Origin of the sequence: Endozoicomonas elysicola, from assembly GCF_000710775.1 — a bacterium.
Taxonomy (GTDB): Bacteria; Pseudomonadota; Gammaproteobacteria; order Pseudomonadales; family Endozoicomonadaceae; genus Endozoicomonas; species Endozoicomonas elysicola.
The window spans coordinates 2,906,744-2,964,414 of the sequence record NZ_JOJP01000001.1; the positions used below are offsets into that span (position 1 = coordinate 2,906,744).

The 57,671-nt window shown below is 46.7% G+C and carries 41 protein-coding genes and 2 tRNA genes (1 of these 43 cut by a window edge); 24 read left to right on the plus strand and 19 right to left on the minus strand.

All coding sequences use genetic code 11. The annotated features are described in order from the left end of the window. Positions 1-62 precede the first annotated feature (62 nt). The 3 genes from GV64_RS12495 to acs all read right to left on the minus strand — a co-directional run bounded on the left by GV64_RS12495 (position 63) and on the right by acs (position 2,344). Positions 63-139: transfer RNA gene (locus GV64_RS12495), tRNA-Met, on the minus strand. Positions 140-191: 52 nt separating this feature from the next. Continuing rightward, positions 192-268: transfer RNA gene (locus GV64_RS12500), tRNA-Met, on the minus strand. 126 nt (positions 269-394) lie between these two features. Continuing rightward, complete coding sequence (gene acs / locus GV64_RS12505) at positions 395-2,344, minus strand: acetate--CoA ligase (protein ID WP_020583247.1); 1,950 nt, start codon at positions 2,342-2,344, stop codon at positions 395-397. Positions 2,345-2,758: 414 nt separating this feature from the next. Here acs and GV64_RS12510 point away from each other — a divergent pair, with 414 nt between their 5' ends. Together GV64_RS12510 and GV64_RS12515 are read left to right on the plus strand one after the other, a co-directional pair. Beyond that, a complete protein-coding gene (locus tag GV64_RS12510; RefSeq protein ID WP_020583248.1) occupies positions 2,759-3,796 on the plus strand; it encodes a hypothetical protein in 1,038 nt (345 codons plus the stop codon). 103 nt (positions 3,797-3,899) lie between these two features. Next, positions 3,900-7,403: a PAS domain-containing hybrid sensor histidine kinase/response regulator gene (locus GV64_RS12515; protein WP_020583249.1), complete on the plus strand. Its 3,504-nt coding sequence runs from the start codon at positions 3,900-3,902 to the stop codon at positions 7,401-7,403. Here GV64_RS12515 and GV64_RS12520 read toward each other — a convergent pair. Beyond that, positions 7,400-8,068, minus strand: a complete 669-nt coding sequence (locus GV64_RS12520) for a response regulator (RefSeq protein WP_020583250.1) — start codon at positions 8,066-8,068, stop codon at positions 7,400-7,402. The genes GV64_RS12515 and GV64_RS12520 overlap by 4 nt on opposite strands. A 169-nt stretch (positions 8,069-8,237) precedes the next feature. On the opposite strand from GV64_RS12520, the gene GV64_RS12525 reads away from it, so the two are divergent. Further along, positions 8,238-8,948, plus strand: a complete 711-nt coding sequence (locus GV64_RS12525; protein ID WP_020583251.1) for a hypothetical protein — start codon at positions 8,238-8,240, stop codon at positions 8,946-8,948. Positions 8,949-9,083: 135 nt separating this feature from the next. On the opposite strand, the gene GV64_RS12530 is transcribed toward GV64_RS12525, so the two are convergent. Beyond that, complete coding sequence (locus tag GV64_RS12530; protein WP_020583252.1) at positions 9,084-9,737, minus strand: lysophospholipid acyltransferase family protein; 654 nt, start codon at positions 9,735-9,737, stop codon at positions 9,084-9,086. A gap of 43 nt (positions 9,738-9,780) precedes the next feature. On the opposite strand from GV64_RS12530, the gene GV64_RS25900 reads away from it, so the two are divergent. Both GV64_RS25900 and dinB read left to right on the plus strand, forming a co-directional pair. Beyond that, complete coding sequence (locus GV64_RS25900; RefSeq protein WP_020583253.1) at positions 9,781-9,960, plus strand: hypothetical protein; 180 nt, start codon at positions 9,781-9,783, stop codon at positions 9,958-9,960. Then, a complete protein-coding gene (gene dinB / locus GV64_RS12540; RefSeq protein WP_020583254.1) occupies positions 9,957-11,084 on the plus strand; it encodes a DNA polymerase IV in 1,128 nt (375 codons plus the stop codon). Before GV64_RS25900 ends, dinB begins: the two co-directional genes overlap by 4 nt. On the opposite strand, the gene GV64_RS12545 is transcribed toward dinB, so the two are convergent. The 7 genes from GV64_RS12545 to nhaC form a co-directional block, all read right to left on the minus strand. Further along, entirely contained in the window at positions 11,068-11,679 is a 612-nt protein-coding gene (locus tag GV64_RS12545) for a paraquat-inducible protein A (RefSeq protein ID WP_034844266.1), read from the minus strand. The two genes, dinB and GV64_RS12545, sit on opposite strands and share 17 nt — an antisense overlap. A 111-nt stretch (positions 11,680-11,790) precedes the next feature. Then, entirely contained in the window at positions 11,791-13,527 is a 1,737-nt protein-coding gene (recJ, locus tag GV64_RS12550) for a single-stranded-DNA-specific exonuclease RecJ (protein WP_051087823.1), read from the minus strand. A 104-nt stretch (positions 13,528-13,631) separates the two neighbouring features. Beyond that, positions 13,632-14,873 (minus strand): hypothetical protein, encoded by a 1,242-nt coding sequence (locus tag GV64_RS12555; protein ID WP_020583257.1) that lies wholly within the window; start codon positions 14,871-14,873, stop codon positions 13,632-13,634. A gap of 98 nt (positions 14,874-14,971) precedes the next feature. Beyond that, positions 14,972-16,360 carry a threonine synthase gene (gene thrC / locus GV64_RS12560; RefSeq protein ID WP_020583259.1) on the minus strand — a complete coding sequence of 463 codons (1,389 nt, stop codon included), beginning with the start codon at positions 16,358-16,360 and terminating at the stop codon, positions 14,972-14,974. A gap of 90 nt (positions 16,361-16,450) precedes the next feature. After that, positions 16,451-17,755 (minus strand): homoserine dehydrogenase, encoded by a 1,305-nt coding sequence (locus tag GV64_RS12565; protein ID WP_026258351.1) that lies wholly within the window; start codon positions 17,753-17,755, stop codon positions 16,451-16,453. 240 nt (positions 17,756-17,995) lie between these two features. Continuing rightward, on the minus strand, positions 17,996-19,009 hold the full coding sequence (gene ansA / locus GV64_RS12570) for an asparaginase (RefSeq protein ID WP_020583261.1): 1,014 nt from the start codon (positions 19,007-19,009) through the stop codon (positions 17,996-17,998). A 182-nt stretch (positions 19,010-19,191) separates the two neighbouring features. Next, a complete protein-coding gene (gene nhaC / locus GV64_RS12575; RefSeq protein ID WP_026258352.1) occupies positions 19,192-20,622 on the minus strand; it encodes a Na+/H+ antiporter NhaC in 1,431 nt (476 codons plus the stop codon). 264 nt (positions 20,623-20,886) lie between these two features. Here nhaC and GV64_RS12580 point away from each other — a divergent pair, with 264 nt between their 5' ends. After that, the gene (locus GV64_RS12580) at positions 20,887-22,119 is read left to right on the plus strand and encodes a cation:dicarboxylate symporter family transporter (RefSeq protein ID WP_020583263.1); all 1,233 of its coding nucleotides are present in this window, start codon (positions 20,887-20,889) and stop codon (positions 22,117-22,119) included. A gap of 115 nt (positions 22,120-22,234) precedes the next feature. On the opposite strand, the gene recD is transcribed toward GV64_RS12580, so the two are convergent. From recD to GV64_RS12600, 4 genes are all read right to left on the minus strand, one after another. Beyond that, a complete protein-coding gene (gene recD, locus GV64_RS12585) occupies positions 22,235-24,277 on the minus strand; it encodes an exodeoxyribonuclease V subunit alpha (protein ID WP_020583264.1) in 2,043 nt (680 codons plus the stop codon). Further along, positions 24,271-28,026: an exodeoxyribonuclease V subunit beta gene (gene recB / locus GV64_RS12590; protein ID WP_020583265.1), complete on the minus strand. Its 3,756-nt coding sequence runs from the start codon at positions 28,024-28,026 to the stop codon at positions 24,271-24,273. Before recB ends, recD begins: the two co-directional genes overlap by 7 nt. Continuing rightward, a complete protein-coding gene (recC, locus tag GV64_RS12595) occupies positions 28,023-31,391 on the minus strand; it encodes an exodeoxyribonuclease V subunit gamma (protein WP_020583266.1) in 3,369 nt (1,122 codons plus the stop codon). Before recC ends, recB begins: the two co-directional genes overlap by 4 nt. Positions 31,392-31,470: 79 nt before the next feature. Next, positions 31,471-31,758: a hypothetical protein gene (locus GV64_RS12600; RefSeq protein ID WP_020583267.1), complete on the minus strand. Its 288-nt coding sequence runs from the start codon at positions 31,756-31,758 to the stop codon at positions 31,471-31,473. A 134-nt stretch (positions 31,759-31,892) separates the two neighbouring features. Between GV64_RS12600 and GV64_RS23815 the strand changes: the two genes are divergently transcribed. After that, entirely contained in the window at positions 31,893-37,700 is a 5,808-nt protein-coding gene (locus tag GV64_RS23815) for a transporter substrate-binding domain-containing protein (protein ID WP_020583268.1), read from the plus strand. Positions 37,701-37,765: 65 nt separating this feature from the next. Here the strand turns inward: GV64_RS23815 and ygfZ are convergent, their stop codons facing one another. Further along, positions 37,766-38,827 carry a CAF17-like 4Fe-4S cluster assembly/insertion protein YgfZ gene (gene ygfZ, locus GV64_RS12610; RefSeq protein WP_020583269.1) on the minus strand — a complete coding sequence of 354 codons (1,062 nt, stop codon included), beginning with the start codon at positions 38,825-38,827 and terminating at the stop codon, positions 37,766-37,768. A gap of 170 nt (positions 38,828-38,997) precedes the next feature. Here ygfZ and GV64_RS12615 point away from each other — a divergent pair, with 170 nt between their 5' ends. Further along, the gene (locus GV64_RS12615) at positions 38,998-39,300 is read left to right on the plus strand and encodes an FAD assembly factor SdhE (RefSeq protein WP_020583270.1); all 303 of its coding nucleotides are present in this window, start codon (positions 38,998-39,000) and stop codon (positions 39,298-39,300) included. Continuing rightward, positions 39,272-39,748, plus strand: a complete 477-nt coding sequence (locus GV64_RS26275) for a protein YgfX (RefSeq protein WP_407919920.1) — start codon at positions 39,272-39,274, stop codon at positions 39,746-39,748. The genes GV64_RS12615 and GV64_RS26275 overlap by 29 nt, the downstream gene beginning before the upstream one ends. On the opposite strand, the gene nadB is transcribed toward GV64_RS26275, so the two are convergent. Continuing rightward, complete coding sequence (gene nadB, locus GV64_RS12620) at positions 39,675-41,351, minus strand: L-aspartate oxidase (protein WP_020583271.1); 1,677 nt, start codon at positions 41,349-41,351, stop codon at positions 39,675-39,677. The two genes, GV64_RS26275 and nadB, sit on opposite strands and share 74 nt — an antisense overlap. A 587-nt stretch (positions 41,352-41,938) precedes the next feature. On the opposite strand from nadB, the gene rpoE reads away from it, so the two are divergent. The 13 genes from rpoE to acpS all read left to right on the plus strand — a co-directional run bounded on the left by rpoE (position 41,939) and on the right by acpS (position 53,450). After that, positions 41,939-42,526, plus strand: coding sequence for an RNA polymerase sigma factor RpoE (gene rpoE / locus GV64_RS12625; RefSeq protein WP_020583272.1), 588 nt, complete (start codon positions 41,939-41,941; stop codon positions 42,524-42,526). A 57-nt stretch (positions 42,527-42,583) separates the two neighbouring features. Then, positions 42,584-43,300, plus strand: coding sequence for a sigma-E factor negative regulatory protein (locus GV64_RS23820; RefSeq protein ID WP_020583273.1), 717 nt, complete (start codon positions 42,584-42,586; stop codon positions 43,298-43,300). Between the two features lie 4 nt (positions 43,301-43,304). Next, on the plus strand, positions 43,305-44,297 hold the full coding sequence (locus tag GV64_RS23825; protein WP_051087824.1) for a MucB/RseB C-terminal domain-containing protein: 993 nt from the start codon (positions 43,305-43,307) through the stop codon (positions 44,295-44,297). 86 nt (positions 44,298-44,383) lie between these two features. Continuing rightward, complete coding sequence (locus tag GV64_RS12640) at positions 44,384-44,875, plus strand: SoxR reducing system RseC family protein (protein WP_020583275.1); 492 nt, start codon at positions 44,384-44,386, stop codon at positions 44,873-44,875. Between the two features lie 159 nt (positions 44,876-45,034). Then, positions 45,035-46,477, plus strand: a complete 1,443-nt coding sequence (locus tag GV64_RS12645; protein ID WP_020583276.1) for a DegQ family serine endoprotease — start codon at positions 45,035-45,037, stop codon at positions 46,475-46,477. Positions 46,478-46,706: 229 nt separating this feature from the next. Then, positions 46,707-48,506, plus strand: a complete 1,800-nt coding sequence (lepA, locus tag GV64_RS12650) for a translation elongation factor 4 (protein ID WP_020583277.1) — start codon at positions 46,707-46,709, stop codon at positions 48,504-48,506. A gap of 159 nt (positions 48,507-48,665) precedes the next feature. Further along, positions 48,666-49,475, plus strand: a complete 810-nt coding sequence (lepB, locus tag GV64_RS12655; RefSeq protein ID WP_020583278.1) for a signal peptidase I — start codon at positions 48,666-48,668, stop codon at positions 49,473-49,475. Positions 49,476-49,505: 30 nt separating this feature from the next. Further along, positions 49,506-49,880, plus strand: a complete 375-nt coding sequence (locus GV64_RS12660) for a DUF4845 domain-containing protein (RefSeq protein WP_020583279.1) — start codon at positions 49,506-49,508, stop codon at positions 49,878-49,880. A gap of 2 nt (positions 49,881-49,882) precedes the next feature. Further along, complete coding sequence (gene rnc / locus GV64_RS12665; protein WP_020583280.1) at positions 49,883-50,563, plus strand: ribonuclease III; 681 nt, start codon at positions 49,883-49,885, stop codon at positions 50,561-50,563. Positions 50,564-50,587: 24 nt separating this feature from the next. Beyond that, positions 50,588-51,559: a GTPase Era gene (era, locus tag GV64_RS12670; protein ID WP_020583281.1), complete on the plus strand. Its 972-nt coding sequence runs from the start codon at positions 50,588-50,590 to the stop codon at positions 51,557-51,559. After that, positions 51,543-52,277: a DNA repair protein RecO gene (gene recO / locus GV64_RS12675; protein WP_020583282.1), complete on the plus strand. Its 735-nt coding sequence runs from the start codon at positions 51,543-51,545 to the stop codon at positions 52,275-52,277. Before era ends, recO begins: the two co-directional genes overlap by 17 nt. 48 nt (positions 52,278-52,325) lie before the next feature. Beyond that, positions 52,326-53,075: a pyridoxine 5'-phosphate synthase gene (gene pdxJ / locus GV64_RS12680; protein ID WP_020583283.1), complete on the plus strand. Its 750-nt coding sequence runs from the start codon at positions 52,326-52,328 to the stop codon at positions 53,073-53,075. Then, a complete protein-coding gene (gene acpS / locus GV64_RS12685) occupies positions 53,076-53,450 on the plus strand; it encodes a holo-ACP synthase (protein ID WP_020583284.1) in 375 nt (124 codons plus the stop codon). Between the two features lie 58 nt (positions 53,451-53,508). Here acpS and GV64_RS12690 read toward each other — a convergent pair whose 3' ends face one another. After that, on the minus strand, positions 53,509-56,349 hold the full coding sequence (locus GV64_RS12690) for a response regulator (RefSeq protein ID WP_020583285.1): 2,841 nt from the start codon (positions 56,347-56,349) through the stop codon (positions 53,509-53,511). Positions 56,350-56,542: 193 nt separating this feature from the next. Between GV64_RS12690 and cysM the strand changes: the two genes are divergently transcribed. Then, the gene (gene cysM / locus GV64_RS12695; protein ID WP_201772487.1) at positions 56,543-57,427 is read left to right on the plus strand and encodes a cysteine synthase CysM; all 885 of its coding nucleotides are present in this window, start codon (positions 56,543-56,545) and stop codon (positions 57,425-57,427) included. A 127-nt stretch (positions 57,428-57,554) separates the two neighbouring features. Further along, a protein-coding gene (rlmD, locus tag GV64_RS12700) for a 23S rRNA (uracil(1939)-C(5))-methyltransferase RlmD (protein ID WP_020583287.1) crosses the window boundary here: on the plus strand, positions 57,555-57,671 show its start. 1,224 nt of this gene lie beyond the right edge of the window; 117 of the gene's 1,341 nt are visible here — the first part of the coding sequence; its start codon is at positions 57,555-57,557; its stop codon lies off the right edge, out of view.

Consider the following 57,671-nt stretch of genomic DNA (forward strand, 5'->3'; position numbering starts at 1 on the left):
CAAAACTGTTCAGCTGATCTTTTAAAAAAGAACATCAACTGCTTTTAAACGTACTGTAAAAATGGTTGCGGGAGCCGGATTCGAACCAACGACCTTCGGGTTATGAGCCCGACGAGCTACCAGACTGCTCCATCCCGCGACAAAACTGTTCAGTTGATCTTTTTAAAAAAGAATATCAACTGCTTTCAAAATGGTAGCGGGGACCGGATTCGAACCGATGACCTTCGGGTTATGAGCCCGACGAGCTACCAGGCTGCTCCACCCCGCATCAAAAGAGAGGCGAATTATAGGGACGCTGGTTACAATGTCAAGAGCCAGAGGTTGAAAGGCGTACGTAAAGATAAGTTCGTACGGTATTCTCATTCTTTGAACACCGTACGACGAACGGCAATTATTAACTGGCAACAGCCTTATTAGCGATCAACTGGTTCACTACATCTGGATCCGCCAGTGTGGAAGTATCACCGAGGTTTTCATATTCATCCGCAGCGATCTTGCGAAGGATTCTTCTCATAATCTTGCCTGAGCGGGTTTTTGGGAGTCCTGGAGCCCACTGAATAATGTCGGGCGTAGCGATGGGCCCTATCTCTTTTCTTACCCAGTCCTTCAGGCTCGTTTTCAATTCCTCGCTGGTATCTGTGCCACTATTTAGCGTGACGTAAACATAAATTCCCTGACCTTTTATGTTATGGGGGAATCCAACAACAGCTGCTTCTGCTACTTGATGGTGGGCGACCATCGCAGATTCTATTTCGGCTGTACCCATTCGATGGCCCGAAACGTTAATTACGTCATCAACACGCCCGGTTATCCAGTAATAACCATCATTATCTCTTCTAGCGCCATCGCCGGTTGTGTACATACCTTTGAAGGATGAAAAGTAAGTTTGGACAAACCGTTCATGATCACCATAAACGGTTCTGGCCTGACCCGGCCAGCTATCAAGAATGACTAAATTGCCTTCCCCGGGGCCATGGACAAGACGGCCCATATTGTCGACCAGTGCGGGTTGCACACCAAAGAAGGGGCGTGTTGCTGATCCAGGCTTTAGATCTGTCGCTCCAGGCAGAGGTGTCAGCATCGCCGCTCCGGTTTCTGTTTGCCACCAGGTGTCAACAATAGGGCACCGCTCTTCACCAATGGTTGAGTAGTACCAATTCCATGCTTCAGGATTGATGGGCTCACCCACAGAGCCTAGAAGTCTCAGTGAGTTGCGATGGGTGTCTTGAACAGCAGCATCACCTTCAGCCATCAGGGCGCGAATAGCCGTTGGTGCAATATAGAGAATATTGACATTGTGCTTATCGATAATTTTACTGATGCGGTTGGTTTCAGGGTAATTGGGAAGCCCTTCATGCATAACGATAGTGGCACCATTCAGGAGCGGACCGTATGTGACATAAGAGTGACCGGTAATCCAGCCAACATCCGCATTACACCAGAACACTTCGCCAGGCTTATAGTCAAATACATACTGGTGGGTCATTGATGCATAGACCAGGTAACCACCTGTTGTATGCATTACGCCTTTTGGTTTTCCTGTTGAGCCGGATGTGTAGAGAATAAAGAGAGGGTCTTCAGCATTCATTTCCCGTGCTTCGCAGTGTGGCGAAGTCAATGCTGTCAATTCCTGCCACCACACATCACGATGACGGTGCCAGGCGATGTCTGCACCGGTGTGTTTGTAAACAATGACTTTTTCGATGGTGTGCGTGTCCGGGTGTGTCAGAGCTTCGTCTACGTTGTCCTTGAGTGAGACTTTACGACCACCGCGGACACCTTCATCGGCGGTAACGACAACTTTTGCTTTGGAGTCAATGATGCGACCAGCAAGTGCTTCGGGTGAGAAACCACCAAAAACAACGGAATGAATGGCACCAATACGGCTGCATGCCAGCATGGCAACGGTGGCCTCAATCACCATGGGCATGTATATCGCTACTACATCACCTTTGCGGACGCCCTGACTTTTCAGAGCATTGGCAAAGCGGCAGACTTGTTCATGGAGTTCTCGGTAAGTGACTTTTCGGGCTTCACCCTCGTCGTCTGGTTCCCAGATGATGGCTAACTGGTCGCCTTTATCTTCCAGGTGTCGGTCAAGGCAATTGTAGGAAGCATTAGTCGTTCCATCATAAAACCAGTTGATGCTGACAAAGTGGTCATCAAAAGAAACTTTCCTGACCTTCGAGAAGGGTTTGAACCACTCAATACGCTGGCCATGCTCACGCCAGAACCCTTCCGGGTTAATTATGGATTGCTGATACATTTCCAGGTACTGGTCGTTATTAACCAGAGTGTTTTCAAGAGCAGCAGGTTTTACTGGATATACGGAGGTGTCAGACATATCACTTCCCTTAGTTTTGTTATTGTTATTTAGTTCAAAATGACTCAGGGCGGTTCTTTATTATACTGTTCAGGTTGAGTGATTACTCGATAAAACGACTGTGGACGCATTTATTGGAGCGATTCCAGTTTAGGATTTGTGGGGATTTCTGGTATTAGACTTTGGTATTAATAGAGCTAATTTCTTCGGTTTGTTATGAAAAATATAGCATCTGGATACATTAACTTTTTGTAGGGAGGTAGATACGGTCGAGTGTTACGCTAACCTGTTTTTATTTTTTTGCTTCCTGTGACTTCGTCTGACAGGTGTACAAGCGGGATAACCCCTTTGTTAGTTTTATAGACTGAATACAGTGTTAACCTACTGTTCTATTAGGTTTTCAGAAACGGATATTCATTTCAAGGAGGAAGTAAAATGAATACTGGTAACTTACGAAGTATGGTTCTACAAAATCAGGTTGATCTTGCTTATGGCCAAGTCATGACAAAAGAAGGTCAATATATATTATTAGGTTCTAACAACAAAGTACGAATAGTTAACCCTGAACTGCTTCTGGCGAACAACCTGGATTGTTCTAATGAAATAAAGAGGGCATATGATTTTGCAGTAAGCATTAGAAGAAATGAGGTGCGGCCTATGTTGGACGGGGATTCTTCTGCTGCACTACAGCAGCCTGATCAAGAAGAGGTCCGCAAGTTACTTCTAAAGCGTGTTAGTGGTCCAGGGGAGTTAGACGCCTTTATGGCAAAATGCCGTCTCATTGATGCGCCCTTCCTTGTTGGGGCTTCTTCAAGTTCAAATAGACCAAGTACAGCTTCGCCAGCGATTTCTGATAAAGCCATGAGAGATGCTCGTAAGTGGGCAGAGCATGAGAGGAAGGAGGAACGATTTGAGGGTGAAGCAAGAGTAGCATTTCTGGCTCATATGCACAGGCCTAAAGGGCGTACACTTGGAGATGTCAGTGATATCAGTAAGCCTCTTGGTATAGTTATTCCACAAAGTTTCTCAACTGATGTGAAACATATAAAGGTCTACAATGACGCTGGGCAGCCAGATTCCGAACGAACTGGAGAAGTCAGGTATATTCTGAGTGACCTCATTAAGCACGGTTTTTTGAGGGTTGTTGCTGGGGCAGAACTTAAATATACCGAGCAGACTGATCCAATTCTTTTGGAAGAGTTTGCTGATAGTCATCAGGGTGAAGTGGTTGCCTACAGGAGGCAGGAAGCCGGTAAAGTGGTTGAAGAATATGTGAAAGCAGATGACCTTGTGAAAGCTCTTACCATACCAACTGAAGTGGTTAGCTATGGTCGAAAGCGCTACTTGTTCAGGAGTATTGTTAGCCGGGGTATTGTTTTCTGTGCAGAAACTTTCAAGGGGAAGGCCATGCCCGGAGTATCTGCGGTTCCATACCAGGGAGATTTCCTGGCAACCATAGCCCCTGGTGTGTGATATTTTCCTGTTTGGAGCTTGCTTTAACGAGCAGCTCCTCATTGTTGTAATGATTTGATAATCGTTCAAAATAGCGTTCAAACACAAAAAAAGAAAAACCGCTATGTCTGGATGGATTTTGGCTCTCATTGCAACGGTATATGTTGCCTGTCTTTTTATTGCAGCCTGGTTTGGTGACTATCGCGGTTCAGCCTTCAGAAAACGCTGGCAGCCTTTGATATACAGCCTTTCTCTGGCGGTTTATTGCACGTCCTGGACTTTTTTCGGTGCTGTTGGGCAGGCCAGTGAAAATCTCTGGTCATTTCTTCCTATCTATCTCGGGCCAATCCTGGTTTTTGTCCTGTTCTGGAAACTCCTGGTCAAGCTGATAACCGTCAGCAAGCAGGAAAACATTACTTCCATTGCAGACTTTATCGCCTCGCGCCATGGGCGTTCTCATTTTATGGCCATTATGGTGACCTTGATCCTGGTGATTGGGGTACTTCCCTATATTGCGCTCCAGTTAAAAGCCATTGTCATGGGATTTGGTCAGTTAACACATGATAGCTTGGGGCCAGACAGCCTGTCCCGGGAAGACCTTGCGTTGGCAATTACATTAACACTGGCTGTGTTTGTCATTATGTTTGGTACTCGAAAGCTGGACGCAACTGAACACCAGAATGGCATTATGACCGCTATTGCCTTTGAGTCTTTGGTTAAACTTTCGATCTTCTTGCTAGTCGGTGGCTGGGTGTCATGGATGGCGATGGATCATATTAATCTGGATGATGCTTTTCAGAGAGTGACCAAAGAGACAACGGTAGACTGGTTTGGCAATATCCTGATGCCAACAGTGATGGCCATGACTGCTATCTTGTGCCTGCCTCGACAGTTTCATGTCACTGTCGTTGAAAATAGTAGTATTGAGGATTTCTATAAGGCTCGCTGGCTTTTCCCTGCGTATTTATTTCTATTAGCCCTTTTTGTTATTCCATTGGCTCTGGTTGGAAACCAGCTACTCGGTAGCTCTATCCCTGGTGATGCTTATTTGATTGAGCTACCAAAACGGATGGGCAATTTACCTATGGCTGTGCTGGCTTTTCTGGGTGGTGTATCAGCCGCCATTAGTATGGTGATTGTGGCAACTCTGGCCCTGACCACAATGGTTTCCAATGAAATATTAATGCCGCTTCTGCTTCGCAGAAACAAATACAGTTACAGGGACAGTAATGATTTTTATCGTTTTAGCGGACTTTTGTTAACCGTTAGGCGAACAACTATTGTCGTTTTATTGATGATGTCGTGGGTTGTGTATCGGCTGCTTGGAGATTCTGGGTCGCTGGCATCTATTGGGCAGATGTCATTCTCTGCCGTGGCCCAACTTGCACCTGTGCTGCTGGGTAGTCTTTATATCAGGGAAAGTAATGCCAAAGCTGCGATAGGAGGTGTGTTAGCCGGTTCCATTGTCTGGTTCTTCTGTCTTGTTGTCCCTGTGTTTGACAATGTTTCATGGTTAGATTCTGGCATTTTGCAGGATGGCTTGTTTGGTTATGAATGGCTTAAACCAGGTAACCTTTTCGGTCTGCAAATGACTGAAACAGTGACAGGGGCTACGCTAGTGGCACTGTCACTGAATACTCTGATTTATCTGTGTGGCTGTCTGTATCTGAGGCCCGGTATTGATGAGCGAAGACAGGCTCGAAAGTTTGTAGATGCACTGCTTTCTGGCGATGGTGTCTTTTTTGATATTGCGATCACGGTGGGGGAGCTTGAACAGCTGGCTAGCCGCTTTGTCAGTAAAAACCGGGTGCTTGGCGTTATTCAGAGTTTTGAATCTGATAGTAGTAATTTGCTGTTTGATTCGCTGGATAGTGATAAACAGGCGGATCCGAAGCTGGTTGCCGCAATAGAACGGTTGCTGGCGGGAACACTGGGAGCATCATCTGCCCGCATTGTTATGAAGTCTCTTGCTCATGGGAATGTTGGGTTGGAAGAAGTCCAGGCGATGGTGGATGAAGCCTCTGAAGTGTTTCAGTTCAACCGGGAGCTGCTTCAGGGGGCGATTGAGCATATTAGCATGGGGGTGAGTGTTGTAGATCGTGACTTGCAGTTAGTTGCGTGGAATCAGCGATACCTCGAACTATTTGATTATCCCGGTGACTTGATTAGGGTTGGACGTTCAATAGCAGATGTGATCCGGCATAACGCCTTAAATGGGCTTTGTGGACCGGGCGACGTCGAACAGCATATTAATAAACGGCTTTCGTATATGCAAAATGGCACTGCTCACCGGTCAGAGAGGCGGCGTCCAGATGGCAGGGTTATTCAGATCCAGGGTAATCCGATGCCTGGTGGTGGTTTTGTTATGACGTTCACAGATATCACAGAGTTTCGTCAGGTTGAGCATGCATTGAAAGAGGTGAACGAGAGCCTTGAGCAGCGAGTGCAGGAGAGGACAAAAGAACTCTCGTTATTAAATGTGCAGTTGCTGGGTGCAAAGTCGCAGGCTGAAAAAGCAAACCATCTACGCTCACGTTTTTTTGCAGCGGTCAGTCATGATCTTATGCAGCCAATGAATGCGGCCCGGCTATTCACCGCTTCCATGGAGCTGGAGGCGAGGGGAACTGTGCATGAAGCGTTGGCTCAAAATATCAGCAACTCATTGAGGTCTGCAGAACACTTGTTGACAGATTTGCTGGATATGTCGCGCATTGAAGCTGGCAAGATGGCAGTAAACCTTCGGGAGCTGCCAGTGATGGATGTTTTAGAACCGTTAAAGTCAGAATTTTCCCTTTTATCCAGAGAAAATAGTCTGATGTTTCGTGTGGTGAGCTCAAATAAATGGATTAAAACCGACCCAGTTCTGTTACGAAGAATTTTGCAGAACTTCCTGACCAATGCATTTCGTTATGTTGAAAGTACAAAGTTATCCGGAAAGGTGCTGGTGGGTTGCCGCTTTTTGAGCAGTCAACAGCTGAAAATTGAGGTAAGAGATAATGGCCAGGGTATCCCTCTGAAAAAGCAAACGCTGATTTTTGCGGAGTTCGAACGTTTATCAACAGCTGTGAATGGCCTTGGTCTGGGTCTTTCGATTGCAAAAGGAATGGCCGAGATTCTTGGTGCCAGAATATCTCTGTCATCTTCTCCAGGTAAAGGGGCTGTTTTCTCCGTTGTGATTCCTTTGGCAAAACGAAATGTTATCGATGCCGCGCGGATTAATCATAAGGTTAATAACAGTGATATAGGTTTGAAGGTTCTGTGTATTGATGATGAGCCGGAAATCATCAAAGGTATGACAAATCTGCTGTCTCGCTGGGGGTGCCAGGTACATTCTGCCCAAGGCTACCAGGAGGCCATTCATTCACTTGATGAGATGGTGCCTGATTTGCTAATGGTTGATTACCAGATTGGAGGGCAAATTAACGGTGTTGATTTGGTAGAACGTGCTCGCGCAATGTTAGGATATGAAATAGGCGCTGTTCTGGTAACAGCTAACCAGCAGGACGGTTTACGGCAGAAATGTCGCGAGTTGAACATTAGCTATCTGACTAAGCCAGTAAAACCCGCCTCAATGAGGGCAATTCTTAATCGCTATGAGGCTGAAAGCAAGAGGGTAGAAACCAGCTAACTTTGGTTTTCCTGGTTTTGTGAGTCCTGACTGGGCATTTCAATCTCGAGCTCTTTGACCGCTATTACGGCCTGAGTACGGCTGCGAACCCCCAGTTTTTTGAAAATGGCGGTAACGTGAGCCTTGATGGTTGCTTCCGAGACATCCAGGTCGTAGGCGATCTGTTTATTCAACAAACCTTCACTGATCATTCCCAGAACCCTGAATTGTTGAGGGGTCAGGGTTGCCAGTCGAGCCTCGATATCACTCGTTTCATACGATTCGGCAGGTTGGAAGTTGTCAGGCCAGAAGTTTTCACCATCCAGAACGTTTAAAATGGCAGTTTTCAGGTCTTCAAGAGGCGTAGATTTTGGAATAAACCCATTGGCTCCATGGTTTTTGATTTTCTGTATGATCTGCAGATCATCAGAAGCTGAAACGACGACAACGGGAACATCGGGGTATTGCCCCCTCAGAAAAATCAGTCCAGAGAGGCCATGGGCTCCCGGCATATGTAGATCTAACAAGATGAGGTCTGGAGAGGAATTCTTTTCCAGAAGTGCCTGAAGCTCGGTAATTGAACCGGCTTCGCAGATCAGAGGTTCCTGTAGCGCATGACCAACGGAGGACTTGAGAGCTGTCCGGAATAGGGGGTGGTCATCGGCAATTATTATTGTGTAGTCCATTTTCTGAGCTTGCCATTATATGGTTGATCGGTCAATTAATTGGATCCTGTGAACCTGGTAAAAGGTTCAGGCCTTTATTCAAGTATAAGTAAATACGTTTTATATAATGGAACTATTTTCTGGAGGTTCGGTCATATCCGGTAATTCTTTATTGAAATAAGGGTACTCCATGGCTGATTCAGTCTGTACTTCTGCACTTCCGGTTCCTGTTTATCAGGGGGAATATACTCAAGCATACCTTGCTGATCAGAATCAAAAAACTCAAGATCTGGTCAAAATAAGAGAGGATCGTCAAAAGAATCCCGGATGGAACACCTTGAAGGAGGTCATCTGGGCTCCGCTTTGGTCATGTTTCCAGTTGGGGCAGGCTATTGGTAGTTTTTTGGGGCATCTGGTTGTTGCGCTGCCAGCAGCTCTTATTGGCGGTGTTTTTGGTTTATGTATTTATGCGCCATTTATGAAGGCAGTGGATGTCATTTCAGGTAGAGAGAATACGAAGTCATTCTTTGAGTATGTTATTACACCAGCTAATTTGCTGAGTAATATTGCATACAATCGTGTTACTGATTTCTTGAGTCGCTGGATATTGGGGCACGCCGTTCTGATTACCATTGTTGAGCCTTTGCTCTATATTGGCGGGGCTTTTGGTTTGGCCGTTGTTGCTTCACCATTTATTTATCGTGATATGGTTCATAATGGCTCGAAAAATGTTGAAGCTTTTGATCGCTTTCTAAGTACTGATTTGAAACTATGTACTGACCATTATGGTTGGCAAAAATTTGATGATTTAGCTGCAGGTAAGCTCAGGACGTCTCAAGCTCACGTGGTAGGTGCAACCAAGCATTTGCCATCATTACCTTCAGCTGCACCCGCAGCTTGACCTTCCTGTTCATCGGAGGATGAATCAAGAGGACAACTCATAGGGTTGTCCTAATTCGGGAACAGTCAACAATAAAATGCCTTTGTTGCAAAGGCCTTGAGGTTCGAGGTCATCAAGATTAGCTGTCAAATTTATTCATGTTTTTTGCAGACGCTGGCGGCGACTGCTTTGAAACTTCTTTTTTAAACATTTTGGTGACACAGGGCTGAAACATTCAGGATACCTGCCATGAATATCGGCATAGAACGCCTGTATTTCCGACAGGTCTTTTTCCATATCCTCGCCAGGCTCAATAACAGGACCAAAGCCTCCCGCTCGCCCTTTAAAATCCAGATAGGCCAGAACGATAGGGACGCCTGCATTTTTTGCCATGTGATAGAAGCCCGTATGCCAGCGCTCTCCACGGGCTCTCGTTCCTTCCGGGCAGATAACCAGCCCCAGCTTCTTGTGCTGCTTGAAAGTGCAAACTGCCTGTTCCACCAGACTTCCTCTCCGGCATCTGCCATTTCGATCCAGGGGAATACCTCCCATCCAACGCATAATCCAGTTAAATGGCCCCATAAACAGCGTGTGTTTCCCCACCCAGTAACACTGAACACCAGTGGCAAGGCCAATGGCCATTCCGTAAACAAAGTCCCAGTTACTGGTATGGGGGGCACCTACAAGAATATATCTGGCCAAGCGAGGTGCTTTGCCTTGGACTCTCCAGCCCATAATCTTGAGGAAGAGTTTTGCCAATAAAGAAAGAGCATGACTGACAATTGGCGTATTGAAGATTGTGGTTTGCATGATGCAGTGAGTGCCTTGCTATCCTGGGTTTCAGGAAACGGTGTTGAAAGCTATCGAAAGGGTGATCGCTTTGAACACAGCTTCAGAGCAGATAATGAATGTCTGCAGCTTATGCTGCAAAAAAGATACTCGTCTGGGTACTGGTTTAATAGGCAAGGAAGTGCTTGCCAAAATCATTCTGTATGTATATACAGTGTTTATCCCGGATCTATTTGGAACATGATGGACAGTAATGCCAGCCTTCAGCAAAAGGTAATTCAGAGAAAAATCATACACATCGATTTTGACGCCTTCTTTGCCAGTATTGAAATACGTGATAATCCGAGGTTGTCAGGAAAGGCTGTTGCTGTTGGGGGGGCTTCCGACCGTAGAGGTGTTATCGCCACCTGTAACTATGAAGCCCGTCGGTTTGGGGTGCATTCGGCTATGTCTTCGGCTCACGCTATGAGGCTCTGTCCGGAACTGAAGATCATACCTCCCAGGTTTTCTGTTTATCGGGAAGCCTCTGCTGAGGCTCATGCCATTTTTCGCCAATATACTGATTTAATTGAACCTTTATCTCTGGATGAGGCATATCTGGATGTTACTGGAACCCACCTTTGCAGAGGCAGTGCCACGTTAATTGCGGAAGAAATTCGACAGAAAATTTTTCAAAAACTTAATGTGACCGTATCTGCTGGCGTTGCTCCCAATAAGTTTCTGGCCAAGATTGCCAGTGACTGGAATAAGCCCAATGGTCTTTTTGTAATCACTCCGGATGAGGTAGATGACTTTATTTTCGATCTGCCCGTGAAAAAAATTCATGGGGTGGGGCGCGTTACTGCCGAGAAACTTCACAAAAAAGGCATCAAAGCCTGTGGTCAGCTCAGGCAATACTCCATTCTTGAGTTAAGTCGCTGGTTTGGCAGTTTTGGTGAGCGATTGTGGGAGCTGTCGCGGGGACAGGACGACCGTGAGGTACAGACCAGCCGACGCAGGAAATCACTTTCAGTCGAACATACCTATGATAAAGATCTGATGGGGCTGGAAGAGATAGCAGCACAAGTCGTGCCTTTACTGGAAGAGCTTCAAGAGCGTTTTAAGCGTATAGAAAAGGAATACGAAGTCCATAAGCACTTTGTGAAGGTTAAGTTTGCGGATTTTACCCAGACGACTCTGGAGGAGAATCTGCCAACAACCGGTGAAACAGTGCAGGAACATTTTACCCAGCTTTTGGGAAGAGCCTGGGAGCGGGGAGGCCGACCAGTCAGGCTGCTTGGTTTAGGTGTTCGGCTTTTAGATCTCCGTGAAGAAAGAGCACTTGAACAGCTTGAGCTTTTTGAGAAGAAAATTATGGGACTGGTTTAGCCTCCATTGTCTTTTCTGCAAATTGGCCCAGCAAGTTACTGGTAACACAATAAGCGACAAACCAGTAGAAGCCAGAGTGAAGCTCTGCATCAAATTGTATGACGGCACTTTCTACAGCTGATGAATTTGCCGCCAAAAAGGCGATCAATATACCAATGGCAAAAACGTCAGCCATAGACCATTTACTCAAAAAACTGTTTATCCAAAGTGGCTTGTTACTTTTTACCAAAACTAATGCCAGTATCAGGCAGAATAGCTTGAAAACAGGAATTAACAGGCTGAAGGTGACAATCATGAAGGCCACCAGGTGATACCCGCTTTTCCAGAGGTCATTAGCCGTGCCAAGAATAGAACGGGTTTTATCGTATACCTTTGATGTTCCCTCAACACTAAGGCTTCCCAGAAACTGTGAAGCCAGGCTTGCCATCGCGGGATGAAGATTCTGCTGTTCGATGATTTTTTTTCCTTCATCAAGCATTGCCTGACGGTCAAGATTTGCCTTCATGGTAATCATAGGCTGGGTGACCCCCGAAATCAGCAAACCAAGGGAAATGATCAGCATTAGAGGTAGTAGCAGTCTGGAAATTGTCATCATTACCCCATTCTTGTTCTCAAACTGAGCGTTAATAATAAGTTGGTTCTGATCGCTCAGTCTGGTCTATGGATTGGGCCTTGTCAGCTTGTGAATCGAGCTCAGAGGCATGTCTTACGCCGGATCGAAGTGCTCAACCATCAGTTGAAGATTACGCTGACCTCGAAACTCATTAATATCCAGCTTATAGACGGCCTTAATTTGCCTTATATTGGGATTAGGCCACTTTCGATTGTCAATATTAAAGGCAATAGCATCCAGCCAGAGTTCACTGCCAGGTATCTTAAGCACCATCTTCAGGTGTTTTTCGCCCACCAGTTTCTGTTGAATGATTTGGAATGTGCCATCAAAGCTGGGCTCGGGAAAGCTTTGTCCCCATGGGCCTCCCTCGCGAAGGGTATATGCAGTTGCCATGCTAACCTGATCTGGCATTAGTTCACCGTCAGTATGCATTTCTGCCTGAAGGTCATCAGCAGTCAGCTGCTTTCTCACCTCAAGGTCAAAGGCTTCTTTAAATGCGCCAAATAGGGATTTTTTTATAGAGAGGCCGGCTGCCATAGCGTGGCCACCAAATTTAATAATAAGCTCGGGGTTATCCCTGGCAATACTATCTAATGCATCACGCATATGTAGTCCCTGAATAGATCTGGCGGAGCCTTTAAGCTCGGGTTCTCCCTCAGGATTGTCAGCTTCAGCAAAAGCAATGATCGGTCGATTAAGCTTCTCTTTTATTCGTGAAGCCAGTATACCAACGACTCCCTGATGCCAGCTCTCTTGAAATAGACTGACTCCCCATGGAAGCTCTGCTTGCAGGTTAAACTGGATTTTCTCAAGTTCTGCCATGGCCTGGTTCTGCATACTGCCCTCAATGGCTTTCCGGTCCCGATTCAGCCCGTCCAGTTCAAAGGCGAGTTCCCGTGCCCGGTTTATATCTTCACTGAGGAGGAGTTCGATACCAATGGACATATCATCCAGACGTCCGGCAGCGTTAAGTCTTGGGCCAAGGGCAAAACCCAGATCTGATGCCGCCAGTTTTTCAGCATTCCTGCCCGATACTTCGATAAGTGCTGTAATACCGGGGCGACAGCGTCCTGAACGGATACGAGCAAGCCCCTGAAATACCAGTATGCGGTTATTGCTGTCCAGTTTGACCACATCTGCCACGGTGCCAAGAGCAACAAGGTCAAGAAGTTCGGCCAGATTGGGCTCCGGTTTATCCTGAAAATAACCCCGTGATCGCAGCAGCGTTCTTAAGGCGCACATCAGATAAAAGATAACGCCTACCCCAGCGGTGTTCTTGCCAGGAAATGGGCAGTCTGGCTGATTCGGGTTCACAATGGCATCTGCTTCAGGTAGTTCCCGACCTGCCAGATGGTGATCAGTCACCACGACTTTCATGCCTTTATCTTTTGCTGCCTGAACGCCTGTGATGCTGGAGATACCATTATCAACGGTGATCAAAACATCCGGCTTAAAGGGCAGGGCAGCTTCAACAATTTCGGGCGTTAGTCCATAACCATATTCAAAACGGTTGGGTACCAGAAAGTCGGCATGGCCACCCATGCTTCTTAGAGCCAGAACGCCCAGCGCACTGCTGGTGGCACCATCACAGTCAAAGTCTCCGACGATTAACATGCGTTGCTGCCTGGTAATGGCATCTGCCAGAATCTCAGCGGCTTTATCGATATCTTTTAGTTGTCGGTAGTCGTTTAATTGTTGAAGTTGACGTGGAAGTTCATCCTGAGTTTTAACGCCTCTTGCGCTGTATATTCTTGCCAGCAGTGGATCCATGTCGGGAGTGAAGTGACAGGCTGAAAGGTCGTATGTACGGCGGATGATATTCACTGGCATATATGAAATAAGGCGTTATTGAAGAGTAATGTAAAAATATCAGAGTATCATAGTTACTTTCGGGAGGGGGCAATAATAGAAGGCATTATAAAATGCAGAGCTGGTTATTTCTTGGCTTTTTTCTTATGTTCAAGTGCGACCATGTAATGCAAGTGCGACCAGCTGTGACGACCGTATAGTGTATTTTTCCCCGTTGTCTTGTTTCCATGAATGATTGTTCGTTTACCAATGACTGTTGGAGCTAACCATTTATGCCATAATCCATAACCGGAGGGTGTTGTAATAAGATCATTGTCTATCAGGTAGTTGGAAACCAGGCCGTTTCTGGCCAGCTCCTTTTCTTCAATAGTAAGGTCTTCCAGCACTTTATAACCCAGCGCCGCAGGACTGAATGTCCGTCCCAGTACCTTGTTTTTTGGAGCACTATATTGAACAAGACCACCCCCCAAGGAATGTCCCGTTAAAAACAGCATTCCCAGAGAGTCATCAAGCCCCATACGCTTTAAGAGAGTGTTGGAATTTGCCATGCTCTTGATTAACTGGACCAGTTTGGCTGCTTGATGGTAGCAATCTGGAATATTCTGCCCGGTCAGGTTTTGCCAGTTAGCTTTTAATTGAGCTCGTAGCCGCCCTGGTTTTTTTCCTATTTTCAATCCGCTGTCATCAAGGAGCTCACTTGCTCCGTAGGCTGAATTAGTTCCACCAAAGATAAGTGTTATTTTGTCAGTGGCTTGATTAATCACCATGACAGCCGTCAGTCCTGTTTTATGATCCACGATCATGCCGGATGGTAGTAAAGTGAAATTATGAAAGAGTTCATTTTGTGCCATATCCTGCTGTTCACGGGTAAGAACGGTATTTTTGAACTCTGAAATGTGTTTTTCTTTTTTATTGTTGATGATTTCTTCAAAAAAGCGGGATTCAATTTGATGCTGTGTTTCAACTGGTGCCTCTGATTCAGTACTGTCAATTAGAATGTTTTCAGCTTCTCTGACCGTTTTCCAGCAACTGACCGGGTCGTTATTAAGTGTGTAGGGTATTTGAGCCAGGGCTGAGTCTATTGCGATCTCTTTTAATTGCCTGGGATCATTGGGCAGAGGAACTTGCTCCCAGTATCTCCCTTTCATCGGGGCAGGGTCTTTTGAAAAACTAAGCTTTATTGATCGTCTCAGTAGCGCTATTCCTGCAATAAGGCTTTTCTTTAGCGATGAGAACCATTGGATAATCTTCTGGCCACGAGATAATTTTACATTTCGCCCCTTGTGATGGCCTTCTAATTCATGTTCTGACGTCCTGGTTACATTGGGTGAGTTTTCGGGGCTTCCTGTTTTATTCAGCTTCATCATTCATAGCTTCCAGACCATTCCTTGTTCTGGATCGGCAGGAGCATGTTTGATATAAGGAGATACCATCATGCTATCCAATAGCATGATGGTATTGGCTGTCATGTGTTTTGAATGAAAGCCTTGAGAGAAGGGAGGTCATTTTCAAGAATGTCGTAACGCTCTTCCCGTTCAAACAAATCCGTCATATGGACTGGCAGTGCTGGTGCATCCAGGCCTGCTTTAACGATCGCGTCAGGGAATTTCACCGGATGGGCTGTTGCCAGGGTTACCACAGGGGTTTCCCTGGCGAGTTCAAGCGTTTCAGTTGCACGGATACCTGTTGCGGTATGAGGGTCAGCAAGGTATCCGGTTTTTTTATGCAGGGTGCTGATGGTGTCGCAGACCTGTTGATCATCAGAACGGCTGCTATCAAACAGCGCCTTGATTGCCTGCCAGGCTTCATCATCAACACGAATGTTGCCAGTCTCCTGGAAAGCTGACATCAGTTCCGCCATAGCGCCACCATCACGGTTATGCATATCAAACAGCAGCCGTTCAAAGTTGCTGGAAACCATGATATCCATACTGGGAGAGAGTGTCTGGTGCAGTGTTTCTTTACGGTAATCATTGTTCTGGAAGAAGCGGTGAAGAATGTCATTGTTATTGGTCGCAACAATCAGCCTCTCCACAGGCAAACCCATTCCGCGGGCAATATATCCAGCGAAGATATCGCCAAAATTACCAGTAGGTACAGAAAAACTGACAGGCTGATCTGGAGCGCCAAGCATTAGAGCCGCATGGAAATAGTAGACAATCTGAGCCATGATTCGGGCCCAGTTGATGGAGTTGACGGCAACCAGACGAGTATTTTCTGGCAGGAATGACTGGTCAGCAAAGCATTTTTTCACCATATCTTGGCAGTCATCAAAATTGCCCTGAATGGCAATGTTGTGAACATTACTGTCGAGGACGGTGGTCATCTGGCGACGTTGAACTTCTGAAACCCGCTGATAAGGGTGGAGAATGAAGATATCCAGATGGTCACTGTGACGGCAGCCTTCTATAGCGGCAGAGCCGGTATCGCCGGAAGTCGCACCCAGCACAACGGCTTTCTCGTTGCGCTCAGTCAGAACATGGTTCAGTAGTCGGCCCAGCAGTTGAAGAGCAAAGTCTTTGAAAGCGAGGGTTGGGCCATGAAAGAGTTCCATTACCCACTGGTTGTTGCCAAGCTGCTGTAGAGGGGCGACAGCTTGATGACTGAACTCATCATAGCTTTCATCAATCATCTGTTTGAGTTTGTCGTCAGCGATGGTGCCACCAACAAACGGTTTGATGATTTCAAAGGCTAATTGATTGTAAGGAAGCCCTTTAAGGGAGCGAATTTTCTCAGCGCTGAATGTTGGTAGGGATTCAGGTACGTAAAGGCCGCCGTCATCGGCAAGACCTGCCAGCAGAACATCCTGAAAGTCTTTGGTTTGTCCCTGTCCTCGGGTACTGATGTATTTCACTGGGAATTCCGTATATCTGTTTAGTACTGTGCCAGAACTCTGAAAATGCCGCTTACCGACAGTGGCGGTAAGCGGGAAGGCCTGAATAGATCAAGCCATGGTTTCGACCCGGATTCGGGTAATGGGGGATTTAATATCCGCCAGGGCTTCGAGTTCAGAGATTGCCTTGTCCATTGTGATTTCGATGATCCTGTGCGTGAGGATAACGATATCCGCACAGCCATCGTCCTCTCGAGTTACTTTCTGCGTGATGGCATCGATATTAATGCCGTGACTGCTAAGTACCTGAGTGACTGCGTTCATAACGCCCGGGTGGTCGTCGGCATGGATGCGGAGGTAGAAGCTGCACTCTGTCTCAGTAATGGGCAGTACTGGCAAATCATTACTCAGACTATCCGCAGAAAAGCCAAGGGCGTTGACTGCAGAATCCGGGGCTTCAATGGTTCTGGCTATGTCGATGATATCGGCAATCACGGAAGAAGCCGTCGGCTCAGCACCCGCACCAGGGCCACTGTACATGGTTTGTCCAACAGCATCCCCCTGAACCACAACGGAGTTCATCACGCCGTTGATATTGGCCAGAGGGCGGTCAGAAGGAATTAGGGTAGGGTGAACCCGAAGTTCAATACCTTTTTGGGATTGACGGGCAACTCCCAGATGCTTGATTCTAAAACCCAAGGATGCAGCATATTGAATATCGCTTGGAGTAATTTTGCTGATGCCTTCGGTATACGCTTTATTGAACTGGAGAGGAATGCCAAAGGCGATAGAGGCCATAATGGTCAGCTTGTGGCAGGCATCGATCCCTTCCACATCAAAGGTCGGGTCTGCTTCAGCGTAACCCAGGGCCTGGGCTTCTTTCAGAACATCTTCAAATGGGCGGTTATGGTCACCCATTTCGGTAAGGATGTAGTTACCAGTCCCATTAATAATACCGGCCAGCCAATTGATCTTGTTGGCTGATAAACCTTCCCTCAGACATTTGATGATGGGAATACCGCCGGCGACCGCTGCTTCATAAGCGACGATGACATTTTTTTCCCTGGCTGCCTGAAATATCTCATTGCCATGTTCGGCGATCAGCGCCTTATTCGCGGTAACAACATGCTTTCCCTGCTCAATAGCCGTGAGAATCAGTTCCTTGGCGATATCGTAGCCACCAATGGTTTCTACAAGAATATCAATGTCGGGGTTATGGGCGACTTCAAAAATATCACGGGAAACGCGTGTGTTTCCTGTATCGCAATTCGGGTTATCCCGACGGGTGCCTACCTGCTCAATAATGATAGGTCGACCAGCTCGGGCCGCAATACTGCTGGCGTTACGTTGAAGGACATTGAAGGTGCCACCACCCACAGTGCCAAGTCCACAGATACCTACTTTGACCGGTTTCAAACTGTTACCCCACATTCATTGTTATGTTCATTCCCGGTTTTACCGATGGGAACGGATTATAGCCTTAAATAGGGTTTTGATGCGATATACCCGTTGCCTTTCGAGTTCCTGCTTTACTGGGGCATTCACTCATTTGCCACTTCGCGGCAACTGGAAACCCATTGAGTATATGGAGGAGGGAGATATTGAACAGGGTGGAATAATGAAGGGTGACTGGTCACCACCCTTCTAAAAGATCATTTAAACTGATACTTCGCCTGAAAGATTAACACTGAGCATCGCCTTCACTTCTTCAGTGCTCAGGCCAAGAGAGTAGAGATGATGAAGCTTACAGAACATGGCTTCGGTAGTGGTGTCCAGACCTCCCACAATACCGGCTTTGGCCAGCGCCGATCCTGCTGCATAGCTACCCTGATGGACAGTACCACGATGGCACTGGGTCAGGTTTACAATCAATTTTCCTTCGGCAGTGGCCTTTGCAAAGGTGTCCAGAAGGGCATGATCTGCATCAGGGCCATTACCAGTACCATAGGTGCGCAGAATAAAGGCATCCATAGGCTGGCTCAGGGCTGACTCCATCCACTGGGCATTAATACCCGGGAACAGCTGCAAAATTCCAACATGAGTTTCTGAATCGCATTCCAGCTGAAATTTTTCTTTCCCCTTTGGTTGCCAGAGGAGGGTTTCATTGAGTTCTACATGGATGTCTGCACGACCCAGCCATGGATAATTCGGGCTGTCAAAGGCATCAAACAGATAGGCGTTCAGTTTACGTGAACGGTTACCTCTCAACAGACGGCCGTTGAAATACAGGCAAACCTCTTTAATGCGATCATCAGCGGCCATGGTCAGGGCGCCAACAAGGTTTTCCAGTCCGTCAGTTCGAGCTTCGCAGAGTGGGATCTGGGAGCCGGTAAAGATGACAGGCTTTTGAAGATTTTGCAGCATAAAAGAGATCATGCTGCAGGAATAAGCCATGGTATCGGTACCGTGCAGAACCACGAAACCATCGAACTGTTCATAGCGGCTGGCAATATCGGAGGCGATCTGTTTCCAGTTATCCGGACGGATATTACTGGAGTCAATCAGTTGAGGGTACTCATAGAGTTCGAATTCTGGCAGGCTGGCCATTACATCGGGTGGAAGCTTCTCTTCCAGAAGGCCCATCAGATTGTCACCGGGCACATAACCGGATTCTGAAGGGCGCATGCCAATGGTTCCACCGGTGTAAGCAACGTAGATTTTCTTGCTCATGACTTTTCCTAATTTAGATCAGCCTGTTTCCTAATGTAAACGGCGATTGTCATTGGGTAATGGACTTTTATCAAGTCTATCATTTAGTCAAAATGCCTCGGTTGATCTGAGGCAGAGTCTGAAAAAAAGCCGCCCGTGTCTGAAGAACATGGGCGGCGTAGAAATTCAGTTCAGGGGAGCTATCAGGCAGTGGCTAACTGGCCATCAACTGTGTGATCTTCAACTTTCTTGATGTATTTGCCATCAGCTGGGCGGAATTTACCCATGTAAGCAAAGGCAACAACCAGGCCGATGCTGATAAAGCTCATCCACATGTAAGGCACGTAAGCAAAAGTAGAAACACCCAGCAGGCCAGCCATGAAGATACCGTTATCAGACCATGGAACCATACCTGAGGTCAGGGTTCCGCCAAACTCGGAGCTACGGGAAAGCATGCGACGGTCAACACCCATGCGATCGTAGTTACCGGACATGATCTTTGGAGTCAGGATCAGAGAGACGTACATGGCTGAACCGAATACGTTGGCCAGGAAGGCTGTGACTACGGTATAGGCAGTCAGGTTACCTTCGTTGGTAATACGATTTTCAAAGGTGCGTGCGATGGTTTCCAGAATACCGACTTTATCCAGCAGGCCACCAAAGCCCAGACCAAAGATGATGACAGCAACGGAACCCAGCATGTTAACCATACCACCACGGTTCAGAATGTTGTCCAGGAAAGCATTGCCGGAATCAACAGTCAAAGGCGCCCACAGTGCATTCATGGCTTCGATTGGCGTACGATCCTGGAACAGGATGGCCCAGATCATACCCAGGCCAGCACCCAGCATGATGACAGGGTAGGATGGGAATTTCTTGGCCAGCAGGAGCAGGACGATAATCACTGGAACAAAGGCCATGATGGAGATGCTGAAGTTTTCATCCATCAGGTTCATAACTTCCTGAACCTGAGCCATATCGGCGCTACCGCCAAACTGGAAGCCGTACACTGTGAAAGCAATGGCGGTCAGAACATAAGCCGTCAAGCTGATTGGCAGCATGCCTTTAATGTGGTCAACAATCTCAACTTCAGACATGGAGGAAGCAAGGATAACACTGTCTGACAGAGGAGACAGTTTGTCACCAAAGTAAACACCGGACAGAATTGCCCCGGCAGTAACAGGAGCAGGAACACCGAGACCCTGACCAATACCCATCATAGCGATACCCGCGGTACCGGCAGCACCCCAGGACGTGCCCGTTGCCAGGGCAGTCATGGAACAGATTACCATGGTAGCCAGCAGGAAAATGGATGGGTGAATGGTCATCAGACCGTAATAAATGATGGAGGGTACGATACCGCCGGCAATCCAGGTACCCACCAGGGCGCCTACCGCAATCAGAATCAGGATAGCGCCGGTACCTTTAAAGATACCTTCAGCCGCAGCCCCTTCAAGATCTTTGTATTTATGGCCCAGTTTGACGCCCAGTCCCATGGCAAGGAACCAGCCGATACAGAGAGCCAATTGAATAGGAAGGTTCAGTTTGGCGGTAAACGCAAAAGCGAGAACCAGAAAGGTACCCAATACCAGGGACACTTGTCCCATAGAAGGTAGCTTGATCTTCTGCTCCATGAATGAACTCCGAGGGTTTATTAATTTAATCAATCACTTGTGCGGCGTATCCTAACGATTTGGCTGGTATAGGTTTTGATCCATGTCAGAAAATGACGGTGATTCCTTACAATTTCTTTAGAAAAGTAAAAAAAAATGCGCTGGGACAACTTTTGATCAATTTTGTGAAAGTTCAGGGTGAGAGAACTGTCATATTTTGACGATACAGGAAAAAAGTCTATGTTTTCTTCACAGTCAGTCTGATAACTATGGAAGGGGATATTTGTGAAACTTATCGAGCATCTTACCAAGATTAAGCTACCAGCCATGCTTCTGGTGGTATTGTTTATTCCCTTTCTGACAGAATCTTGGGTGAGTTATGACGTTAAATCATTCTTTTACTCCCTGAGCCTCACCATCAAGTCTCTATTGGTTTTCGTTCTTCCATTTATTGTGTTCAGCTTTGTGGTGACCTGCCTTGCCAGAATGGGGAAAAGTGCGCTGCTGTTCACGCTTTTGCTGATTGTGATGGTGTTTACTTCCAATATCACTGCGATCTTTACCGGGTATAGCATTGGCTCCGTCATGGTTCCGCTAATCTCCATGCCGATCTCTCTGGATGCTCTTGATGGTAATGGTCTGGCGGTGATGTGGGTCTTTGAGCTGCCGCAACTGTTTACCAATATGAATGCCCTGATTGCCGGCTTCATTGCAGGTATGCTGGTAAACCTGATGGATGTTCGACCGTTAAGGGAGATTTTTTTTAAGGCGAGTGATGTTTCCAGCTGGTTTCTCAAACATATTTTTATACCGATCCTTCCTTTCTTTATCCTTGGATTTGCTTTTAAACTCCATGCTGATGGTATTTTGAGCCAGGCTATTTCTGCTTACGGTCCGATTTTGCTGCTGGTGATTGTTTCACAGCTTACGTACCTTTTTATCTATTTTTTTGTGGCGGCAAGGTTTTCATTTCGCGTTTTCATAACGTATGTGGGCAATGTTTTGCCAGCATGGCTGACGGGGTTGAGCACCGTGTCCAGCGCAGCCAGCATGCCTGTTTTGATAGAAAGTACAGAGAAAAATATTGGCAACCCGATTATGGCAAGAACCATTGTGCCTGCCACAATCAATATACACACCATTGGCAGTGCGATCGGCTTGACCATTCTTGCTTTGGTAACACTGAACACTTTCAATATGCCGATTCCGGATTTGCAGAGCTTTGCTATCTTTGGTTTTTACTATGCATTGGCAAAATTTTCAGTAGCAGCCGTGCCTGGTGGAGTCATTCTTGTAGTGGGGCCGATTCTGCAAAGTATGATGGGCTTTTCAGACGAAATGCTCGGGCTGATTACTGCTGTGTATATGATTTTTGATCCCTTTGGCACCGCCATGAATGTCAGTGGTAATGGTGCTTTTGCCATTGTTTTCTCCAGATTATGCCAGTGCCTTGGGCTTAACGGCGATGATGGCGGTGACGAGGATAAAGATCGTGAGCCAGAGAGCAGTGTGGCTTGATTTGTAGACCAATAAATCTACTTTTTTGGAACCACAGAGATCACAAAACGCACCAAGAAAAGCCATTCTTTCTCTTTGTGTACTTTGTGATCTCTGCGGTTATAGATTTTGATTTTTATTGAACGAGCCGTTGATAAAGGCCTGACTGTCTCTTGGTCGGTGATTTTGCTGCCTTAATCAGAATCTCCATCTCAGAGAAGAGCGTAAGCTTGGATTTGGCTCGGGTAATCCCCGTGTATACCAGTTCTCGAGTGATAATGGGGTTGTCTTTATCCGGTAACACCATGGCAACATCGGCAAACTCAGAGCCCTGGCTTTTGTGAATCGTCATGGCAAAGACAGTTTCATGTTCTGGAAGGCGACTGGGAAGAAATTCCCTGACCTGTTTATCAGGTAGCTGAAATGCTACCCTGAGTCGGTCATCAGCCCCTCTGATGGTAATCCCGATATCGCCATTGTACAGACCGAGCCCGTGATCATTCCGGGTGATCAGAACCGGTCGTCCTTCATACCACTGTCCGGTGATATCAATCAGACCTTTCTGTTGCAGGGCGTTTTGTATTTCCTCATTCAAACCTGCAATACCATAAGGACCTTCACGCAGAGCGCATAGCAGCTGAAATTCGTTAAAGGCATTGAGAATGTGTTGAGGTTCTGCCTTCTGTGGAATGAGATCCAGGTAGTGCCGGTATGACTCAGCACATTGTTGAATTAACAGTTGATAGCCAGAATTCTGGGCGATGGAAAAGCGTTCAATATCTTCAAAGCCTGATGTAAATACCGATTGCAGCGATACCTGGTCACCGTTGTTCACTGCTTGTGCCAGACTGCCAATGCCGGAATGGGCATCAAAGCGATAGCTCTTGCGGAGCAGGCACAGGCTATCAGAGACTGAGTGGTCAGCAGTCGCTATGTTTGAGGTATGAGCTTGAGCTGGCTCTATGTCTTGAAGGGTATGGCCTGTGAGTGCTTCCAGCAGGTTGCTTTGTTCATTTGAGTAGCCAAAGCTTGCTGCGGCACAGATATCCCCCAGGACGCTGCCGGCTTCCACCGAAGATAGTTGATCGCGGTCACCTAAAAGAATGAGTCGGGCATGATCCGGCAGTGCATCCAGTAAGTGACTCATGAGTGGAAGGTCGATCATAGACGCTTCGTCCACTACCAGAATGTCCAGGTGCAAACGATTGTTTTTATTATGAACAAATCCTGCCTGTCCGGGTATAACACCCAGTAAACGGTGAAGTGTACCGGCCTGAGCGGGTATCCTGTCCCTTACGGTTTCACTGCAGTTTATTTTTGCCAGGGCACCGCCAATGGATTCGGTTAGGCGGGCAGCTGCCTTGCCCGTGGGGGCAACCAGCTTAATATCTGGAGGCGAATTGCGTTTTAACCCCAGTTCCGCTAGAAGAGCAAGAAGCCGGGTAACGGTGGTTGTTTTTCCAGTGCCCGGACCGCCACTGATCACTGAAAAAGAACGGCTGGCTGCCAATGCTGCCGCAATTTTCTGCCAGTTAAGGCAGACTGACTCTGGAATCAGCAGGTCAAGGGTGTCAGCATCCGCACTCTGGTTAATCGCTTTGAGGATGGTTTTCCAATCAAGTTGATCAGAGGATTCAATATCCAGCCATTTAATGATTTCAGCTTTCTGAGTGGCTTCCGACTTTCCTTTACATTGGTGGATCACATAGCTGTAATCCCTCTGAAAAAGTCTCTGCAGGATACCACGGGCTTCTTCAGTATCCAGCAGCTCGACACTTCGACTTTTCAGGAAGCTGGAAACAATGCGCTCATATTGCCAATAACGGTAGAGGTAAAGGCGTTTATTATCGAGAACTAACGGTGTTGGCTCCGACCCGTCACCCACAATGTCAGTTCTTTTCAGTCGGGCTAACCACTGGTCTCTTGGAATATCAAGGGTGTCTCTGTCTACAAGCCTGAAGCTTTCACTCTCTTCAAAACAACAGTATTCCAAACCAAAGAGTGTAAAGTCTGATGCAAGAGATATGCATACGTTACCCTGTCCCAGTTCAAAGCTGACATTTGCAGCAGCAAGGGCAAGCAGTGGATCCGGGTTCATCGAATGTATTAGTTTGGCGAATTGATAATCCAGAGGTCGAATGATTCCCTGCTGTTCGAGTATTTGCAGCTGATTTAACATGCCATCAGCTCCTCTTCATCATTATCTTTTTCACTATTGGTGTCTTCACCGCTAAAAAGCTGGTCCAGACCATTAACCAACTCCAATGAGGGTTTATGGCTGAATATGCCGTGGTGTTCAGGATCATTCATCTGAACTCCCCGCAGAAACAGGTAAATGACTCCGCCAAAATGCTGGTCATAGTCATAATCAGGGATACGCTGTCTGAGCAGTCTGTGCAGAGCCAGAGAGTAAAGCTGATATTGAAGGTCATAACGGTGCTCTACCATGACTCTCTCCATGGCCTCCCTGGAATAATCACTGGCTTTGTTACCCAGCCAGTTTGATTTGTAATCCAGGACATACCAGCATCCTTGGTACTCAAAAGTGAGGTCGATAAAACCTTTCAGCATGCCTTTCATATTGTGGAACTGAAGGTCTCCTGCTCTGGCGCTCAGTGGGTCGTGTTGAGCAATCAGCCGGTTGAGCCTTTGAGGGTTAAGATGTTCGATAGGCAGGTAGAACTCCATTTCAACCCGGCGTGCGGAGTCCTGCAGATTCATGAGTCGGAGGTTACCTCCGTCAAGTGGTGCATTAAGGCAATTCAGCAACATGCCCTTAATGGCGGGTAGCCATTCTTCGCCATAACCCGCACTGGTATGACTCTCAAGAAGAAAACTGTCGAGATAGGCATCATTATCTGCAGAACGTAATGCGTTCATATCCAGCTCTTCAAACAGGCTGTGCATGAAGGTTCCAGGTTGTGCCCCTTTTGGAAAATTAAACAGGCTTAATGGGCTTATGGGTTCTTCCGCCAGAGGGTTCTCCCGGGTGGCATGCTGCTCATCGATAACTTCAGTATCAAATCCAGGTGCTTCATTACTGGCATCTGCAACTGATTCGGAGCGGTGTGATGAAAGCCGGGAAAGGGCCGAGTAGCTGGTGGTCCACCAGTTTTTTTCAATGTTTCCTGTAAAATTTCGGGCGCTTAGAGACTCTTCTTGTGAGATTACCGGAGAATAGGGGGCTAAATTATTAGCTGGTGGTGAAGAAATCACGACCTGCTGATGCTCGTAACGCTCAGCCAGTCGTTCCAGAAGCGTGTTGAGTTCTGGACTTAAAATTTCTTTTCCCTGGTTTAGGAGATAGCCAATCGCGGTCAGGTGCAGGTCTGTCTTGCCATCTTTACTGGCTCTGCCTGATTTGTAGGGAGCCATCCCGAGGTAGCAGCAGTAAACAGAGCGGGTCAGGGCAACATAGAGCAGGCGAAGGTCTTCAGCCAGACGTTCCTTTTCGGAAAGTATTGAGGCTTCGTCAGAGGGCGTTAATGCCAGCCATGTTTCACTGGTTTCCGGGTCATGGTACAGGGGGGAGTCGGCTTTTCGCAGATGGCATGGAAAAGGGATAAACACCACTTTGTATTCCAGCCCCTTGGATTTATGGATGGTAATGATCTTAACCAGATTTCGTTCACTCTCAAGATGGAGCTGCTGGTCATCGGCATTGTGGTTAGGTCGGGTGATCTGTTCTGAAAACCAGCGAGCCAGAGCCGATTCGCCCTGTTGCTCAAGGCTGGCGGCGGCCAGCAGTTCACCCAAATGCAGCAAGTCAGTCAAGCGGCGCTCTCCATCCTGAAAAGACAGCAGTCGTTCAGCAATCTTTCGGTGGAAGATGAGCTGTCGCAACATGGGAAGAATGCCTTTGTTCTGCCATAGCTCTCCATAGTGGGTAAACTCCTCTACGGCGCTTTCCCAGGCTTGCTCATCACTATTCAGAGCGTCCAGTGACAGGGCATCAAGATGGAAAAGAGTGGTTGCCAGCGCTGCTTTCAACAGTCTCTCACTGGTGGGGTGCAGGCATGCCTGCAGTACTTTTTCCAGATCGGAAGCCTCTCGGGAAGTAAATACCGAATCCTGGTTGCTCAGGTAAATACTGGCGATATTCTGTGCGGCCAATGCATCACGAACTTTTTGGCCATGCCGACCACTGCGTACCAGTACAGCGATATCTCCGGGCTGCAACGGTGTTTGCCGGTCATCATTGTGAACCTGACAATTTCCCTGGTCAGCCGCAGAGAGTAGCCGGTTGATCTCGGTCGCGGTTGCCTGGCTCATGGTTTCCAGATAACTGTCCGTATTGATGGTTGGCCCATCAACAGGTTGTTGTAGCCACAGAGTCATTGACGGTAATGCAGTTCCTTCATGATACAGACGTTTGCCTGAAGCGCCAGGTGATGGGCGAACGGGCTCAAAAGGGATACTGTCGTTGTAGATAAAGGGGGTTGCCGAATGTTGGAATATGGCATTAACGGCTGACACCATGTGGTCACTCGAACGCCAGTTGGTATCCAGTGTGTAATGGCTGTGCACCTGCTGTCTGGCCTGCATGTAAGTGAAGATATCGGCACCACGAAAAGCATAGATGGCCTGTTTGGGGTCGCCAATCATAAAAAGGCCTACCCCGGGATCACCGCCTTCCATGTAGATTTTATTGAAAATACGGTACTGGAGAGGGTCGGTATCCTGAAATTCATCAATCATCGCAATTCGGTACTGACCGCGAATGGCCTGAGCGAGCAGCTCACCATCATCGGCTCTTTCTCCGGCGAATAGCGCTGCTGCCAGATTGGTCAATAGGTCATCAAATGAAAGCTGGTAACGGCTAGCTTTTAATTGAGCCAGCTGGGACTTGATGTGCATAAGTGCATCCCATGTGATATGGCCTTTAAGGGCATCCTCCACAGGCATTGGTAATGACAGAAATTCATCTATTTGTTGAAATACTGGATGAGAAGGGAGCTTTCCTGTTTTCAGAAGACTCTTCTCCAGAATTGCAGAGCCATAGATTTCCCAGCCATCCCTCTCCCGGCCTAGTCTGGGAATCAGGTCATCAGAACTGAGAAAGTGATCCAGCTCTTTGAGGCGGTTGAGAGGCTTGCTGTTTTTTCGCATTCCGCAGGACTCAATCTGATCCGCCAGCTCATTGCAATTTTCCAGCCAGCGCTGTTTTATCGCCATTGCTGGAGTCAGGTAGATCCTGACGAACTCATCCATTGTTTCTGGAATCTGATCACCAGCCAGTTTCAGGTCGGACAAGGGAAGCCAGCTGCGCAAATGGCTGAGCAGGTCATTGGGTGTTTTCCAGAGTGTGCGGACGAGCTTGACCTGTGGCTTTTCCAGAGGGTAAAAGTTACGACGCCAATAGTCTGCAGCACACAGCTGCAGCATTGGCTCAGTATCGGTAATTAACTCACTGGAAAAGAGTGTGCCACTCTCAAAAGCGTGCTGTTTCAGCATTCGCTGGCAAAACCCGTGGATGGTGAAGATTGCGGCTTCATCCATCTGCTGTTCTGCTGCAAGAAGCAGCGCCTGACACTGTTCAGGCTGATCCATATCCTGAATCAATTGCTGAATAAATGGATCACTGGACTTTCCCTCAATAAAGGCATCTCGAGTCTGATGAATTCTGGCACGAATACGATCCCTGAGTTCTCCAGTAGCCGCTTCAGTAAAGGTTACAACCAGAATCTGGTCAACGGTTAATGGGGTTTCATGTTGACTCCTGTCACTGCCATGCCCCAGCAGTATTCGCAGATAAAGGTTGGCTATGGTGTAGGTTTTTCCAGTGCCGGCACTCGCTTCTATCAAACGGACGCCGTGCAGGGGAAGTGCATGGGGATCGAGTGTTTCCGGAAAAAGATTGGTCTGATTCAGCATGTCAGGCTGACCGCCTATCACTGTTGACTGGCTCACGGGTTTTTGCTTGCTCATGGCTGTACCTCCTGAAGACAGGCAAACGCAGGAGCGAGGATCTCCTGAGTCAGGCTGGTCATCTCAGTGAAGACAGGCGTCAACTCAGGGTAGACCCGCTGTATATAGTCATCATTACACTCTCCCCTCAACCGGAAGTCATCACCGGAAAATGCTTTTTCTGCGGCTTTTTCTGCTTTATCAGTATTGTTGTCTGGATCTGCATTTAACCAGCTATAGGCCGTTTCCGGAAACCAGGGAAACGGCAGGTTTTGTCCCAGGTGAAAGTAGTAAATCAAGGTGGCCAGATGCATTTCCGCTTCCTGTCTGGGAATTACCGGTAATAAGCGTTCTTTCTCTGGATCATGAATACGGGTCACTTCCGGGTTTTCGGTCATGCAAAGACAGAGGTGCTCAATCCAGCTTCTGATCAGGTCTTTGCCTTTGAAGGTGGCAGGTCGGTAACGAAGCATGCCTGATGAGCAGAAGCCTTTCAGCCAGCCGGTCAGGTGGACTGGTTTGTCAGTAAGATGCTCACTGGAAGGCTCGCGGCGTGGTATGTGCAGGTTGACTTCCCGATCTTCAAAAATGTTCTCCAGTTGAAGCCTTAACTTTTCAGACATGGGCCTCAGGGCAGTTATCTGCTCTTCCAGCAAAAGCTGCCCAAAAGCAGAGTGGGGAAGCTCGCCAGTTGATTGAAGCCGTTTGATGAGGCGTTCAGGCTCTACTCTGGCGATCAGGCTGTCAAGAAGCTCGGTTTTGAGCTGGTAGTTTTCCAGCGGTCCCATGGTGAACGCTTCAGTCTCTTCAAGGGCCTGATCCTGGGTGGAAAAATAGACCTTTAGACGGCGGTTAAAGAAGTAGCGGCATGGGTTGTTATAGAATCTCAAAAGTTCGGCAAGCTCCACTTCTTTGAAGTTAAAACCCTCTTCAACGGGTAAACGCGTCTGAATAAATTGAGCCGGTTTATCTTCGTTGCGATTGGCAGCTGGTAACCACTCCTTGATGTAACTGTAAAAAGATGGTCTGTCCTGATCCCCACCCCCGGAAAGTGGTAGGAAGTTTTTGTGACTGAAAGGTTGTAGAGGGTGCTCAATAACCAGCTGTTCTGGCTTCAGACTAAAGCCCTGTTCACAGTAATTGAGTAATTCGGTGACCAAAACGGATGGAATTCTTTCGCTGTTGTCCTGTATCCGTCGTCCGACAAAACTGATGTAAAGGCTATCCTGGGCAGATAGCAGTGCTTCCAGGAAAAGATAGCGGTCGTCTACCCTGCGGGAACGATCACCACGTCTGCTGTGCCGGGCTATCAGGTCAAACCCCACCGGAGCAATACTGCGGGGGTAGGCGCCGTCATTCATTCCCAGCAGGCAGACAACTTTGAAAGGAATGGAGCGCATGGGCATTAGTGTGCAAAAGTTAACCTGCCCGGCAAGAAAGCGCTGACTGCTTCGCTCTTGTGTCAGACGCTCTGTCAGATAGCTGATAAATACACTTCTTGATAATGGTTGGTTATATCCAGCTTCCTGCAGTTGCTCATAAAGATGCGAAAGCGTCTCCCTGACCATCCTTAGCGCGGACTCGTCTTCTTCAGATCGTGGCAGGAAAAAATGTTCAAGCAGCTGATGAGTAAACTGAATCCACGCCTCAATGGTTCTATTTTCATCCAATTCACTAAGCAACTGTTCAGCGCTATCAATAAAGCTGGCCAGATAGCCTGCAAGAACCGCATTCATTCCCTGAACAGAATCCAAAGGTAAAATATTACTGTAGACTCCAGTGTTTTCTGGCATTGCGTAGCCGAGTAGCATCCTTTTGATGCCAAACAGCCATGAGTTTGCCTGCAATTCTGGCAGATCAAACCGGCTCTGATGAGCCGGTGTTATACCCCAGCGTATACCAGATTCATGGGTCCACTGCCTGAGAATGTCCAGATCGCTGGTGGTGAGTTTGAAGCGGGATTGAATGGCGGGTACTTCCAGCAATTCCATGAGTTCCGGTGCGGTGCAGCGGCTCTTGTCCAGTTCCAGAAGTTTCAGGAATGCTGACAGAATAGGGTGTTCGCTTTTTGCACTGATATCAGATATGGCGTATGGGATACGACGATGATCGTCGATGCTGCCAAATACGGCTTGAATCCAGGGCGTATAGCTATCGATATCCGGTAGCATAATAACAATATCTTTAGGCGTCAGCTCAGGGTTTTTCTCAAACATTTGGAGTAAATTGTCATACAATACCTCGACTTCTCTCAGTGGGCTGTGACAGCTGTGGAATTGCAGAGAGTGGTCACTCTCCCGCTGAGTTTGCCCGCCCTGCGCGGTTCTGTCGTGAAGTTCGAAAATATCTTTTTGCAGGTTGCCCAGAATGGTGTCCTTGTGATCACTGACAAATACATCGATATCAAAAGCATTCAGGTCGTGTAGCTGGTGAAAGTAGTCCCGTCCAAGTTTGCCCATTGAGCCCAGAAGGGGGTTGCCAATCGAGTCCAGGTTGCCAAAAGCGCCAAGAGAGTCTATCGAATGACCTTCCTTACTGAACCAGCTTTTACCAGCTGCCGTGTCATCAGAACGGCTCTTTTTTTGCCGATCGAGCAACTTGCGGGTTGCCAGCTTTCGCAGATACTTCGGATCGCGCTCATCTCCCCAATAATGCTGGCAGGGGTTGGCAACCATGAAGTGAACATCGCAGTTATACGATATTGCCTCAAGTGATTCGACAAAGTGGGGTGGCAGGGCAGAAATACCAAATACAAACAGCCGCTTGGGCAGCTGTGTGTGATCGTTGTTGTTGATCATTGACTGTAAAAATCGGTGATGCATATTGGCACGGTGCCAGGGCGATTGATCAAGTTGAGCTGTTCTTGCTACCAATGCCCGCCATAATTTTGGCTGCCAGGGTTGGTCTGATGTGATTAATGGGGTGTCATTTTCCTGTTCCCAGTCAAGAATCCAGTCGGGGCGGTAAACCAGATATTGGTCGAAAATATCGGCAATTTTTCCGGATAGCTGGAATTTGCGAATGTCGTCCTGATCATTGGTCAGATATTGTAATAATGCTGAAAAGTCCGGGTCTTGTTTCAGAGAGTCCAGAAGGTCCATCAGTTTCCAGGTCATGGACTCTTTATTAAAGGCAGAACGGCGTGGTACGTCTGGCAATACACGGGTATACATCTGCCAGAGAAAGCTGGCTGGTAGAGGAAAATTGATGCCTGCTGCAATACCAAGCCCTTTCGCCAGCTCCAGCCTGAGCCATTGTGCCATGCCCGGGCTTTGCACCAGAATCTGCTCATCCTCCAATGGGTTACCCGGCGGGTTTTGGCGTAACAGCTCGACCAGAAGGTCTTTAAGAACATCCAGATGGTTTGAATGGTATATGGTCAGCACAGGGAAGTATCGTCAGTAACCTACAGATAAGGCTACTGTCGGTGGTATCCATCAGGCTGTCAACCGAGTTGCTATAGTGTCAGGCTTGGCCTCGACGGATGATGTTATTCAGCAGCCCTACTCTATTTTTAGAAGTACCCTTGGAACTTTCTTGCGGAGTGCCACTGTATGCAGCGGCAATCTCTTGTTCAGCTTTTTGTAAAAGCGCAAGATCAGGGTTGGTCTTTTGCAGGAAACGCTGACCGCATCCTTCACTGAGATGTAATTTTTTTTTCAGGGTTTTCATTAAATCCATCAATGATTTAGCTTGAGCAATGGCTTTTTTGCTGGCATCAAGCTGTTGAATGGATAATTTTTCGGTTTCCATGGCGTTTACCTGATAGTTGTTCTCCTGATTAATTCTAGCAAATAACCGAATTTACCCTCTCTTTAATAGGTGATTGTCATATTTCAGGGTAAGATAGGCTCGCTTCCCGGTTCCCTGAGTTACTTCGAATTACTATGCCCTTCGCACTGAGCCGCTACTTTCGACCAACACTTCAATCTCTTTTATGCTTCCTGCTCTTTCTGCTAATGATTTCAATCAGTGCAGATCTTTTGGCAGAAACGGTTAAAAAGCCCGTAAGGATTGCATATTTTACCGATGATGCACCCTGGATGTTTGTCAATGACCAAGGGAAGCCAGATGGTTTGGTTTATGAGTTGTGGCAGCTGTGGGCGGAAAAAAACAATACTCCTGTAAAATTTTTACCATCGTCAGCTGACCAAATTAAAAATCAGCTAGACCGCTCACAAGTCGACTTACTTGCTTATATTCCTGGTACATTGAATCAGGACGGAGTCCTCAGGGACTTTGAACGCGTATTGATCTATGAGTTTGTTCCTGTACTTCTAGTGGAAAAGAGTCATCAGATTGATAGTTTTCAGGAAGCGCTTGCGAAACTCAGAATAGGGTATGTTAAAGGACATAACTGCCAACCCCACCTGAAGACATTTAATGCAGAGGCTGTCGTTGTTCCTTTTGCCTCATATTCTGCAATGGTCGGTGCTGCAACCAATCGGGAAGTGGATGCAGTATTGGGTGGGCATGCCAGTTTACTCTACTACCTGACCAGTTCCGGAGTTGAAGATGAGTATCAGGTCGTTCAGGCACCACTGCATCCGGTTAAAATAAAAGCGGCGGTGGCGTCTGGGGCAGCCGGCCTGGTGAGTGTTGTGGAAAAAGGGATGGCTAAAATCTCGGAACAGGAAAAGTCTGAACTTATCGAAGACTGGTTCCAGTTTACCCCCTGTAATCAGGAAAGCCTTGTCGTTGCTCTGGATGCTGGTCTTGCGCCATTGTCTTTTATCAATGCCCTTGGTAAGCCTTCGGGCCTCTTTGTAGATATCTGGAATTTATGGTCAGAAAAGACAGGCACTCCTGTTAAATTCAGGGTGGGGCCTATTGGGGAAAGTCTGACTGCTTTGAGAGATGGAAAAGTAGATGTTATTGCGGCAGTTTCTCCAACAATGGAGCGAAGCCAGTGGATGGCGCTGTCTAATCCTTATTATGGCTTGAATACACGCATTTACTTTCGCCCCACCAGTAAACTTGATGACCCAGGTGCTGAACTGAATGGGAAAAAGCTTGGGGTGATTATCTCTTCCAGTCAGGAAGAATTTGTTCGGCGCTGGTTGCCTGATGCATACCCTGTTGGACATAACAGCGTATCCGAGTTGATTGGCAGTCTATTTGCTGGAGAAATAGATGCTTTTCTCGGTGAGCCCGTAATTGTTCAGTCTGCGTTAAATCGTCATGGCCTGGTGGGGGAGGTGAGTTCCAGTGAGTACTTCAACTTGAATGAGGCTGTCGGCGCTGGTTTTTTACTGAATGACTCTGCAGATTTACTGTCTGAATTAAATAACGGGTTTCGGGCGATCACTCCGGATGAGTACCGACAAATTGAAAATCGGTGGATTGTCAGTACTCGAGATCGTTACTTCCATCGTAGTGGGTCAGTCATTGAGTTGAGTGACTCCGAGCGTCGCTGGTTAGGTGAGAACCCGGTGATCAGTGTGCTGGTCGACAATAACAAACCTCCCTTTTCCTACATCAATAGTAGAGGGCAGTGGCAGGGAATAGCGATAGATTATCTCAAGCTATTAGAAGACCGACTTGGGGTTACCTTTCAACTTCATCAGGATCGTGTTTGGACGGATGCATTGAGTCAGGCTTATCGGCACGACGTTGATGCTGTCGCGATGTTGCAGAAAACGGAAGAGCGTAGCCGGTATCTGAATTTTACCAAACCATTGGTCAGTGTGCCGGCAGTGGTGCTTGCCCGTGTTTCTGATAAAAGTATCCGGTCTCCATCACACTTGAAGGGGAAAAGGGTCGGGTTTACTCCGGGCTATGTCACTTATGAAATTTTCCGTCAGAAATATCCGGGAATACATTTTGTCAATATTCCGGATATTGCGACTGGTTTGAACCAGGTAGCCAGTGGTGTGCTGGATGCTATGATCGTTAACCTTGCCTCAGCAAGTTACGAAATAGAGCGCATGAAAATTACCAACCTGCAGGTCGTTGCTGAAGCAGGTTTTAACTATGAGTTCAGCATGGCATCGAGAAATAACTCACCTGAGCTGGCCTCTATTTTTGAAAAAGCGGTTGATACTATTACGCCGGAAGATCGTGAGGTTCTTGAAAGTAGCTGGCTTTCAATTAAGGGAGGGATGTGGCGACCCAATAAAGAACTGTTCATTGGTCTTGTGCTGATTCTGGTGACATTGATTCTGATTGTTTATTGGAATCGTCGCTTGACCATAGAGATTGCCGATCGTGAAAAGGCGGAGGAGGGGCTTCGGGTTCGCTCGGAGCTTGATCGCCTTCTGAGTGATATTTCCAGACACTTTATGGATCAACCGGTTCATGACGCCAACGAGTATTTTTTGAGCCAGCTGGGAAATTATCTCAATGCTGAGGCTGTCTGTATTTTTACCTGGGAACCGAGGGCTTGTATTGAACATTACTGGACGCGTAGGTCTAATCCTGACCCTGTCGCATTCGAACCCCTGTTTGATCATGACTTTACCCGTGTTTATGGGGAGGTAAAAAAGGATCAGGTTAATATTCTGGTCCGCGACGAAATATTACAAAAGGGTGATCTTGAAGGGGCGGCCATTCTTGATGGGCTGGGTGTTTCTATCGCAGTGTATGCCCCCATGATGTTATTTGGTCGGGTAGTAGGCGGTATTGGTCTGATCAATATTCCCGAAAAGTACCATGTCTACATCAATGAAATGGACCTGTTGCACCGAATGGGAGAACTGGTTGCAGTTGCTCGTGACCGGCAAAATGCTGAAGATGCCTTAAGAGTGAGTGAAGAGCGTTATCAATTGGCGATGGATGCGGCTTCTGATGGTCTTTGGGACTGGGATGTCCAGCGGGACTGGATGTATTTGAGTCCCCGTTATCAGACCATGCTGGGCTATCAACCAGGAGAACTTCTGCATACTATCCGTGCCTGGAGACGGTTATTTCATCCAGAGGATAAAATATCAACCATTCGGTTTTTTGAGCACCAACTGGCGACTTCTGATAACTCTTTCCAGTTCGTTTATCGTATCCGTAGAAAAGACGGTAGCTATGCCACGGTCCGCAGCAAAGGGAAAGTGGTGTTCAGAGATGAGCAGGGGAAGCCAATGCGGGTGATTGGTACGATGGTCGATATCACCCATCAGATAGAAAGAGAGCGTGAACTCTCTATGGCCCGTTTCTCACTTGATAACGCGGGTGATCATATCCATTGGTTCCGAAGGGATGGCTATCATAAGTACGTCAATGAGTCTGCCTGTAAAGCGCTGGGGTTCTCACAGGAAGAGTTAATGAAGATGTCCATTATGGACATTAACCCGGCCGTAACCCGAAATTCCTGGAAGAAACTCTGGGAACAGTTGGTTCTCAGAAAAGGGATGACCTATGAAACGCTCAGAAAGACCTCCGATGGTACTGTTTTTCCAGTCGAAGTGACTGCGAATTACATGGAGTATGAAGGAGAAGGGTATCTATTTGCTTCTGGTCGGAACATCACTGACCGTAAACAGGCTGAAGAAGCCTTGCATAAGGCTAAAGAGGTCGCGGATCAGGCAAATCAGGCTAAAAGCAATTTCTTGGCAAATATGAGTCATGAGATTCGAACCCCGATGAATGCGATCATTGGCTTGAGTCATCTGGTTCAGGAGACGAAACTTTCTCACCAGCAGAGAGATTACATTAGTAAAATTCAGATCTCTGCACATGATCTTCTAGGCATTATTAACGATATTCTTGACTTCTCAAGAATTGAGGCTGGCAAACTCAATATGGAAAATATCGAGTTTGACCTTGGTGGTGTTTTTGAAAATGTCTATAACCTCAGCAGTATCAAGGCTAAGGAAAAAGGGCTCACCCTGACTTATGACATTCACTCTGATGTTCCGCAACAGTTGAAAGGAGATCCTCTCAGGCTTGGGCAGATACTCATTAACCTTACCCACAATGCTCTTAAATTTACCAGTGAAGGTGAAGTCAATGTCTCTGTCCAGGTGCTCTCCAGCCGGCAGGACGTTGTCAGGCTTGAGTTCTCTGTAACCGATACTGGCATAGGCATCAGTAAACAGCAGCAAAGCAAGCTTTTTCAGTCATTTTCTCAGGTCGATGGTTCAACAACCCGAAAGTTTGGTGGTACAGGATTGGGGCTGGCAATCTGTAAGAATCTTGTGCAGATGATGAACGGAGACATGTCCGTAGATTCTGAACCCGGTAAGGGAAGTACTTTTCGCTTCGTGGCTGAGCTGGGTATAGCTCATCAGGCTCAGATCTCGGTGCAGTCGCTTCAAGGTGTCCGTGTGCTTGTTGTGGATGATAACCCTGAAGCCAGGGCTCTTTTGATCAGTCACTTGAAAATGTCTGGGTGTGAAACCTGGGAAATGGGGCACGGAGATGAAGCTCTGACCTTGCTTAAACAAAAGAATTCCAGTGAACAGGAGGCTATCTCGCTCGTTCTTCTCGACTGGAGGATGCCTGATATTGATGGTATTGAATTGGCTAAGAGTATTCATAAGCTCAATCTTGCTGTAGAGCCCAAACTGATCATGGTTTCTGCCTATGGAAGGGAAGAGGTGATGGCAAGAGCTTCCGGTGAAGTAGATGCCTTTCTTATCAAGCCGGTTAACCGTTCCGTGTTGATAGAAACCATTCTGCGGATGCTGAAGTGTCGTAATACTCAGAAAACTGATGTTATCGAAGAGGCTCGATTCTGCGAGATTATGCCCAAAGGGCGGATACTGTTGGCTGAAGACAATGAAATTAACCGTCAGGTTGCCCGTGAGCTGCTGGAAGGTATGGGGCTTGATGTAGTAATGGTCACTAATGGGGCCGAAGCCGTTGAGCGGATAAAAAAGGAAGATTTTGATCTGGTGTTTATGGATATTCAGATGCCTGAGATGGATGGTTATCAGGCAACCCGCATGATCAGGAGGAAGCTTGCCAAAGATAAACTGGTTATCATCGCCATGACAGCCCATGCAATGACAGGGGATCGCGAGCGTTGTCTGCAGGCTGGAATGAATGATCATATTTCCAAACCGTTAAGCCCTGATGCACTTAAGCAGATGGTTCGTCACTGGTTGCAGGTGGGAGAAACCGACGTACTTCATTCAGTGGCTCTAGCACAGAATATGGAGCGCGGTTCCTGCTTGGGATTACCGGGAATTGATGTGGACGAAGGCTTGAGTAGGCTTCAGGGGAATCAGCCACTCTATGAGAAACTTCTGGCTGACTTCTACAAAGGTCAGAAGGAAGACCTGATTCAATTACAGGCACTTCTGGAAACCGGTGATTGGCATGAAGCTTGTCAGTTGATCCATGCATTAAAAGGCGTTGCCGGTAATTTGGGAGCAAAAAGGTTGCATGAACTGGCTTCGCAGCTTGAGACTAGTTTACGAAGACAGTATGAGATGCCGGGCAGTGCTTTGATGGACGCTTTTGTGCTGGCTTTTGAACAGGTGATGGAAGGGCTCGAACAGTTGCCACCGGTGAAAGAAGATCTGGAACCTGCAGGAGAGGGGGCTATTGAAGTGGGTGAACTGAATGACCTTCTCTATGAGATGGAACAAAAGTTGAGTGAAGGGGATGTAGATGTTGTGTCTCTACTGCCTACGCTTATTCAGGGGCTAAAAGATCAGATTGATCAGAAACAGCTAAAGTGCTTTCAGGATGCTGTTATCAGTTATGACTTTGATGAGGCTAATGGAATACTGGGAATTATCAAGCAGAGCCTTAGTTGAAAACTATGTTTCTAATGCGGAGCCAGTGACTGGCTCCCTGGGTGGCCTGGTTGGGTTGATGCTTCCTACTTTTGAAGTTCAGCCTTGGGATCTATTGCATAAGGCAGATCATGAACCTTCAACTGATGACTTTTTTCCGGTGTAAGATATACATCGTTGGCTTCAGCAGCATCAATCCGGATAACCGCCAGTAATTCAATCTTATTGGATTCGATATTACTGGCGCTCTGTATGATTTCCCCGACAGGTTTACCATCACCGTTGTATAGGCGAGTATTGATATTGGGTGGTTCTACAGGGTTTTTGAGAGGGCTTTCAAGGCTCAGCCAATAGCACCGGCTTTTCTGTTGTCCCAGGTTTTGCATTCGGGTAACAATTTCCTGCCCGGTATAGCATCCCTTTCTGAAACTGACACCTCCCAGTGAGGGCTGGTTTAGATGTTGGGGTATGTATTTGTCGATGGTTTCCTCGCGAAGCTCTGGAATTACCGACTCAATACTCAGTAATTGCCAAAAATCTTCAGTTGCAGGTGTCAGTTCTTTTGTAAGTTCAGTCCACCACTGTGGAAGGTCGTTCTGGTGAAGCCATAGTTCATATCGAGCTCGAATACCGGGGACTTTTATAAGGTAGCCACTGCCGGGGACTTCGATCACTTCATTCTGTTTTGGCAGTGGTGAGTCAGGAAAAATCTTGGCTAAGATCGTATCAATATTCTCACCAGACAGGCCAAGAACGACGTAATCTGGTTGGGGGGTAAGATCAACCTTAAAGAAAACAGCGTATTTTTTCAGCGTTTCTATCGTGGTTTCAGTTAGCCCTGAATTCATAGCCAGCAGATAGCGCTTGCCATTATTCATAATCCTGAAATTTGTGTACATGCGTCCTTTAGGGGAGCACGCAACCCCGGTGCTGTGATTAAGAGCGCCAAGCTGCATCATATGGGTGGAAATCTGTCCCTGTAAGAACTTTTGACGATCCGTTCCATCGACACTGATCAGGCTGAGGCTGGATATTACAGAGACTGTGTTGGTGCTGAGCTTTGGTGGTGTTTTGGAAAAGCCTTTCAACTGCTCTTCTTCATAAACAGCGCCCTGAGTTATTAAGTAGGTCTTCCTGTCAGTGGCCATCTGATTACCTTGTTATCTGGTTGCCGCAATTTGATAAGGCGGGACACTGATGCCGGCGAACAGGGCGTTAAAGCTAAGTTGCCGTGCTGTCATTGTGTTTGCCCTAATTGGGAAAATATTAAATAGGTGGTGGCATAATAGAGGATTATTGCGTCAAATTTAAAGGTATAATGGCCAGCAAAATCCATAATTGGGGTTATTCTGAAATGCTGGGCGAAAATGAATTAAAATGCCTTCAGTGGCGAAGTCGTCGTGGGATGCTTGAACTGGATGTTCTTTTGGAGCCTTTTACCAGAGAAGCGTTGGCTGGCTTGAGTGATACTGATCAGCAAACTTATGTTCGCCTGTTGGAGTGTGAAGATCCGGATCTCTTCAGTTGGTTTATGAGCGGGGCAAGGCCTGAAGACCGGGCACTGAGTCGCATGATTGATATGGTATTAGAGCGTGGGCGTTACAAGGGCGAGTCTTTGTGAGATTAACTTAAGGCGTTCTCGTTACTACCTTGTTTTAATTGCTGTCAGCCACTTTGCAGCCTTTTTAGCATTGTGGCTATCCACACTCTGGCTGATAGCCAAGTTTGCTCTGGCTGTTGTTCTGGTTTCTCATTGTTATCGATACTGCCTCCGATTCATTACTCACAGACATTGTTCGAGTATTCGCAGTATTCGATTATTTGATGATCAATGGAGAGTCCTTCTTGATGGTAGGTGGTTTCGCGCATGGCCTGAAGGTGAGGTTGTCGTAACTTCCGCGTTGATCTGTTTTAAATTGAGAGTTGAGGATAAGCACCGTCCTTCATATCTAATCCTGTTTCCAGACAGTGCTGATCCTGTTGAATTGCATGCTTTTAGGCTAAGACTGATTCTTGAGTCTTCCACTCTGTTTGTTGGAGAGGCTCATAGCTTTCGGGAATCAGAATAGTGTCTTCCGGGTGCTCTACCGGATTAGGGTAGTCTAGCGTGTAATGCAAGCCGCGAGACTCTTTCCTTGACATGGCACACCGAATAATTAACTCGGATACCTGGGCAAGATTTCGAAGCTCAATGAGGTCATTACTGATTTTGAAGTTACTGTAAAACTCATTGATTTCGGATTGCAGCAGCTCAACACGATTCATGGCCCTTTGCAGGCGTTTTGTTGTCCGAACAATCCCAACATAATCCCACATAAAACGACGCAGCTCATCCCAGTTGTGAGAGATGACGACATTTTCATCGGAATCAGTTACCTGGCTTTCATCCCAATCGGGTAGTGCAGGTGGTTCCGGGTATTGGTGAATAGTTTCGCTAATAATTTGAGCACAGCTTTTTGCTGATACAAAGCACTCAAGTAAAGAATTGCTGGCAAGTCTATTAGCACCATGCAGCCCAGTAAAGCTGCATTCTCCAACTGCAAAAAGTCCTTTTGAATCTGTTTGGCCATATTTATCAACAAAAATTCCCCCGCAAGTGTAGTGTGCCGCTGGAACGATTGGGATGGGATCCTTAGTGATATCTATATCGTAGCTCAGGCATCGCTCATAAATTGTCGGAAAGTGTGAGCGAATGAATTCGGCAGGTTTATGACTGATATCCAGGTAAAGGCAGTCGGACCCTAGTCGCTTCATCTCATGGTCAATTGCCCGGGCTACAATATCTCTGGGTGCCAGTTCTTCCCGATGGTCATACTCTTTCATGAATCTGGAGCCATCTGGACGTTTTAGCTGGCCGCCCTCTCCCCTTACTGCTTCAGAAATGAGAAATGATTTGGCGTTGGGATGATAGAGACAGGTTGGATGGAACTGATTAAACTCCATATTAGCAACCCGGCAGCCCGCCCTCCATGCCATTGCAATAGCATCACCGGACGCGCCATCGGTGTTGCTGGTATAGAGGTAGGCTTTGCTGGCTCCACCAGAGGCAAGCACGGTACATCGGCTTCTGAATACCTTAATCTGGTCAGTCTTCAGGTCAAGGATGTAAGCGCCAACACAACGATGCTCATTGTTATCAGTGATGCTATTAGAAAAGTTGCCCAGTTTGCAGGTGTTAATAAGGTCGATCGCCAGGTGATGGTCAAACAGGTTGATATTTGGTTTTGATTTTGCCTGCTCCAATAGCGTGTCTGAAATAGCTCTACCAGTGGCATCTGCAGCGTGAATTATGCGGCGGGCGCTGTGTCCGCCTTCCCTCGTAAGGTGGAAATCAAAAGGCCTGTCTACTGTATTATCCGGTGTGAATGGAACTCCCTGGTTGATCAGCCATTCTATGCTGTCCCTGCCATTCTCAACAATGTGCCGAACGGCATACTCATTACAGAGCCCTGCTCCTGCAATCAGTGTATCCTGAATGTGCTGATCGATATTGTCCCCAGTCTGATCCAGCACTGCAGCTATACCACCTTGTGCCCAGTAGGTTGATCCGGCACTCAATGAGTCTTTGCTGAAAATAGCAATGCGGGCAGTACTGGGCAATTGAAGTGCGGTAGTAAGGCCGGCGGCCCCAGAGCCAATGATGATTACATCGTAATTAAAGGGCTGTTGCATAGGAGTCCCCTGTCATCAGATCACTCTGACGTAATTTATCCTTCATATAATCCATAAGAAAATGAATACAGTGTGGATTAATGTGCTAGCCTGTGGAACTGTAACTGTCCGGTACGAGACACTATAAGCTCTCTTCAGTGAGCAGCGTGGCCATCTGCAGCTGTAAGCAGGTTTTTATACAGTTGCTTATGTGTATGTCAGGCTAAAGTGGCTATTTTTCAGGTCGATGCTTAAGAGTGCGGTTGATCTAAATCAACAAGCCTTGAACTTAAAGCAATTGACCTGTCTGTTTTGGTTAGCCCGGCCAATAATACAGTAGCGCGTAATGGTTCGGGCCATTATATAGAATGTTTTGGCTGTACTATAGCGCTATGCAGCGCTAAAGATAACTGGACGGTTTTTCAATATAATTACAGAACTCAGAAAAACTGAGTGTGGTGGACAAATACCTTTTATAGTAAAAAATTGAAAATATCAGGAACTTTTCTTCATTTTGATGGTCTATATACTTGCGGTTGAGTTTAACCCTATATTGCACTATGGTGCCATTTGCGGTGTTCCTGCCATGCGCGGGTGGAGATGCCTGAATGGTTGATAGTCAGGACTCTGATCAGCAGCTGGTTGATCGTGTTAAACAGGGTGATAAAAAAGCTTATGATGTGCTGGTTATCAAGTATCAGCACCGTATTCTTGGACTGGTTGGGGGTTATGTCAGTGACTTTCAGGAAGTTCAGGATGTAACGCAAGAAGCTTTTATAAAAGCATATCGTGCGCTGGATAAGTTTCGCGGGGACAGCTCATTTTATACGTGGTTGTATCGTATCGCTGTCAACACGGCCAAGAATCACTTGGTATCGAAAGGCCGTAGGCTGCCGGAGTCTGATATTGATGTCCATGATGCAGATTTCCTGGAAACGGCAACGACACTGAGAGTCGTTGATACACCGGAACGTAACCTGTACTGTGATGAGATTGAGCAGGTTATTCATGATGTTATCCAGCGTTTACCCGATGAGCTCCGAACTGCTGTAATGTTGAGAGAGTTTGATGGGTTGAGTTATGAAGAAATAGCTGATGTTATGGATTGTCCGGTTGGAACTGTCCGTTCCAGAATTTTCAGGGCAAGAGAGGCTATCGATCGTGAAATCAGGCCGTTATTAGGGCAGGGTGGTTAACAGGTTTGACTAACGCATGGCAGCAGCCAGGTCTGCGTGGATATCAGGGGTTTGTCTATGAGTGAAAAAGATCCTCAAATCAGTGCCAGAGAACGGCTGAAAGAGTCCCTGTCGGTTTCTCTGGACGGACATTCGAATGATCTTGAGTTACGCAGAGTGCTTGATGGTATTAGTAAAGATGACGAGCTTCGCTCGTTGGCGGGGCGTTACCAGCTTATTGGTGATGCGGTTCGTGGAGAGGTAAACCAGTTTTCGAACGTTGATATTTCCAAGGGTGTCATGGCTGCGATTGAGCAGGGTGATGTAGATACTACTCTCAATCAAAAGTTTTCTGATTCACCGCGCTCTTCTGTAAATGGCTCTAATGGTAATTCAAAATCGAGCAATGTTATTGAAGGGCTTTGGGTGTCACTGGGTAAGGTTGCCATGGCCGCTTCTGTTGCGGTAGCTATTGTTGTTGGAGTGCGAAACAGTAATCCTCCTGCTGATGTCCAGTTGATGGCAGTTAATGAACCTGTAACCTTGACTCAGCCGGTCCAGTTGGCACATGTAGGTCAGAATGATTATGGTGCATCGGGTATTCGTGCAGGTTATAACTCAAAGCTTCATGACAGCATTACACCTGAGCAGCTTGCCTATGCGCAAAGTCTTGCTGACCGGGCTACCAGAGAGCGTTTTCACGCCTATGCCCTTCAGCATGCAGAGCTATCAGCCATGGGTAATGGGCAGAGCATTTTGTCATTTGCCAGATTGACGAGTTTTGACAGCCAATAAGTTTATGAAACAAACGCAATGGATTTCCGGCAAGTTGCTGGTGCTAGTTATTTTTATCAGCAGTTTTCTGAATGCTGATACAGTTCCAGATTCCAGCTATCTTCTTGAAAAGATGGTGGATTCCTCCAAGAATCTCAGTTTTCAGGGTGAGTTCGTCTATCAGCAGGGAGCTCAACTGGAAACCCTCAGTATCATTCATCAAGCCGGTGATAATGATCATTCTGAAAAAGAACGGATTCTTTATCTTGATGGCGCTCCCAGAGAAGTGGTTCGTGATGGAAATGAATTGTTTTTTTCAAGCTATAACGAAGGGGTGACCCGGTTTCAGCATGGTTCTCTGATGCCTGTTATTAACAAGCTTCAAGGTGGGATATCTGAAAAGTATTATGACTTGAAAATTGTTGGTATCGATCGGGTGGCCGGGCGTGAGGCTGTTTTGTTGTTGGTCCTCCCCAAAGATCGCTTTCGCTATGGTTATCAGCTATGGCTTGATCGAGAATCATCGTTATTGCTCAAATTGGTAATGGTTGACGATCAGGGGAAGATTATTGAACGCCTTCAATTTACTTCCTTAAATGTCGGATCGCTATCTGATGAGACTAAAGATCTTCTTATACGAAAACCTTCTGTGGTAGATGAAACTATCACCGTTAAAAGTCAACCTGACAAACCCTCTGATCCACTGGAGTGGGAAACGGGTTGGTTGCCTGATGGCTTTCTTTTGGAAAATAGAAGCGTTCGCCCATCACCGGTGAGTCAGCACAACGTTGATGCATTGGTCTTCTCTGATGGTATTGCCAGCTTTTCAGTTTTTGTTGAACAGGATGATACCCGGGTTCTTAGTCAGGCTTCTGAAAAAATCGGAGCGCTTTCTGCGGTCTCCAAGATATATCGAGAAGGCAATCAATATTTTCATGTAACGGTTGTTGGTGATATTCCACTTGGGGCTGCTGAACGAGTAGCAGTATCCGTCCGCCCGTTGAAGATTAAACCTTGATGTAATGATCAGGTAAGTTTGCTGGACTTGATGGCTGTGGTTTCTTTTATTATTTCACTACCGATGTGTGTCAGGTTTCCAGGAATATGGTAGAAGAACAGGGGCGAGTTGTTACGGTTGAGAGTGAATATGTCTGGGTTGAAACGACCAGACGATCCAGTTGCTCTAGTTGTAATGCTCGACAAGGCTGTGGGCAGCATCTTTCTGAAAAATATAAATCTGATGCTTATTTTTCCTATATCAAAGCAAGCAGTCGCTGGGTATTAAAGGAAGGTGATCAAGTTGTTGTTGGCATTCCGGAAGGCTCGCTTCTGAAGGCTTCTTTTTTGATTTACCTTTTTCCCCTTATTCTCTTGATGGTTGGGCTCTGGCTGTCTTCACTGGCGGGTTTGAGTGATTTTTGGTTGGTGCTCACATCAGGGTTCAGTCTTTTGTGTGGCTTTTTTTTCGTGCGAATTGTAGGGGAAAAAAGGTCTGCTGATATATGTCGTGTCGAGGTCGTAAAGGTGCTGTCACCTGAAGGATTGTTTTTCTCTGATAGTGGAGTTGGCGAACAATTTGCTTTCAGGCATGACTGACAGTTTTTGTCGTCCTTTCTCATAAGAATTGGAGGGGTATGTCCAGTCAGTATCAAAACTCTGTTGGCTGCCCATGTTACCTAAATGCAACTAATACTGCTGGAACATTAGGCCTGCAGTGAGTACTTTTAAGATTAGAGTTATGGGGAAATCATATTAATGAGTAGAGTATTTTTTCTCTTCAAAAAGTCATTTTGTAATTTTGGATTGTCTGTCATTCTGCTTTGTGCATCATTGTCAAATGCTTCAGCTGATACTTCCGGATTACCCAATTTTACAGGTTTGTTTGAGCAGGCTTCTCCTGCTGTGGTGAATATTAGTACGTTAGCCAAGGCTAAAGCAAGGCAGCAGATTTATGGTCCTGGCGGAGAAGAACTTCCCGAAATATTTCGGCGTTATTTTGGTATCCCGCTGCCTGATGAGGGGGCTTCAGGCAATTCTCAACCCATGTCTCTTGGTTCTGGGTTTATTATTTCTTCAGACGGATATATTCTGACTAATAATCACGTTGTTGATGGTGCCGATCAGATTATTGTCAGGCTTAGCGATAGAAGTGAGCGTCCTGCTGAACTGATTGGTGCTGATAAACGCTCAGATCTTGCTCTTTTGAAAATTGAAAGTGATCGTAGTTTGCCAGTTGTAAAGATTGGCGATTCCGAAGGTGTTAAGCCCGGGGAGTGGGTGGCTGCTATCGGATCTCCTTTCAACTTTGAGTACTCAATTACTAAGGGTATTGTCAGTGCGCTAAATAGAAGTCTGCCAAGCGACTCTTATGTACCATTTATACAAACCGATGTTCCTATTAATCCGGGTAACTCAGGTGGGCCTCTCTTCAATATGGAAGGTGAGGTGATTGGAATTAATTCTCAAATTTTTACCCGCTCCGGTGGTTTTATGGGGCTCTCATTCGCCATTCCTGTTGATCATGTTATGTGGGCGGTCGATCAGCTGAAAGACAAAGGGTATGTGACCCGGGGTTGGTTGGGTGTTGCTATTCAGGATGTGGATCGTGATCTTGCAGAGTCATTTGGTTTGGAAAGACCGATGGGGGCCTTGGTTAGTCAGGTTGTTCCTGGTGGGCCTGCTGATAAAGCCAAACTGCATCCCGGTGATATCATAGTTCGGTTTAATAACAGAGCTATCAGTAACTCCGGGATACTGCCAATGTCGGTTGGTGTCATCAAACCTGGTGAAAAAGCAAAGCTTGAGTTTATCCGTAACGGTAAGCGTAAATTGGTAGACGTTGAAGTAGGGCAGTTACCTGATGAAAATAGTAGCGCCCCGGAAAAAAATGGAGATAAGCCAGTTTCTGACAAAAACCCGTTAGGTGTTAAGGTTGCTGAGCTGGATGAGAATTATCGAAGTAAGTTGCGTCTGGAGGAAGATGTACAGGGTCTGGTGGTGATTGGTGTTAACAGGGGGGCGGGGCGTTCCATCGGTTTAAGGCAGGGGGATGTGATCACTGACTTGAACAATCGTAGCGTTACCACAGTATCAGAGTTCAAAAAAGTCGTTGCCAAATTGCCCAAAAACCGCTCAATCTCAATGAGGGTTATTCGTGGTGGTAACCCTGGTTATATTACTTTCCGTTTACAGGAATAACCATTTGTTATCAGCACAGTATATGATCATGGAGTACTGTGCTGACATGTTATAGAATAGTACGGAATCATTTATAGCAGATCAGATACTTTTAAATCGCTGTCGAGGCTGTCTTCACAGATTTAGTGACAATAGCCTTTGTTTTTCCTGCGTTAGAGAGCATCAGTTTGATCTGCAGGCCAACATAGTCCCCGCCAGTGCGGGGACAACTTTTTGTAGTGATGCTATCGTGAGCGACCTAAGCCTTATCAGGAACTTTTCAATCATTGCCCATATTGACCATGGCAAATCGACTCTGGCTGACCGTTTTATTCAAACCTGCGGTGGGCTCAGTGATCGTGAAATGCAGGCTCAGGTGCTTGATTCCATGGAGCTTGAGCGCGAGCGTGGAATCACGATCAAGGCTCAGAGCGTAACGCTGGATTACCATGCTAAAGATGGTAATACCTATCAGCTGAACTTCATTGATACACCTGGGCACGTTGACTTTTCCTATGAAGTGTCAAGATCTCTGGCTGCCTGTGAAGGCGCGCTGCTGGTGGTGGATGCAGCTCAGGGTGTTGAGGCTCAATCTGTTGCTAACTGTTATACAGCGATAGAGCAGGGGCTTGAGGTTATGCCGGTTCTTAATAAAATGGATCTGCCTCAGGCCGAGCCTGATCGTGTCTCTCAGGAAATTGAAGAAATTATAGGCATTGATGCTACTGATGCGGTGCGCTGCTCAGCCAAAAGTGGGCTGGGAATTGAAGATGTTCTCGAGCGACTTGTATCGAGTATTCCTGCACCTGAAGGTGACATCAATGGACCTCTGCAAGCACTGATTATTGATTCCTGGTTTGATAACTACCTGGGTGTGGTTTCTCTTGTACGTGTTAAAAATGGCACGTTACGAAAGGGAGAGAAGATTATTGTCAAGTCGACCAGACAATCTCATGTGGTTGATAATGTCGGTATTTTCACGCCAAAACGATCACCTACAGGGGTGCTCAAAGCAGGCGAAGTTGGCTATGTGGTTGCTGGTATTAAGGACATAAATGGTGCCCCTGTAGGTGACACGCTGACGCATCTGAAAACTCAGGATGTTGCGGCGTTGCCAGGCTTTAAACATGTTAAGCCACAGGTTTATGCCGGGTTGTTCCCTGTCAGTGCTGATGATTTTGAGGACTTTCGTGATGCTCTTGAAAAGTTAAGTCTCAATGATGCTTCACTGTTCTATGAGCCAGAGAGTAGTGATGCCCTTGGGTTTGGTTTCCGCTGTGGCTTCCTCGGCATGCTTCACATGGAGATCATTCAGGAGCGGCTCGAGCGAGAGTACGATCTGGACCTGATTACCACAGCACCAACGGTAATCTACGAGTGTCAGATGAAAAATGGCAGCGTTATTGAGGTTGATAACCCATCTCGCCTGCCAGATCCTGCTGGAATTGATGAAATTCGAGAGCCGATTTCCAGAGCGAATATTCTGGTGCCACAGGAATATCTGGGTAATGTGATCTCCCTCTGCGTTGAGAAAAGGGGGGTACAGAAAGATATGCAGTTCACCGGGGGGCAGGTATCACTGACCTATGATATTCCGATGAATGAAGTAGTTCTTGATTTCTTTGATCGTCTGAAATCAGTGAGCCGGGGGTTTGCATCACTGGATTATTCTTTTGATCGCTTTGAAGCCGCTAAAATGGTTCGGGTAGATATCCTGATCAATGGTGAAAAAGTTGATGCTCTTGCGCTGATTGTTCATAAGGATCATTCCGTTGCCAGGGGTAGGGTTCTGACTGAGAAAATGAAAGAAATTATTCACCGTCAGATGTTTGATGTCGCTATTCAGGCTGCTATTGGTGGTCAGATTATTGCTCGAACTACGGTTAAGGCACTTAGAAAAAACGTAACGGCTAAGTGTTATGGTGGTGACGTTAGTCGTAAGCGTAAGCTGCTGGAAAAACAGAAGGCAGGTAAGAAGCGGATGAAGCAGGTAGGGCGTGTGGAAATTCCACAGGAGGCTTTCCTAGCCGTTCTAAAGGTCGACAAATAATAGTCCTTTGATTATATATAACCTGCAATGTGCCAGGTTGATGCGATGAGCCGGATTACCGGCTTATTGTGTGCTGGGGAATTATTGTATTTGGACATTTTTAACGCAGGCTTACCGATTTGTACAGGTCTGATAAAACGGGTTTAGAGAAGAACAGCCATGGATTTTAACTTTCCACTGCTATTGGTACTCTCGGTTTTCATCACGGGTATCATTGCACTGATTGACCGACTTTTTCTGTTGCCAAAGCGAAAAGTAGCTATGGCGAATCTCAGCGCTCAGGGAGGGGATAGCGATACAGTAGAAAAACTCGCTAAAGAACCTGCGATTGTAGAGACCTCTAAGTCAATATTTCCTGTTTTACTGTTTGTTCTGGTGATTCGATCATTTTTGTTCGAGCCTTTTCAAATACCCTCTGGCTCAATGATCCCAACGTTGGAGGTTGGGGATTTTATTCTGGTGAGTAAGTACAGCTATGGTTTGCGTTTGCCCGTGACAGGAACAAAAGTTCTCCCTGTTGGTGAGCCCGATCGTGGTGATGTGATGGTATTTAAACAGCCTGGAAAAGAAAGTATTAACTTTATCAAGCGGGTTATCGGCTTGCCTGGTGATGTGGTCCGTTATACGGGTAAGCGTCTGACAGTGAATGGTGAGGCAGTGCCTGAAGAGTTTGTAGCTCAGCTGAGTGATGATCGATCCATTTACCGTCTTTATAATGAAGGTAGTGAAGACAACCAATATCAGATTCGAAAAGAATTAACCAGTAACGACTTCAGGGCTGAGGGTGAGTGGGTTGTGCCAGAAGGTATGTATTTTGTGATGGGTGATAACCGTGACAGAAGTAATGACAGCCGCTACTGGGGATTTGTTCCGGAAGAGAATATCGTCGGAAAAGCTGTTTATATCTGGATGCACTGGCCCAGCTGGACTCAGTTACCCGGCTTTAAGAATAATGGTGCTATTGAGTAAGGGGCAGTAAGTACCAGTGGAGAAAATCTTATGAATGGAATGAAAAGCAGACAACGGGGAAGCAGTGCCTTAAGCTGGCTTTTTTATCTGTTAATTGGTGGGCTCCTGTTGTCTTTTGCATTTAAGGTCCTACCTTTCTATATGGATGATCATGCAGTTAATAAAGTTGTGGCATCATTAACGGATCGTCCTGGCTCTTCAACGGCCTCGGTAACTCAGGTTAGAACCTGGATTGATAAAGGGTTGCAGTTGAATATGGTCAAGCTGGACCGTAGTGAAGTCAAAGTGGCCCGTGAAAATGGTGTGGTCGCGATAAACATTGACTATGAACGTCGTATTAATTTTTTCTATAACGTTGATCTGGTATTAACGTTTCAACATAACTGGAAAGCTGGATCTCAGTGAAAATGCTTGAACTTGCCCGCTTGCAGAGAAAGTTAGGGCATGAATTTTCAGATCAGAGTCTGTTAGAACTTGCGTTAACACATCGCAGTTTTGGCAGTCGGAATAATGAGCGCCTGGAGTTTTTGGGTGACTCAATTGTCAATTTTGTCATTGCTGAAGCACTTTATGAGCGTTTTCCCGATGCAAAGGAAGGTCAACTAAGTCGTTTACGTGCTCGAATGGTTCGAGGCGCAACGCTGGCCGAGCTAGGACGTGAATTTGAGCTTGGTGATTTTCTTCGACTGGGCTCGGGTGAATTGAAAAGCGGTGGCTTCAGGCGGGAGTCTATTCTCGCTGATGCTATTGAGGCCATCATTGGCGCGATTTATCTTGATGCCGGAATGGCTGTTTGTCACGAGCGCATTCGCAGCTGGTTCAACAGTCGCCTTGATAAGTTGACGACAACGGATGAGCAAAATAAAGATCCCAAAACCCGGTTGCAGGAATATCTACAGGCTAGACAGTACTCATTACCGAATTATCAGGTAACGGATATTCAGGGTGAGGCTCATGACCAGCATTTCTCGGTGGTGTGTGTGCTTGACTGTCTGGATGAACCATCAAAGGGGGAAGGGCCGAGTCGGCGTGGTGCTGAACAGCAGGCGGCTCGTAACGCATTGAAATTGCTTGGCGTTGAGCATTAAGAGTATTAGAGAGCAGATAAACAGATGACATCTGATGTAAATCACGAAGAGCCCACTGCTCATGAGTTCAGTCCGGTCGACTCCGTTTCAGAAGTCAGCCGATGTGGCTATGTTGCCATTGTTGGCAGGCCTAATGTTGGTAAATCAACACTGTTGAATCATCTTCTTGGGCAGAAACTTTCAATTACCTCTCGCCGTCCCCAGACAACGCGCCATCAGGTGCTTGGTATAAAGACAGAGCAGGGCATTCAAACTGTGTATGTTGATACGCCGGGAATGCACAAGGTCCAGAAAAAAGCCATTAATCGCTATATGAACAAGGCTGCCAGCAGTGCTTTGGCGGGCATTGATGCCATTGTATTTGTGGTTGACCGGCTTACCTGGAATGAAGAGGACCAAATGGTTCTGGAGAAAGTTCAGGGTGCTCGTTGTCCGGTTATTCTAGCTGTCAATAAAGTTGACAAGATTAGTGACAAGACGAAGCTAATGCCCCATCTTGAATCCTTGTCAGGAAAAATGGACTTTCATGCTGTGGTGCCTATTTCTGCTCAGCATGGGCATAACCTGACACAATTGGAAGAGATGATTACTGATCTTGTCCCTGAAGGCGTTCACCATTTTCCTGAAGACCAGTTGACGGACCGAAGCTCAAGATTTCTGGCCGCTGAGCTGGTGCGTGAGAAGGTGATGCGCCAGTTAGGTGATGAGTTGCCTTATGAGGTCACGGTTGAAATTGAAGAGTTTAAGCATGAGGTGCGCCCAAAAGGTCCACTACTGACGATCAGCGCGTTAATCCTTGTAGAGCGTGCAGGGCAGAAGGCCATTGTCATCGGTGATAAAGGCAGTCGTCTCAAGCAAATAGGACAGGATGCCCGTAAGGATATGGAGCTGATGTTTGACTCGAAAGTGATGTTGAACCTCTGGGTTAAAGTTAAAGCTGGCTGGTCTGATGATGAGCGAGCTCTGAAAAGTCTGGGATATGACCACAACCAGTGAGTTTCATAAAGCCTGGTTGCTTCATCGACGCTCTTATAAAGAGCGCTCAGTTATTGCTGAATTTCTCGTTGAGGGGCATGGTCGTATTGCCATGGTTGTCAGAGGTGTTCGCCAGTCTCGTTCCCGATACTCGTCGTTACTGCAGCCCTTTCATCAATTGATGCTCAGGTGGAAGGGGCGTGGTGAACTGAAAACACTCATTGATCTGGAGCCTGATCGTCACGAATTTCTCTCTGGTGAGCGGCTTTACTGTGGGTTTTATATTAACGAGTTATTGATGAGGTCGATGATTCCGGGTCAGCACGTGGACGGTGTGACTGATCTGTATCAGAATACACTCTCTTATTTGAACAGGTCTTCACCTCTTGAGCCTCTACTGAGGCAGTTTGAGTTGGACTTGTTGAAGCTCTGTGGCTATGCCCCCTCCCTGGATTGGGATGTGGCTAATGGTGTTCCTCTTATTGATGGGGTTTTGTATCGGTTTGAGCCAGAGCATGGTCTGGTTCCGACTGATGAGCATATTGGCCATTCTGAGAAGCGGTTTTGCTACACTGCGGAATTACTTAAAGCGCTAGCCAGCGGGGATTTCAGCAACCCTGATTTTTATCCGGGCTTTAAGCGCTTTACAAGGCAGGCCATGAGGCCTCTTATTGGGGAGCGGCCTTTGCAGAGCCGTATGCTTTTCGCAAATAGAACTCGTTCTCTGTCGGAAGGATAAGAGCGTCTCAAACGTTTGAAACAACTTGATCAATGGTAAGGTTTACTCATGGTTCCTCATCAGCGTATTTTGCTGGGCGTCAATATTGACCATATTGCAACTGTTAGACAAGCTAGAGGGATTCGCTATCCTGATCCTGTTCAAGCTGCTATTGAAGCTGAAGAGGCAGGGGCAGATGGTATTACATTGCACCTGCGTGAAGACCGAAGGCACATTCAGGATCATGACGTTTTTAGGATTCGCGATATTCTACAGACTCGGATGAATCTTGAAATGGCGGTGACTGAAGAGATGCTGTGCATTGCTGAAAAGGTCAAGCCTGAGCATGTTTGTCTTGTACCTGAGAAGAGGGAAGAGGTGACTACTGAGGGCGGGCTGGATGTTAAGGGGCTTTTTGATAGTGTTGCTTCTGCCTGTCATCGACTTGGTAAACAGCGTGTTGAAGTTTCATTATTCATTGATCCTGACCGGGATCAGGTTGAGGCGGCTGCCCGTGCTGGCGCCCCTGCCATTGAGTTGCATACCGGTGCGTATGCTGAAGCGATGACTGCAGAAGCTATGCAGGAAGAGCTTGATCGTCTGCGAAATGCGGTAATATTTGGGTTGGAGCAGGGACTTATTGTTAATGCTGGTCATGGGTTGAATTATCAGAATGTTGAGCCTGTCGCTATGATTGCTGGTATTAATGAACTTAATATTGGACATTCAATCATTGCTCGTGCGCTTTTCACCGGCTTGAAGCCCGCCGTTCGTGAAATGAAATCACTAATGTTGGATGCCGCACGGAAGGCATTTTAAGTGATTGCAGGAATTGGTACCGATATCGTCCGGATTGAACGAATTGAACGCTCCCTTAACCGCTTGGGTGATGCATTTGCCCGCCGGATTCTGACCCAATTTGAATTATCTGTCTGGTCTGAGAGTGCTAAGCCTGCATCTTATCTTGCCAAGCGATTTGCTGCTAAAGAAGCGGTCGCAAAAGCGTTTGGAACGGGTATTGGTAAATTATCTTTTCAACATATTGAAATCAGAAATAACTCTATCGGAGCACCGGAGCTGGTTCTGTACGGTTATGCGCTTGAATTACAGCGCCAAAAAGGCATAAAACATTGCCATATTAGTCTTTCAGATGAACAAGATAACGCCATCGCTTTTGTTGTTCTGGAGGGCTAAAAGCCTCTCCAGATACAATGTACTTTGCAAGCAGTATTCAATGATACATAGCGCAATGTTAACTTGCTTCCTCAGCTTCTGCATTATCAATCTCCCATTCCTTAAGTCGAATAATTGACTGAACTAATAACTGAAAATCTTCTTTGATCTTGTCATGGGAGAGATCATTGTATTGCTTCAGTCTGGTTTCCAGTCTGTTGCAAATCCTTTCCATCTCCGGAATACCACAATATCGACAGGCGCCATGTAATCGATGCACCCGTTCAAGAACGGTTGAAAAATTATTCTCCTCCCAGCCCACTCTAAGTGTTTCCAGGTCATCTTCAAGACCATCCTTCATCATGACCAGCATCTCATGAGCCAGTTGTGAGTTCCCTGCAGCCAGTTTTAAAGCCAGATTTTCATCAACCGGACTTTCCTGAGTACTGGTTGCACTGGTAATGGGTATGTTTATTTTAGAAGTTGGTCGATACTCCTTGCCCTCGATATTCTCTGAAGGGGCTATAGCCCATTGATTCAGCATACTGATCAAGTGTTTCTCACTGACCGGCTTGCTTAGATAGTCATCAAAACCACTTTGCAAAAGAGTTTTCTTTTCTTCAGGCAAAGCGTGGGCAGTGACGGCAATAATAGGGGTTCGCTGATTAATAGGGATTTCTTTTCGAATTCTCTTTGTGGCTTCCATGCCATCAAGAATAGGCATTTGAACATCCATAAAAATAATATCGAAGGGTAACTGTTTGCAAAGTTCAATTGCATCAAAACCATTTTCTGCTGTTATCAAGGGCTGGCCAAGTTGGCCAAGGATGGTTTTGAGTAACTTCAGGTTAACCGGGTTATCATCAACAGCCAGAATTTTTAGAGATTTAATTATTTGGTGAGGGTCAAAAGCCTGTTGGCCTTCCCTGTAAGTGATGAGCCTCTTGAGACGACTAAGTCCTACGGGTTTGAGTAATGTATTTATTTCGTTTGGCAATACAGCGTCAGACAGGTTTGTTGCTTCGGCTGATGTAAGAAGTGTAATAGAAGAGCTGGCATGACAAGAGTGGAGCTGTTCAATGGCCTGTTCAAGGTTAACATCATCAAGATTAACGAAGATGTGATTATAGTTCGTACAAGCCTTGCTGGAAGCTATTGCCTGCTGAAAACTCGCTGCCGTGATATTAGCACCCAGTTTATCAAGCAAATGAAAGATAGAGAGCCTGGTGAGCTCATGAGGCTCTATAAGAAGTACGTTTTGACCATCCAGAGGTTTTTCGATAGCAGCCTGTTGGCTCTTATTGTTAGGCGCTAGTGGTTCAGTAACCTTTGTCTTAAAAGTGAACCAGAAAGTAGCTCCTTGTCCTAAGTCAGACTCCAGAGCAATCTCACCACCCATCTGTTCTACCAGGCTTTTACAGATAGAAAGACCGAGGCCAGTACCTCCAACTCTTCGGGTTTTACTCGTATCTGCCTGGGCAAAGGCATGGAACAGCTTATGGTGTTGTTCCCGGGTAAGGCCAATACCCGTGTCAGCCACTGAAATCCTCAGGGTTATCTGATCATCATGCCCTTGTCCGTTTAAAGAGTCGTTATTTGCGTTCCGACGTTCATCATTATGTGCAGAGAAGCGTTGTACATCCTGTTCATGGCTGTCTTGATCGATCATTACGCGAACAGCTACAGAGCCATAGCTGGTGAATTTGATGGCATTGCTGATCAGGTTGGTAAGCACCTGTTTTAATCGCTGCCCGTCAATGAGGATATTTTCAGGAACATCGTCGTATATAAAGTGAACAATTTCCAATGACTTACCATGAGCTGACGGTGCCATAAACGTCATAACATCTTCAATGATTTCACGGAGGCATGCAGGCTGAGGATCCAGCTCTAATTTTCCCGCTTCCATTCGAGAGAAATCAAGAATATCGTTAAGCATGGTGAGCAAACCCTGAGAGGATTTCTCAATGGTACTAATGTAATCGTATTGTTGTGGTGTCAGACTGGAGCTGAGCATTAAGTTTGAAAAGCCAATAATACCATTTAGTGGCGTTCTGATCTCATGACTCATATTGGCAAGGAATTCACTCTTGCTTCGGCTTGCTTCCAGTGCTTCTTTTCTGGCCAGATCCAGTTCAACATTCTGAATCTCAATGGTTTCGAGCGTTTCCTGTAGCTCGTCATTATTTTGAGCGATATGGCTGGTCATTTTCTGATGTTTAGCCTGGAGGCTATCCAGCATTTCATTGATGGCTGATTCCAGTTCATACATCAGACTTCCGGAGTTGTCCGGAAGGCGGGTGTCAAAGAAACCATCCCGTATACGACCAATGACCCTTGCCATATTATTCAGAGGTCGAGTGACGCCATTACCCAACTTAAGGCTGATCACCAAGGCGATCGCGAGCCCCATCGAGATCACAATAATACTGAATGCCAGAGAGCGGTACCGGGTGAGGTGTGTTTCTGCATAGGTGTAATCAATAATAAGCCAGCCATCGTTTACCGAACTGTTGGGGCTGGTGATCGGGTTGGCGACCTGAATAATCTGGTCATTTTGGAACCAGGTTTGGCCCGATCCCAGTAGTGAGGATATTTTGCCGGTGGCTGTCAGTGTCGGTCCGGCATGGAGAACTTCCTTACCTTTTTCATTCACCAGACTGACCGCGCGAATATCCATATCGTCGAGCAACATACTGATCAGAGTCTGCAGTTCTTCACGCTGGGTTTTGTGTAGCAGAAGTGCAGCAATAGCCGCCTTTTGTTCGGATTGGGTGAGCGCTTTGGACATAAGCTGGTTATCCAGCTCGCTATAACGCTTACTCAGATAGACACCGCCCATGAGTAGTGAAACGATGATGCCGGGTAGAAAAGCCAGCAGAAGTATGCGTTGGCGAAATGCCAAAAGGTGCTGTCTCATGATACTGCCTTTCCCTGTTTAGCTTTTGTTCTGTATTATTGCAGGGCTTATTTTCAAAACGGTTAATAAACTGATTTTTTATATCAGATAAGTAAAGGCCTGCATGTTATAGCAATGCCTCTGATAAATAGTCAATGGCCAGAATTATTCTTCTCTGAGCCGGAATAATAAAGTCAACGTAAGTTATATGTCCATGGAATATCCGACAATAGAGTCGATTATTGGCAACACTCCTCTGGTTCGTCTGCAGCGCATGCAAGGGAACAGCTCCAATACCATCTTGCTCAAACTTGAAGGACAAAATCCGGCGGGATCCGTCAAAGACCGTCCGGCTCTGTCTATGATTGCAGAAGCTGAGGCCCGCAGCGCAATCAGCCCGGGAGATACCTTGATTGAAGCCACCAGTGGTAATACGGGGATAGCACTGGCTATGGCAGCGGCGGTCAGGGGGTATAAAATGATCCTGATCATGCCGGACAACATGAGTATCGAGCGTCGTGCAGCCATGAGTGCTTATGGTGCTGAACTTATTCTGGTCAGTGATGGTATGGAAGGAGCTAGAGATAAAGCGCTTGACATGCAAAGGCAGGGGTTGGGTAAGGTCTTGAATCAGTTTGCCAATCCCGATAATCCTCTTGCGCATTATGGGACCACCGGTCCTGAAATATGGCAGCAGACCAATGGTAAGATTACGCACTTTATCAGCTCTATGGGGACGACTGGAACCATAATGGGCGCTTCCCGTTATTTGAAGCAAAAGAACCCATCCGTTCAGGTACTGGGTTTACAACCGGAAGATGGGGCACAAATTCCGGGGATTCGACGTTGGAGTCCTGAATATTTACCGGCTATTTTTGATCGCTTCGCCATCGATGATGTCATGGATATCGGGCAGGTAGAGGCAGAGGAGTGTATGAGGCAGCTTGCTCGTGAAGAGGGTATATTTTGCGGTGTTTCATCGGGTGGCGCTGTTGCAGCCGCTCTCAGAGTTTCAAAAACCGTAGAGGATGCCATCATTGTTGCGATTATCTGTGATCGTGGTGATCGCTATCTTTCGACCGGTGTATTTCTTCCTTAAAGAAACGATAGACTTTGTAAAATATTGAAATTTCAATAAATAGACTTCAGCTCTGAGTTTTTTGTGACGGGTATCCAATGTAGAATTGCCGTTTTAATGCGTGCAGATAAAATGTTGGAAGTTAAATATGCGCTTTAAACGTAGTACCTCAAATCCATTCTTCCTGAATGAGGATGTGCGTATTGAGGCGCTTTCCCATGATGGTAGGGGGATTGCCCGCTACCAGGGAAAAACCCTGTTTGTT

Bases quoted from the DNA above. Each gene is read 5' to 3' on its own strand.
- GV64_RS12530 (WP_020583252.1), bottom strand. From the start codon at position 9,737: ATGCAAACCACAATCTTCAATACGCCAATTGTCAGTCATGCTCTTTCT.
- recD (WP_020583264.1), bottom strand. From the start codon at position 24,277: ATGTTAAATCAGCTGCAAATACTCGAACAGCAGGGAATCATTCGACCT.
- GV64_RS12545 (WP_034844266.1), bottom strand. From the start codon at position 11,679: ATGATGACAATTTCCAGACTGCTACTACCTCTAATGCTGATCATTTCC.
- GV64_RS12510 (WP_020583248.1), top strand. From the start codon at position 2,759: ATGAATACTGGTAACTTACGAAGTATGGTTCTACAAAATCAGGTTGAT.
- era (WP_020583281.1), top strand. From the start codon at position 50,588: ATGACATCTGATGTAAATCACGAAGAGCCCACTGCTCATGAGTTCAGT.
- recB (WP_020583265.1), bottom strand. From the start codon at position 28,026: ATGAGCAAGCAAAAACCCGTGAGCCAGTCAACAGTGATAGGCGGTCAG.
- GV64_RS12615 (WP_020583270.1), top strand. From the start codon at position 38,998: ATGGCCAGCAAAATCCATAATTGGGGTTATTCTGAAATGCTGGGCGAA.
- GV64_RS12520 (WP_020583250.1), bottom strand. From the start codon at position 8,068: ATGGACTACACAATAATAATTGCCGATGACCACCCCCTATTCCGGACA.
- cysM (WP_201772487.1), top strand. From the start codon at position 56,543: ATGGAATATCCGACAATAGAGTCGATTATTGGCAACACTCCTCTGGTT.
- GV64_RS23825 (WP_051087824.1), top strand. From the start codon at position 43,305: ATGAAACAAACGCAATGGATTTCCGGCAAGTTGCTGGTGCTAGTTATT.
- ygfZ (WP_020583269.1), bottom strand. From the start codon at position 38,827: ATGGCCACTGACAGGAAGACCTACTTAATAACTCAGGGCGCTGTTTAT.
- GV64_RS12645 (WP_020583276.1), top strand. From the start codon at position 45,035: ATGAGTAGAGTATTTTTTCTCTTCAAAAAGTCATTTTGTAATTTTGGA.
- recJ (WP_051087823.1), bottom strand. From the start codon at position 13,527: ATGCCAGTGAATATCATCCGCCGTACATACGACCTTTCAGCCTGTCAC.
- rnc (WP_020583280.1), top strand. From the start codon at position 49,883: ATGCTTGAACTTGCCCGCTTGCAGAGAAAGTTAGGGCATGAATTTTCA.
- acs (WP_020583247.1), bottom strand. From the start codon at position 2,344: ATGTCTGACACCTCCGTATATCCAGTAAAACCTGCTGCTCTTGAAAAC.
- nhaC (WP_026258352.1), bottom strand. From the start codon at position 20,622: ATGGAGCAGAAGATCAAGCTACCTTCTATGGGACAAGTGTCCCTGGTA.
- dinB (WP_020583254.1), top strand. From the start codon at position 9,957: ATGATGGACAGTAATGCCAGCCTTCAGCAAAAGGTAATTCAGAGAAAA.
- GV64_RS12525 (WP_020583251.1), top strand. From the start codon at position 8,238: ATGGCTGATTCAGTCTGTACTTCTGCACTTCCGGTTCCTGTTTATCAG.
- pdxJ (WP_020583283.1), top strand. From the start codon at position 52,326: ATGGTTCCTCATCAGCGTATTTTGCTGGGCGTCAATATTGACCATATT.
- GV64_RS12690 (WP_020583285.1), bottom strand. From the start codon at position 56,349: ATGAGACAGCACCTTTTGGCATTTCGCCAACGCATACTTCTGCTGGCT.
- GV64_RS23820 (WP_020583273.1), top strand. From the start codon at position 42,584: ATGAGTGAAAAAGATCCTCAAATCAGTGCCAGAGAACGGCTGAAAGAG.
- GV64_RS12515 (WP_020583249.1), top strand. From the start codon at position 3,900: ATGTCTGGATGGATTTTGGCTCTCATTGCAACGGTATATGTTGCCTGT.
- rpoE (WP_020583272.1), top strand. From the start codon at position 41,939: ATGGTTGATAGTCAGGACTCTGATCAGCAGCTGGTTGATCGTGTTAAA.
- nadB (WP_020583271.1), bottom strand. From the start codon at position 41,351: ATGCAACAGCCCTTTAATTACGATGTAATCATCATTGGCTCTGGGGCC.
- GV64_RS12600 (WP_020583267.1), bottom strand. From the start codon at position 31,758: ATGGAAACCGAAAAATTATCCATTCAACAGCTTGATGCCAGCAAAAAA.
- GV64_RS12660 (WP_020583279.1), top strand. From the start codon at position 49,506: ATGAATGGAATGAAAAGCAGACAACGGGGAAGCAGTGCCTTAAGCTGG.
- GV64_RS23815 (WP_020583268.1), top strand. From the start codon at position 31,893: ATGCCCTTCGCACTGAGCCGCTACTTTCGACCAACACTTCAATCTCTT.
- GV64_RS12640 (WP_020583275.1), top strand. From the start codon at position 44,384: ATGGTAGAAGAACAGGGGCGAGTTGTTACGGTTGAGAGTGAATATGTC.
- GV64_RS12555 (WP_020583257.1), bottom strand. From the start codon at position 14,873: ATGATGAAGCTGAATAAAACAGGAAGCCCCGAAAACTCACCCAATGTA.
- lepB (WP_020583278.1), top strand. From the start codon at position 48,666: ATGGATTTTAACTTTCCACTGCTATTGGTACTCTCGGTTTTCATCACG.
- ansA (WP_020583261.1), bottom strand. From the start codon at position 19,009: ATGAGCAAGAAAATCTACGTTGCTTACACCGGTGGAACCATTGGCATG.
- recO (WP_020583282.1), top strand. From the start codon at position 51,543: ATGACCACAACCAGTGAGTTTCATAAAGCCTGGTTGCTTCATCGACGC.